Annotated in this window: 47 protein-coding genes, 2 rRNA genes and 1 pseudogene (2 of these 50 cut by a window edge); 40 read left to right on the top strand and 10 right to left on the bottom strand. The window is 39.2% G+C overall.

The window, feature by feature from the left end:
• The 4 genes from DOK79_RS04295 to DOK79_RS04280 form a co-directional block, all read left to right on the top strand.
• Positions 1-292, top strand: partial view of a hypothetical protein gene (locus tag DOK79_RS04295; RefSeq protein WP_206853895.1) — the 3' portion only. 614 nt of this gene lie to the left of the window's left edge; the window shows 292 of its 906 coding nt (coding positions 615-906); the start codon falls outside the window, past its left edge; the stop codon is at positions 290-292.
• A 318-nt stretch (positions 293-610) separates the two neighbouring features.
• Positions 611-2,539 (top strand): hypothetical protein, encoded by a 1,929-nt coding sequence (locus tag DOK79_RS04290; protein WP_206853893.1) that lies wholly within the window; start codon positions 611-613, stop codon positions 2,537-2,539.
• 63 nt (positions 2,540-2,602) lie between these two features.
• Positions 2,603-3,514 carry a hypothetical protein gene (locus DOK79_RS04285; protein WP_206853890.1) on the top strand — a complete coding sequence of 304 codons (912 nt, stop codon included), beginning with the start codon at positions 2,603-2,605 and terminating at the stop codon, positions 3,512-3,514.
• Positions 3,515-3,565: 51 nt separating this feature from the next.
• Complete coding sequence (locus DOK79_RS04280) at positions 3,566-4,468, top strand: hypothetical protein (RefSeq protein ID WP_206853888.1); 903 nt, start codon at positions 3,566-3,568, stop codon at positions 4,466-4,468.
• A gap of 211 nt (positions 4,469-4,679) precedes the next feature.
• Here DOK79_RS04280 and DOK79_RS04275 read toward each other — a convergent pair whose 3' ends face one another.
• The gene (locus DOK79_RS04275) at positions 4,680-6,182 is read right to left on the bottom strand and encodes a UDP-N-acetylmuramoyl-L-alanyl-D-glutamate--L-lysine ligase (RefSeq protein ID WP_206853886.1); all 1,503 of its coding nucleotides are present in this window, start codon (positions 6,180-6,182) and stop codon (positions 4,680-4,682) included.
• Positions 6,183-6,286: 104 nt separating this feature from the next.
• Between DOK79_RS04275 and DOK79_RS04270 the strand changes: the two genes are divergently transcribed.
• The 16 genes from DOK79_RS04270 to DOK79_RS04195 all read left to right on the top strand — a co-directional run bounded on the left by DOK79_RS04270 (position 6,287) and on the right by DOK79_RS04195 (position 21,908).
• Positions 6,287-7,426 carry a hypothetical protein gene (locus DOK79_RS04270; protein WP_206853885.1) on the top strand — a complete coding sequence of 380 codons (1,140 nt, stop codon included), beginning with the start codon at positions 6,287-6,289 and terminating at the stop codon, positions 7,424-7,426.
• A 63-nt stretch (positions 7,427-7,489) separates the two neighbouring features.
• A complete protein-coding gene (locus DOK79_RS04265) occupies positions 7,490-7,990 on the top strand; it encodes a hypothetical protein (protein WP_206853883.1) in 501 nt (166 codons plus the stop codon).
• Between the two features lie 92 nt (positions 7,991-8,082).
• Entirely contained in the window at positions 8,083-8,667 is a 585-nt protein-coding gene (locus tag DOK79_RS04260) for a hypothetical protein (protein ID WP_206853881.1), read from the top strand.
• A 123-nt stretch (positions 8,668-8,790) separates the two neighbouring features.
• Complete coding sequence (locus tag DOK79_RS04255) at positions 8,791-9,465, top strand: hypothetical protein (RefSeq protein ID WP_206853880.1); 675 nt, start codon at positions 8,791-8,793, stop codon at positions 9,463-9,465.
• A gap of 153 nt (positions 9,466-9,618) precedes the next feature.
• Positions 9,619-11,268 (top strand): putative polysaccharide biosynthesis protein, encoded by a 1,650-nt coding sequence (locus DOK79_RS04250; RefSeq protein WP_206853878.1) that lies wholly within the window; start codon positions 9,619-9,621, stop codon positions 11,266-11,268.
• A gap of 31 nt (positions 11,269-11,299) precedes the next feature.
• Positions 11,300-12,019: a pseudouridine synthase gene (locus DOK79_RS04245; protein WP_206853877.1), complete on the top strand. Its 720-nt coding sequence runs from the start codon at positions 11,300-11,302 to the stop codon at positions 12,017-12,019.
• Positions 12,020-12,428: 409 nt separating this feature from the next.
• A complete protein-coding gene (locus tag DOK79_RS04240) occupies positions 12,429-13,121 on the top strand; it encodes a cell division ATP-binding protein FtsE (protein ID WP_206853876.1) in 693 nt (230 codons plus the stop codon).
• A complete protein-coding gene (locus DOK79_RS04235) occupies positions 13,090-13,752 on the top strand; it encodes a hypothetical protein (protein WP_206853874.1) in 663 nt (220 codons plus the stop codon). The genes DOK79_RS04240 and DOK79_RS04235 overlap by 32 nt, the downstream gene beginning before the upstream one ends.
• A 274-nt stretch (positions 13,753-14,026) precedes the next feature.
• Positions 14,027-14,974 (top strand): ABC transporter permease, encoded by a 948-nt coding sequence (locus DOK79_RS04230; protein ID WP_206853872.1) that lies wholly within the window; start codon positions 14,027-14,029, stop codon positions 14,972-14,974.
• An 11-nt stretch (positions 14,975-14,985) separates the two neighbouring features.
• Positions 14,986-15,906, top strand: a complete 921-nt coding sequence (locus DOK79_RS04225) for a carbohydrate ABC transporter permease (protein ID WP_206853869.1) — start codon at positions 14,986-14,988, stop codon at positions 15,904-15,906.
• Positions 15,907-15,931: 25 nt separating this feature from the next.
• Complete coding sequence (locus tag DOK79_RS04220) at positions 15,932-17,392, top strand: ABC transporter substrate-binding protein (RefSeq protein ID WP_206853867.1); 1,461 nt, start codon at positions 15,932-15,934, stop codon at positions 17,390-17,392.
• 81 nt (positions 17,393-17,473) lie between these two features.
• Complete coding sequence (locus DOK79_RS04215; RefSeq protein ID WP_206853865.1) at positions 17,474-18,088, top strand: DUF624 domain-containing protein; 615 nt, start codon at positions 17,474-17,476, stop codon at positions 18,086-18,088.
• Positions 18,081-19,817 carry a sensor histidine kinase gene (locus DOK79_RS04210; protein ID WP_206853862.1) on the top strand — a complete coding sequence of 579 codons (1,737 nt, stop codon included), beginning with the start codon at positions 18,081-18,083 and terminating at the stop codon, positions 19,815-19,817. The genes DOK79_RS04215 and DOK79_RS04210 overlap by 8 nt, the downstream gene beginning before the upstream one ends.
• Entirely contained in the window at positions 19,810-21,273 is a 1,464-nt protein-coding gene (locus DOK79_RS04205) for a response regulator (protein WP_206853861.1), read from the top strand. The genes DOK79_RS04210 and DOK79_RS04205 overlap by 8 nt, the downstream gene beginning before the upstream one ends.
• A 99-nt stretch (positions 21,274-21,372) precedes the next feature.
• Positions 21,373-21,447, top strand: coding sequence for a putative holin-like toxin (locus tag DOK79_RS15475; RefSeq protein ID WP_242543217.1), 75 nt, complete (start codon positions 21,373-21,375; stop codon positions 21,445-21,447).
• Between the two features lie 356 nt (positions 21,448-21,803).
• Positions 21,804-21,908, top strand: coding sequence for a putative holin-like toxin (locus DOK79_RS04195; protein ID WP_339093295.1), 105 nt, complete (start codon positions 21,804-21,806; stop codon positions 21,906-21,908).
• Between the two features lie 253 nt (positions 21,909-22,161).
• Here the strand turns inward: DOK79_RS04195 and DOK79_RS04190 are convergent, their stop codons facing one another.
• The gene (locus DOK79_RS04190) at positions 22,162-24,315 is read right to left on the bottom strand and encodes a GH92 family glycosyl hydrolase (RefSeq protein WP_206853859.1); all 2,154 of its coding nucleotides are present in this window, start codon (positions 24,313-24,315) and stop codon (positions 22,162-22,164) included.
• Positions 24,296-25,360, bottom strand: a complete 1,065-nt coding sequence (locus tag DOK79_RS04185) for a GntR family transcriptional regulator (RefSeq protein ID WP_206853858.1) — start codon at positions 25,358-25,360, stop codon at positions 24,296-24,298. Before DOK79_RS04185 ends, DOK79_RS04190 begins: the two co-directional genes overlap by 20 nt.
• Positions 25,361-25,511: 151 nt before the next feature.
• Here DOK79_RS04185 and DOK79_RS04180 point away from each other — a divergent pair, with 151 nt between their 5' ends.
• The 5 genes and pseudogenes from DOK79_RS04180 to DOK79_RS04160 all read left to right on the top strand — a co-directional run.
• Positions 25,512-26,801 carry a glycoside hydrolase family 125 protein gene (locus tag DOK79_RS04180; protein ID WP_206853857.1) on the top strand — a complete coding sequence of 430 codons (1,290 nt, stop codon included), beginning with the start codon at positions 25,512-25,514 and terminating at the stop codon, positions 26,799-26,801.
• Positions 26,802-26,814: 13 nt separating this feature from the next.
• Positions 26,815-29,493, top strand: a complete 2,679-nt coding sequence (locus DOK79_RS04175) for a glycoside hydrolase family 38 C-terminal domain-containing protein (protein ID WP_206853856.1) — start codon at positions 26,815-26,817, stop codon at positions 29,491-29,493.
• A gap of 3 nt (positions 29,494-29,496) precedes the next feature.
• A complete protein-coding gene (locus tag DOK79_RS04170; protein ID WP_206853854.1) occupies positions 29,497-30,369 on the top strand; it encodes an ROK family protein in 873 nt (290 codons plus the stop codon).
• Positions 30,370-30,552: 183 nt separating this feature from the next.
• Entirely contained in the window at positions 30,553-30,792 is a 240-nt protein-coding gene (gene relB / locus DOK79_RS04165; RefSeq protein ID WP_206853959.1) for a type II toxin-antitoxin system RelB family antitoxin, read from the top strand.
• Positions 30,793-30,816: 24 nt separating this feature from the next.
• Positions 30,817-31,032, top strand: a pseudogene (locus DOK79_RS04160) (type II toxin-antitoxin system RelE family toxin); the annotation flags it as partial.
• A 42-nt stretch (positions 31,033-31,074) separates the two neighbouring features.
• Here the strand turns inward: DOK79_RS04160 and DOK79_RS04155 are convergent.
• Positions 31,075-31,536, bottom strand: a complete 462-nt coding sequence (locus DOK79_RS04155; RefSeq protein WP_206853852.1) for a GyrI-like domain-containing protein — start codon at positions 31,534-31,536, stop codon at positions 31,075-31,077.
• A 162-nt stretch (positions 31,537-31,698) separates the two neighbouring features.
• The gene (locus DOK79_RS04150; RefSeq protein WP_206853850.1) at positions 31,699-32,553 is read right to left on the bottom strand and encodes an RluA family pseudouridine synthase; all 855 of its coding nucleotides are present in this window, start codon (positions 32,551-32,553) and stop codon (positions 31,699-31,701) included.
• 210 nt (positions 32,554-32,763) lie between these two features.
• Between DOK79_RS04150 and DOK79_RS04145 the strand changes: the two genes are divergently transcribed.
• The 3 genes from DOK79_RS04145 (at position 32,764) to DOK79_RS04135 (ending at position 36,052) form a co-directional block, all read left to right on the top strand.
• Positions 32,764-34,938: a PBP1A family penicillin-binding protein gene (locus tag DOK79_RS04145; RefSeq protein ID WP_206853847.1), complete on the top strand. Its 2,175-nt coding sequence runs from the start codon at positions 32,764-32,766 to the stop codon at positions 34,936-34,938.
• 67 nt (positions 34,939-35,005) lie between these two features.
• Complete coding sequence (locus DOK79_RS04140; protein WP_206853845.1) at positions 35,006-35,347, top strand: YlbF family regulator; 342 nt, start codon at positions 35,006-35,008, stop codon at positions 35,345-35,347.
• Positions 35,348-35,521: 174 nt separating this feature from the next.
• A complete protein-coding gene (locus DOK79_RS04135) occupies positions 35,522-36,052 on the top strand; it encodes a hypothetical protein (RefSeq protein ID WP_206853844.1) in 531 nt (176 codons plus the stop codon).
• Between the two features lie 159 nt (positions 36,053-36,211).
• On the opposite strand, the gene DOK79_RS04130 is transcribed toward DOK79_RS04135, so the two are convergent.
• The 4 genes from DOK79_RS04130 to DOK79_RS04115 are packed head-to-tail and all read right to left on the bottom strand — an operon-like array spanning position 36,212 to position 41,273.
• A complete protein-coding gene (locus DOK79_RS04130; protein WP_206853842.1) occupies positions 36,212-36,898 on the bottom strand; it encodes a rhamnogalacturonan acetylesterase in 687 nt (228 codons plus the stop codon).
• Between the two features lie 2 nt (positions 36,899-36,900).
• Positions 36,901-38,304, bottom strand: a complete 1,404-nt coding sequence (gene uxaC, locus DOK79_RS04125) for a glucuronate isomerase (protein ID WP_206853840.1) — start codon at positions 38,302-38,304, stop codon at positions 36,901-36,903.
• A gap of 45 nt (positions 38,305-38,349) precedes the next feature.
• On the bottom strand, positions 38,350-39,855 hold the full coding sequence (locus DOK79_RS04120; protein WP_206853829.1) for a UxaA family hydrolase: 1,506 nt from the start codon (positions 39,853-39,855) through the stop codon (positions 38,350-38,352).
• A 5-nt stretch (positions 39,856-39,860) separates the two neighbouring features.
• A complete protein-coding gene (locus DOK79_RS04115) occupies positions 39,861-41,273 on the bottom strand; it encodes a tagaturonate reductase (protein ID WP_206853827.1) in 1,413 nt (470 codons plus the stop codon).
• A gap of 370 nt (positions 41,274-41,643) precedes the next feature.
• Between DOK79_RS04115 and DOK79_RS04110 the strand changes: the two genes are divergently transcribed.
• Complete coding sequence (locus tag DOK79_RS04110; RefSeq protein ID WP_206853824.1) at positions 41,644-43,833, top strand: helix-turn-helix domain-containing protein; 2,190 nt, start codon at positions 41,644-41,646, stop codon at positions 43,831-43,833.
• Positions 43,834-43,968: 135 nt separating this feature from the next.
• Here the strand turns inward: DOK79_RS04110 and DOK79_RS04105 are convergent, their stop codons facing one another.
• Positions 43,969-44,841 (bottom strand): carbohydrate ABC transporter permease, encoded by an 873-nt coding sequence (locus tag DOK79_RS04105; RefSeq protein WP_206853821.1) that lies wholly within the window; start codon positions 44,839-44,841, stop codon positions 43,969-43,971.
• 284 nt (positions 44,842-45,125) lie between these two features.
• Between DOK79_RS04105 and DOK79_RS04100 the strand changes: the two genes are divergently transcribed.
• The 11 genes from DOK79_RS04100 to DOK79_RS04050 form a co-directional block, all read left to right on the top strand.
• On the top strand, positions 45,126-46,097 hold the full coding sequence (locus DOK79_RS04100) for an ABC transporter permease (RefSeq protein WP_206853819.1): 972 nt from the start codon (positions 45,126-45,128) through the stop codon (positions 46,095-46,097).
• Between the two features lie 15 nt (positions 46,098-46,112).
• A complete protein-coding gene (locus tag DOK79_RS04095; protein WP_206853816.1) occupies positions 46,113-46,754 on the top strand; it encodes a YesL family protein in 642 nt (213 codons plus the stop codon).
• Positions 46,751-48,256 carry an extracellular solute-binding protein gene (locus tag DOK79_RS04090; RefSeq protein ID WP_206853813.1) on the top strand — a complete coding sequence of 502 codons (1,506 nt, stop codon included), beginning with the start codon at positions 46,751-46,753 and terminating at the stop codon, positions 48,254-48,256. The genes DOK79_RS04095 and DOK79_RS04090 overlap by 4 nt, the downstream gene beginning before the upstream one ends.
• Before the next feature lie 126 nt (positions 48,257-48,382).
• Entirely contained in the window at positions 48,383-49,453 is a 1,071-nt protein-coding gene (locus DOK79_RS04085; protein ID WP_242543215.1) for a glycoside hydrolase family 88/105 protein, read from the top strand.
• Complete coding sequence (locus tag DOK79_RS04080; RefSeq protein WP_206853808.1) at positions 49,450-50,772, top strand: glycosyl hydrolase family 28 protein; 1,323 nt, start codon at positions 49,450-49,452, stop codon at positions 50,770-50,772. Before DOK79_RS04085 ends, DOK79_RS04080 begins: the two co-directional genes overlap by 4 nt.
• A 1-nt stretch (position 50,773) precedes the next feature.
• Positions 50,774-51,655: an alpha/beta hydrolase family protein gene (locus tag DOK79_RS04075; protein ID WP_206853806.1), complete on the top strand. Its 882-nt coding sequence runs from the start codon at positions 50,774-50,776 to the stop codon at positions 51,653-51,655.
• A complete protein-coding gene (locus DOK79_RS04070; RefSeq protein ID WP_206853804.1) occupies positions 51,656-52,564 on the top strand; it encodes a pectinesterase family protein in 909 nt (302 codons plus the stop codon). It abuts the gene before it with no gap.
• Positions 52,561-52,986 (top strand): DUF4064 domain-containing protein, encoded by a 426-nt coding sequence (locus DOK79_RS04065; protein WP_206853802.1) that lies wholly within the window; start codon positions 52,561-52,563, stop codon positions 52,984-52,986. The genes DOK79_RS04070 and DOK79_RS04065 overlap by 4 nt, the downstream gene beginning before the upstream one ends.
• On the top strand, positions 52,973-54,541 hold the full coding sequence (locus DOK79_RS04060; RefSeq protein ID WP_206853801.1) for a glycoside hydrolase family 43 protein: 1,569 nt from the start codon (positions 52,973-52,975) through the stop codon (positions 54,539-54,541). Before DOK79_RS04065 ends, DOK79_RS04060 begins: the two co-directional genes overlap by 14 nt.
• A gap of 595 nt (positions 54,542-55,136) precedes the next feature.
• Positions 55,137-56,696: ribosomal RNA gene (locus tag DOK79_RS04055) — 16S ribosomal RNA — on the top strand.
• A 232-nt stretch (positions 56,697-56,928) separates the two neighbouring features.
• Positions 56,929-57,671, top strand: a 23S ribosomal RNA gene (locus tag DOK79_RS04050) (it continues 2,172 nt past the right edge of the window).
• The 16S and 23S rRNA genes sit together here, the layout of an rRNA operon.

Genomic DNA, 57,671 nt, shown 5'->3' with positions numbered 1-57,671 from the left:
AAAAGTAATATTTTTTGAAAATAAAAAAATCGTAAAAGCACCTTGGGTAGATGGGAGCTACGTTCACGCCTGGAAAACGTATCGTGAGAGTAGAAAAGAACAACTATCAAAAAAGCTAAGTAGCATGCGAACTCAGTCAATGGATGATATCCAGCAAACGATTTTCTCTATAGAAAAGAAAAAGCAAGGGGAAACATCTTTAAAAAATATATTATCAAAAACAAAAATAAAGAAAGAGAGGCAAGAACTAAAGAAAGCCTGTATAGGTAGACAGCGTACACTATCGTTGTAGTTTGGCTGAATGATTTACAAAAGAACGATTAACATGAACATGAATCTCAAAGGGAAAGACATAAAGTTTATCCCTGTAAAGAACTATGTCATATCTCTAAGAGCTTTAAAAGAGGGTTTCTAAAAGTAAATGAGAAAAGGAAGAACCCAGTAATAGAAAGAACAACCTGTCTCTGGGTCACAAAGGTTTACTCGTTGATTTTTATTAAGTGCATGTTTTATGTCTTTGCTGTTGGCACAAATTTTATACATAGAACTGAATGTGTTGGAAAAATAAGCTTACATATACCTTACAAGTTATGTAATAGGAGCGATAAGGATGTTAACAGATGAAATAAAAATTTTATTTTTTGGTCAAGAAGATGAATATAAACGGTTATTTGAGTCAAATAAATTTGAACAGTACCAACCAGGTAAGGACTATCAGGTACAAATGTTTGATGCTTGTAGTAATGAAATTGAGCAATTGATTATTCGACAGGTGAAGGAAGGTAACCTGCTCACGTTACAAAATTGGGAGGATTTTTCTGACAACTTGCCTATGTTGCTATTTCCCAAAAATGAAAAAAAGTTAGTTTATTTTTCTGAATATTATGATGCCATGAATCGCTATCCTGAGAATCGCTTATCGACAGTTTTTAGAGGAGCCATTCAAGCAGGCAACCTACATACAGATGGCCAAAAATTATTTTATATCAATGCGGAAGGAAATGAGACCCCAATCGATTTACGCAAAGATCATGGGTATAAAACAGCTTTAGATATGGCAACAGACCATAAAATAAGAATTATATTCTCTCTGACTCACTTAAAGCAAAAAAATATAGAAGAAAAAAATTATTTGTTTCGCGAGGATAATGGGGTTCTTCAAGAGTCACTCCGCTATGTCCAAGAAAAATGGTCACGGGTAGAAAATATCTACAAAAAGATTCTCTTTATAGAAAATGTAAGGATTGTAGATCCTCCTTGGGTCAAAGTTGCTTCTGTAAAGGAGCGGCAACCAGATCTCGATCATGGAATAATAAATAAAAAGGCCGAAGGTGAATTACTAAAATCGGATCAGACGAATAAAATGGAAGGTGAAATATTACTTTTTGGACATAAGCGTGCGTGTGAAGAGATGGCGGAATTGCCTGAAGTTCAAGAAAAACTTATCAATAAAAACTATAACGACTACAAGTTTGATGCTTGCAGTAAAGCAATTGAAAATTTAATCATTGAATATGTCAAAGAAGGAAAACTGATCACATCGGAAGATTTGGATGATTTTTCGAAAAGATTACCTTCTTTGCTGGAAGTACAAGCAGGGAAACTAGTACATTTGCCTGAGTATCTTCGTTCAATGGAGTTAAAAGAAGGAAATCATTTAGCGACCATTTTTTCGAACTTATCAAAAGATGGTAATTTGAAAACAAATGGGAGTATGTTATACCACGAATATGGTAGGGGGAGATATTGCGAAAAAGTCCCTATAAAACATCTTGAAATACAAGCATATGATCTTGCAATCGAAACGGCTATTCGTGGTAATGCATCCATTTATTTTTCACTAGACGGAACTAATATGAAAGGAATACGATACAAGATTCAAGAACACACATTTGATACGCTCAATAAGAAATTCTACACGAATGAATTATTCAACAGTGTACTTCGAAAAATTTACCGAAACTATACGGAAATAGGAGGAAGAGTCACATTTATTGAAAAGGGGAAACAAGTAGCCCCACCGTGGCTTGAGGGACCATTTGTCGGAGCGTGGCAAGAGTACATCGAGCATAGAGAAAAGAAATTAGAACAAAAACTAGCACAGAAAAAGATTCTCCGCCCAGGTGACAAAGCGGATCGAATGGGGACATTAATGAGGTTCATACGTACAGAGTATATCATACGGACTAACAAACAAAATAGAAAAGGTATAAGTCTAGCATTTCAGGAAAAATTAAACACATTCGAACAATGGGCAAATAAACTAAATGAACAAAAAATCCAACAACCTCAAAAAGCAAGAAGCTTCTCTCTACACTCAGAAAAGAGACCAGAAGGAAGTCAGGAATTACCGAAACAGTTAGCTGCATTTCATCAATGGAAAGGCGATTTAAATCAACAGGGGATTGTACAACAAACTCGAATATTCCAAGAAAAAATTAAAATGTTTGATCAATTGGCAAATACTTTGAATGAACAGAAAAAAGTCCAACAAATTCAAGTAAATCAAAGGAAAGCATTTTTACAAAGAGAAATATAACCAGAAAATCAAATCTTACATTTGCTTGTAAAAGCAGTAAATTTAAGAAAACGGAGTAGAGGGATGAACACAGAAAAAGTATATATTTTATTATTTGGGATGCATAAGCAGAGATATCTTTTTTTTCATGACGTCGTAGCAGGAAAGGTTAATCTTAAAGAGTTTCCTAATCTGACAGAAGCGACTTCATCAGAATATGTCATTGATCGCTACAACAGAGGCATACATGAATTAATCGTTAGCAACGTGATGAAAAAAAAATTAGGAACCATAGAAGAATGGAAAGAATTTGAGAAAAAGTGGCCTAGCTTATTAGCAGAAGAACATAAGTATCGCCCGCATTGGAAAAGATACTGGCAGTGCGTGCAATGGAATCCTAAGAATCAGTTGCTGAATATCTTTAAACAAGTAGTGTCTGAAAAAAATTTATTCGTGGAGAATGAGGTACTCTCCTATCGAAATGAGAATAAAAAGAAAAAAGATTTTTTGAGACATATCGAAAGAGGATGCAAAAATGGTATTGATATAGTCATACATTATCCCAATATTAAGATGTATTTTGTATTGGATAAGTTGAATATGGAGAATATCGCTGATAAAAATCGTAAAAAACAATACAAAGGTGACTTCACGTGTAAAGAACTTCGTTATATCTTTCGCCATTGGTATTTACTAAAAGAAAAAGTCGTATTTTTTGAGAATAAAAAAATCGTGAAAGCACCTTGGATCGAAGGGAAATATGTCAAGGATTGGCAAAAGTATCAAGAAATGAGAAAAAGGCGTCTAACAGGAAATCTAGAGAAGCAAAGGTGTCAATCAATGGAAGAGATCCAAGCAAGTATATCCAGTACAAGTGAGAGGATAGGAGAACAAAAAAACTTGCAATCGTTACTGATAGAAACAGTAGGAAAACAAAAAAATAGCCAAGAGCAAAAGAAACCTTTTGTCCGTAGGCAACGAGCTATGACGATTTAGCTTTTTGTAGACAATAATTTTCAGATACATATATAAGAAAAGAGGAATAGCATGGAAACAAAAGAGGAACCAATGATCTTTCTTTTCGGATTATCCGAGCCACGTAAATTTTTTTACGGTGATCTCTTGGACGGAAAAATCCCAACAGAAAAAGATGTATTTAAAGATAGTCGATGTGTACATGATCATCTGATTGATACATATATCGAAGGATTGAGAGAAACAATGAAGCAGCGGGCAAAGATGCTTATGGACCCAGTGAAAAGAAAGCTTTTTTTTAAAGATTGGATCAATTATTTACTGCCAGAAATCAAGGATTTGCCATTATGGCCACGCTATTTCAAATTTAGTCGGGAAAATGAAAAAAATAGATTAGAAAAGCCCTATGAGCAAGTCGAAGTGGTAGCATATAGCCCAAATATGCATAAATTTCATAAAAATGGAGAAAGGATCGAACCATGCGGACATACAAAAAGAGGCTGTAAAATAGGTATCGATATAGTAAAAACAAGACCAAATACAAAAATTTATTTTACGTTAGATGAACTAGATAAACGAGCTGCAATAGACAAAGAGTACGGTAAGGGCGACTATTTCAGTTTAACATCTTCAGAATTACGTTATATTTATCGGGATTGGAAAGTGTTAAAGAATAAAGTGGTCTTCTTTGAAAATAAGAAGAGAACAAGGCCACCATGGAAGGAACCGTTATATAAGTTAAGATGGAAAACCTATGCAGCAGGAAGGCTACATAAGAGAGGAGAAGTGAAGGGAACAAATTCAATGGAAACAAAAATAATAAACACCTCTACCAATAATGAAAGGACATCGGAAGTACAATCACTTGATAGTCTGAAAGCGAATGTTTATAAAAAAATGGTTGAAAGTCAAGAAATAGCTAGAAAAAACCACGCGTTTCGTTCCTCTTCAAAAAGTGTGGAACGAACCATCTAAAAAGTGCTTGGGACTTTAGGCACCTTGTGTCCTTTAAAATCGACTAAACAGTGTCCAGAAGCTGACCTTAAACAGTAAACTAAAAAATTGTAAAATAAGAGAAACTATTTTCAATTTTCTAGCTTACTTCTCAGATCAAGACGCTTCTGGTACAACCTCTTTTAGCGAGAGTAATTTGTCTAAGCTAAAGTGTTCTGTTTTTTACAAGTCATCATTGTTCGATCAAGCGTTTTGCGATGTCATAGTCACCTTCATAAGGTTCATCGACTCCACCGACTTTTTGATACGCATCGACGCCTTTACCAGCGATGACAACAGAGTCTTCTGGTTGGCTTTCTGCTAACGCTTGTTGGATCGCAGTTGGTCGATCCATTTCATAATGAACTGCAAGCTCCGTATTCGTAATTGCTGCATGGATTTCTTCTGCGATTTTTTGTGGATCTTCAAAGGCAGGGTCATCAGCAGTCAAGAAAACGACATCGGCTGTTTCTGACAAGACTTCCCCAAAATCTTTTCTGCGGGAAATCGCTTTGTTTCCTGGGCTTCCTAGAACGACGATCACACGACCGTTGGGATGTTCGCTCTTAGCAAATGCTAATAACGTTTTTAAACTTAAATAGTTATGTGCATAGTCAACATAGACATGCGCACCATTTTTATGAGTCAACTGATCCATTCGACCAGGAACTCTCGCTTCTTTAAGTCCTTGCTGGGCATCGTTGATGGAAGCACCAACTAAGGTCGCCGCAATGATCGCACTGGCTGCATTTTCTTGATTAAAGCCGCCAGCTAATTTGATCTTATATTCCGCTTCAACTGGTAGATTGCATTCGTGTGTGATCAATTGAAAGGCTTGTGTTTGATTTTCTAAACTTTTCACTTGAACGTCTGTAGTATCTGCTCGTCCATAAGTGATGGCAGGAATACCATGGACTTGTCCTGTCTCCACTAACAAATCAAAGTAGTCACTTTCACGGTTCAAAATCACTTTTTTAGAATTTAAGATCAACTGACGTTTGCAATAAAAATAATCATCAAACGTTGGGTGTTCGATCGGACTGATATGGTCTGGAGAGATATTCAAGAAAATACCAACATCCAAGGTTAGACCGTAAACACGTTGCGTTTTATACGCTTGAGAAGAAACTTCCATGACAAGATGAGTCATTCCATTTTCCGCTGCTTCCGCCATCATTCGATAGAGATCCAATGATTCAGGTGTCGTCAAATTAGACTTGAAAAAAGTCTTACCGTCTAATGTCGTATTCATCGTTGAAAACAAAGCAGTCTTGTAGTTAGTCGTATGATCTAAGATTGCTTTTGTAAAGTATGCAGCTGTTGTCTTACCTTTAGTACCAGTAAAACCAATCACTAGCATTTTCTTTTGCGGATAGTCATAAAAAGCCATCGAAAGAATTGCCATTGCTTTACGGATATCGGTAACGATAATCCCACAAGCTTCAGTTTCATAAGGCTCTTCGGCAACGTAATAATTAAGCCCTTGAGCGATTGCAGCGGTTAAATAGTCTTCTTTAAAGTTTAACCCTTTACAAAAAAATAATGTCTCAGCATCGACTTGACGTGAGTCATAACTTAATTTCTTGAATACTCGATTTTCGGGGGCATAAAGATGCCACCCTTGTGGTGATACAAATTCTTTTAACAGATTTTCTTTTAACAATAAGTTGCGGATATCTTCTAAGGAGAAGCTCATTGAATCATCCCTCACTTTGTATTTATTTGGTCTATTATAGCATATTTTTTCAGCTCGTATTTTCGTGAACGGGCGATTTAAGTAAAAATGAAAGAAGGCAAGGTATGGAAAATGAACAGAAACAAGTGATTTTATTTTTTGGATTAACAACCACAAGAAATGACTATTTGAACCGAATAGTTAACGGAGAATTTCATTTAAAAAATGTGACAGTCGATAAAGAGACAACTTGGGTAGATTACTCATTTGATCTCTATCTTAGCCATCTACGTGATGTGTTAAGGACAAAAGGAGCAGAGCTGACAACGCCAGAAAAATGGGAAAAGTTTTCCTATGAATGGCCGGATTATATCAAGTCCGAGTACAGAGATTTACCACTATGGAAAGATTATTACTATCACACACAAGTCACCCTCAAAAATCGGTTCGCTCATCTTTATAAAGGAACTGTTGCCCAGCCTTATTTTTTTGTAAAAGCCTATTCTAAAAATTATATACCAGATGAATTTAGTGTATTGAAACTCCCTGACAGCAAAGAATTAGGGAGGTATATCTACAGTGAATTAGCGAAAGATCCTAACGCAAACTTGGGCGAACATCGATATGGCTTTGCCAAAAAAGGCAAATTATATTCGCCATCATTACATATGATAAGAGGGTCCAAAATCGGTGTAGATATTGCCAAAACAAATCCAAATGTGACGATTTATTTTCTATTAGACGGACTGGATATGAAGCGAGTCTTGACTAAACCGCGCGTAAAAAAGCCGACTAGCAATGTCACCAACCATGAACTTCGTTATGTCTATCGGAATTGGTCGCAACTGGAAGGGAAAATCGTTTTCTTTAAAAATGGAAAAGAAGTCAGTCCACCATGGGAGTCATTCGAGTATAAGAAGATGTGGCAAGCTTACAAGCCAAAAAGGTTTCAAAAACACAACTGGATCCGCAGGAAGTGGATGGATTTTCGCAATAAAAAGGGAGTCATTCAACAGGGAAATGCGAATGCGAAATACAATATGAAAAAGGAAGAGCAAATGTGCGCATTTGCTACCCTCCAACAGCAGATAAAGCAAGATAAGCCAATAGTCGGCGAAGACAGTCGGGAAAAAAATCGACCTTGTAAACGAACCTTCTTCGAAAAAACAGTACATAGAGTTGAAAAAATAGCGTATCGGAGAAATGAGGCAGTTGCGAGTAAGGGAACACGTCAAAGGGAAAGACGAGAACCGCTGCGTAGCTGATGATTCAGTCGCAGAATTTTTTAAGAATAAATTAACCAATAAAAAGAAAGAAGGAATAGAACAGTGAACCCGGAAGAAACAAGCGAATTTAAAGGACAGTTATCGAAGGGGAATACCGAATATTTACAGTCAAAACAGCATCTAGAATATCATTCAATGCACAGTATAGAATCTGACTCAATCTATTATAGTCTAGAAGATAGCCGACTTTCTCAACGATCAGAAGAGCAATCAAAAAATACAATAGCAAGCGTTCCAGATTTAGAGAAAACATCTTCACAACTGAAATCAAAACGACGAGGATTTTTTTCATATATACTAAAAAAAATTAGAACACTCAGTCGTAAAATAAAAAAATCTAAAACAGCTGTCATTGAGTCAGTAAATCATCCACACATGGTCCAAAATGTGAATCCTTCTACTGTGACTGCGAAAGACAGGCCTCGATACTTCACCCGTAAACTAGATTTGGCAAAAAAAGTTGCAAAAACGGCAAATCATTCAATGTCAAAACAAGAAAGAGCTGTGGCATCAAAAGCACGAGATCGTAGCATGAAAGTGTAAGTAAAATGAAAGAGTAAAAGAGTAGGAGTGACATAGAACTATGTTTATCTGAAATGCGCTATTTAAAATAAAAAGAAAGAAGGAATAGATCAATGAATGATGAAAAAATACTAGGGGTGCAGTTATCAAATAGCGAGGGCGTAACTAAAGAGGGAGAACCTCCAATTAGTGAGTATCTGATCGCAAGACAATTTCAGCCAACTCGAGTGAGGGAGGGGCTTGAATCCGAGAAGAATTTTAAAGAGACGATAAAACAATATCGCCGTGAAAATAGATTTATGACTCTAAAGAAAAGCGGTAGATTGTTTAAGTTACTGTTGAAAACAACAAGCAGAATCATATTAGGTCGTCGACTTTACGATAAAATCACTTTGAATAAGACGCAGAAAGATCAAGTCGTCACTACAAATAATAAGGAGCAACGATCTAAACAAGGGAACAGTCAAGGTAAGTCAGCGCAACATTTACAGATGAAAGAAACGAGAATATCCGAGGTAGGCGATTCTTTACATAGCCCAAAAACCACCCAAATAAATGAAAAGCCATTTAGCACGACTGTGAAAGGGAGTCCCCTATTCTTAACGCGTAAACTTAGTTCGGCGTACGAGGCTGCAAAGATAGTAAATACCCCATTATCTAAAGGTGGAAATAATACGGTTTCAAAAGAACGAAGTTAAATGTTTAGTCGTAGTTTGAACGTGTAAGAAAAACAAAACGTTAAAAGGATGGAAAGAAGATCAATCAATCTTATTTCTATCTAAAGTATATTAATTAAATAAAAAGAAAGAAGGAATAGATCAATGAATCCAGAAATTACTGAGTATGATAGATTCGTACGTCTCAATAAGTATAGGCGAGGTTATGCAAAATATGATAGATATGAATCAATTCAATTAATACAAGAAGTAGAAACTAACCCTAAGCTACAAGAATTGTTAGCTAAAGATGGAGCGCCGACTAAAGGGCAAGCAGCGTTGGACTATGTGTTTAAAACGAAAGAGCGTAAAGAAGAAAAACCAGTTCACAGCATGCCACGTATTGCTAGGTATCTGCAACATGAAGAACTAACTCCTAGCATTCCACGTATCACTAGGTATCAACAACAAACAGAAGGTCTGAGTAAAGGAGTAGCAGAGATAGACCAGTTTAATAAGAAAGTTCGTGAATTAGTAAAACCAACACCTAGCATTTTAAATATCCCTAAGTATCAGCAATGGTTGGAAAAGGAGGAAACTCTGGCAAAAGAGAAAGCGGCAGTCAAAAGTACGTTAAAGGGTATAGCTGATAAATCAACGAATGATGGAAAGACAAGAGACGATACAGTTTTCTCTAATCAAGATAGTAGTGAATTAGGGCTTAAATTCAAAAAAGAAAGTTTTGATAGAAAATATGAATATGCAAAAAAATATGCAGCTGTTGTAAATGGCAACTCACAAAAAAATAAAAAATCCACGATTTCGAAAGAACAAAGATAAAACACAAGAACTTCCTACGAATGAAAGAAAACGGTTATTATGTAAAGGCTGCGACCGATGATAAATCAAAAAAAGCTAACAAAAAAGATTGCTACTTTGAAGATTTACACTTAAAATATGAGTAATGTTTTGAAGAAAGTTGGAATCTGATCAATGACTAATCAACGAAAACCAGCAGTAGAAAATTTGACAGTCCAAGAGAAAATGGCTAGAGGTTCTGCTTGGATGACTGCAAGCAATATGATTTCACGATTGCTTGGGGCAGTCTATATTATTCCTTGGTATGCTTGGATGGGCGAAAATGCAAAGGCTGCCAATGGGTTATTCAATATGGGGTACAATATTTATGCGCTATTCTTAATGATTTCAACTGCTGGGATTCCAGCTGCAATTGCGAAACAAACCGCACGATACAATTCATTGAATGAATATGGTACCTCTCGTCGGCTGTTTTTACGAGCAATGCAAATGATGGCTGTGTTAGGTGTGTTTTTTGCAGGATTTATGTACTTTGCTTCTCCTTGGTTAGCTCGTGCCTCTGGTGGTGGCGAAGAGTTGATTCCGATCATGCGCTCATTAAGTGCAGCGCTACTCGTTTTTCCTTGTATGAGTGTCATTAGAGGATACTTCCAAGGGAATCAGGAAATGATGCCTTATGCCCTCTCTCAAATCGTCGAGCAGATTGCACGTGTTTTCTATTTATTACTCTCCACATTCATCATTATGAATGTCCTGTCAGGTAATTACGTGACCGCAGTCACTCAATCGACTTTTGCAGCATTTATTGGCATGGTCATCAGTTTGGCTGTCTTGTTATATTTTTTGAAAAAACATCAAGCGTATACATCAGCTCGTGTGCAATATAGCGAAAATCAAGTGACGATTGCGACGAAAGAATTACTGGTGGATACGATCAAAGAAGCGATTCCTTTTATCATTGTCGGCTCAGGGATCACGATTTTTAAATTGGTCGATCAATTTACATTTATTCAGATCATGTCGAATGCCACCGAGTATTCAAATGCACAATTATTGGATCTTTTTTCGATTTTCAGTGCGAATCCTGATAAGTTGACAATGGTTGTCATTGCTTTAGCAACATCGATTGCTGCGACAGGTCTACCGTTGATCACAGAAGCGGTAACGATCAAAGACCGACGTGGATTAGCAAAATTGACAAGCAGTAACTTACAGTTGTTTTCTTTTATCATGTTTCCTGCAACGTGTGGCGTGATGCTCTTAGCTTATCCGTTGAATACGCTATTTTATACACCGGATCAACTAGGAAGCCAAGTGTTGGTCCAAGCAAGCTTTGTTGGTCTTTTTCTAGGACTCTACATGCTTGTATCGAATATGCTCCAAGGGATGTTTGAGAATAAAGCAGCTATTTACTATTTACTCATTGGGTTTATCGTAAAATTAGTGTTGCAGTATCCAGCCATCCGTATTTTTGAGGTATATGGCCCATTGCTGGCAACGATGATCGGCTTTATCGTTTCTTGTACGCTGATACTAAAGAAAATCCATCAAGTGGCACGCTTCAATCGGAAATTCGTGTGGCGGCGCACCTTATTGATTTTTATTCTAACGATGTTGATGCTTCTTGCAGCGGGGCTAACGAAAATGATTTTGGGGATGTTCTTGAATCAAGATAGTAAGTTCCAATCGCTCGTATTGATCGTCTTAGTAGCAGGAGTCGGCGGTTTCGTCTATACGTATCTAGCATTGAAGCTCCGTCTCGCAGATAAGCTATTAGGACGTCAAGGGATGATTCGTTTACGACGACGTTTGCGCATCAAATAAGACAGACATTGCTAAAAAAGGAGACAATCGTATGCGTTTAGATAAATTTTTAGCCGATATCGGTCTTGGCAGCCGCAAAGAAGTTAAAGGGCTGATCAAAAAAGGCTTGATCACAGTCAATGGAGTATGTATCAAAAGTGATAAACATCAAGTAAAAGAAATGGAAGATACGGTGATGTATCTGGATGAACATTTACATTATCAAAAAGATTTTTATTATATCTTGAATAAACCGGCTGGCGTAGTTTCAGCAACTCAAGATAATTATGATCAAACCGTTATCGATTTACTTTCTGATGAAGATTTTCGAGAAGACCTATTTCCAGTTGGTCGATTAGATAAAGACACAGAAGGATTGTTGATCCTGACCAATGATGGACAGTTTTCACATCAGTTGCTCTCGCCAAAAAAACATGTGGAAAAAGAATACTTGGCAGAGATTGCAGGCGTGATGACAAAGGAAGATGTGTCAGCTTTTGCAGAAGGCTTACTTATTGATGGGGATGAACAAACATTGCCTGCGACGCTCATTATAGATTCGATCGATGAAGAAACTAACACCTCTCATATTCGCTTGATTCTACATGAAGGGAAATTCCACCAAGTCAAACGTATGGTGAAAGCCGTTGGGAAAGAAGTCACTTATTTGAAACGGATTCGTATGGGGAATTTCCATCTCCCAGATGATTTGTCCTTAGGAGACTATCGCCAAATGACGGCAGAGGAATTGGCACAAGTTAGAAGTAAATAGATAGTAACAATGGCTTATAGGGTTGGGATGTAGTTCTCGATTCTGTAAGTTTTTTTGTTTGAGATTGTGAAAGAAGTATCTGCAACAATTGAGAAACCTAAACGTAAACACGAATAGAGAAGGTACTAAAAAATAAATTCCATATACGATTATGATGCTAAATCAAATATTTATGAAAGATGTAATAAAATGATAAGTATATGATGTATGATACTTAGTGTATAAGTCATCTGAATTTTTTATTGTCCAAAAAATCAAGTCATTAAAACTACTCAAATAAAATTTATAGGGAATTTTTAAGTACTAGTATATCCCAAAATGGAAGTACATAATGAACGAAAAAGTTGTTTTTTTACATGTTATTTAGTTTATAGAAATGTTTAATAATCTACTTATGTGAAGGGGAAATATGAAAAAGGATAATTTCATCTTAATGGATAAACTTGGCGTGGAACACAAAAATAATAAGGTGTTAAAAAGCATAAATTTAAAGATTGAACAAGGAGAGTTTGTTTTTCTGATAGGAGCAAGCGGCTCGGGAAAAACAACTTTAATTGAATTAATTCAAGGGAGACGAATGTATAATACCGGTAGCTTGAAAATTTATGATAAAGAATTAAGTCAATATAACTATATGGAATTACAAGATTTAAGGAAAATGATGGGAGTAGTTTTTCAAGATACAAGGTTATTTGAAGAATGGACAGTGTTTGAAAATATAGCATATAAATTGAAATATTTAGGCTATCCACTCTCATTTATACAATCGAAAGTTGAGGAAGTAACAATAGATTTAAAAATAGATAGATATATAAAAAGTTCACCTAAAAATCTATCTGGTGGTGAAAGACAACGTGTGAATATTGCAAGAGCAATCGTTGCGAATCCCAAAATCATTATTGCTGATGAACCGACATCTAATTTAGATAAGGCAAATGCAAAAATTGTCTTTGAGTTATTGAAAAAAATGAATCGACTAGGTTCTACAGTGATTATGTCTACTCATGATCCTAATTTTATAGAAGAATCCAAATTTAGAATAGTTAAGCTAACTAAAGGAGAAAAAGTCTATGATCAATGTGGGGCCAACTATTTTATCTAACTTATACCTTGTTAAGAGAAGCTTTGAGAGCGCACGCAAAACAGGGTTTAGATACATTGTTTCGATTATTATTATTGGAATCCTATTTCTTGAGTGTGTTTTTTTGCAGCTATATTTACAAAGATTGATTCAAGTCATGGAACAAGAAATAATGAGTGCTGATTTAAAGTCTGCACAACTAAGTTTAAATGGAAACCAGTTTTTAATTATTCAAATTTCTTTTGGGAGGGATATTCTATCCTTCTTAATAGTAATAATTTCTATTTATATACTATTTGATTTTAGAAATAAAATGTCGCTAATAAAAGCAATTGATAGAATAGATGTTGAAACAAAAATATACTTGGGAATCCATCCTAAATATGTGTTGAGAGAATTCCTGCTTAAAAATTTTTTTATATACATGTTAGGTTTAAGTCTTAGTTATGTACTTTCCATTCTTCTGAACATGAAACTGGTCTCTTTGTTCAATTCTATTTTACCTTATGATATTCAGGTCAATCATAGAAACTCCATTTTCCTTTCAATAGGTCTTTTTATACTAATGATTTCTATAGTATTAGCATTTTATATTATTGTATTAGAATTTATCAGTATCCAGAGATTCAAGAGAACTTTTTCACTCTATTAATACTAGGTTAATTATTTGGAGATGTTTATATTATGTAGTTTTTAGACTACAAGTAGCAAATAAATAGAGTAATTGAGACAGAAACTACTTACAGAATCAAGGAATATATTTCTCGACTCTGTAAGTAGTTTTTTTCTGTCTGATTACTCATTATTGAACACTCCTTCCATCCCCTTCTCTATAATTTGTTTCATTTTACCTATAATTTGTTTATTTATTCTCTTTTTTGAAAGCGCTATAATTACAGTGCGAATGAGGGGAAAGGAGTTTTTATATGCGAAAAAGGAAGGGGTTAAAAGGGTTTATTGGCAATTTATGGCGATACAAAGCGCTTGTTTTAATGGCTGTCCCTGGGATGATCTGGATGATTTTTTTCTTTTACATCCCGGTTCTAGCGAATGTGGTTGCGTTTAAAAATTTCCATATTTCTGCTGATGGCTTTCTTGCAAGTTTAAGGGAGAGTCCTTGGGTGGGACTGGAGAATTTTAAATTTTTATTTTCTTCCGATCAAGCATTTTTGATCACGAAAAATACGATTTTATATAATGTGACATTTATTTTATTGAATCTCTTGATATCTGTCGTCTTTGCAATCATTATGAGTGAGTTGCGAAACAAACGCTTGGTAAAAGTGTATCAAACGATGTCACTGCTGCCGTATTTCCTTTCTTGGGTCATCATCAGTTACTTCGTCTATGCGTTTTTAAGTCCAGATAAAGGGATTTTCAATCAATGGCTGGCAGCAAATGGCAGCGAAACGATCAATTGGTATAATGATCCGAAATATTGGCCATTTATTTTAGTCTTTATTGGAACGTGGAAGGGAATCGGCTATAACAGTATCATTTACTTTGCTTCGGTCATGGGAATCGATCCAACCTATTACGAGGCTGCGATGGTCGATGGCGCAAGCAAATGGCAACAAATCAAGCATGTCACTATCCCGCAGTTGGTTCCATTGATGACGATCTTGACGATATTGGCTGTTGGAAATATTTTCCGAGCCGACTTTGGTTTATTCTATAATATTCCAAGAAATTCCGGCGCACTTTATGAGGTGACTCAAGTCTTAGATACGTATATCTACAATGGTCTGACATCCACGGGTGACTTTGGCATGACAGCTGCAGCTGGGCTTTATCAATCTGTCGTTGGTTTTGTCTTATTAATGATCACCAATACGATTGCTCGTCGTTTTGACAGCGAATCGGCATTGTTCTAAGGAGGAGAGAAATGAATAAAAAGAAAGTCCAACGAGTGGAGATCCGCTCGTTCAATAAAACCACCAACTTTTTCTCCAACATCTTGATTGCACTTTTTGCTATTTCCTGTGTGTTACCATTTATTTTTGTGATTGCGATTTCTTTTACAGAAGAATCTGCCTTATCGACGCACGGGTACAGTTTCTGGCCTAAAGCATTTAGTACCTTTGGCTATACTTTCTTGTTTGATCAGATGCAAGACAAGATTTTTCAAGCGCTTTTCGTGACCGTTCTCGTGACGGTTTTAGGAACGTTGATCAATAGTACGGCAACGTCTCTGTATGCTTATGCGATTTCTCGTTCTAACTTTCCGTTTCGTCGTTTCTTTACAGTTTTTTGTTTGATTACAATGTTGTTCTCACCAGGTATGGTTGCGAACTACTTAGTGATGACAAACTTACTACAGCTGAAAGATACGATTTGGGCGTTGATTTTACCGATGGCGGTCAGTCCATTCAATATTATCGTGATGCGAACCTTCTTTAAGCGTTCGGTATCTGATTCGATCATCGAATCGGCTAGGATCGATGGGGCAAGTGAACTGCGGATTTTTGTTCAAATCGTCTTACCTTTAGCGATTCCAGGGATTGCGACAATCAGTTTATTTGCAGCTTTAGGTTATTGGAACGACTGGTTCAATGCCTTGCTATATATCCAAAATGATAAACTAGTACCATTGCAATATTTATTGATGAAGATCCAAAGTAATATCCAATATCTTACTCAAAATGCTGGAGCTGGCAGTCAGTTAGCCGGCGGTCTTGCTTCAGTTCCTGGAGAGTCTGCTCGTATGGCGATCGTTGTTATCTCGACGTTACCGATTGCGATCAGCTATCCATTTTTCCAAAAACATTTTGTTAAAGGGTTAACGATTGGCGGCGTCAAAGAATAAAGCACTAAAAATAGGAGGAGAAAAAATGAAGTTATGGAAGAAATTAGCTTTTACAGGATTCTCAGCACTAACAGCAATCAGTTTAGCAGCTTGTGGCGGTGGTTCAGGTGATCAAGATAACGCAGAAGCCAGTGATACTCCAACATTACAAATGTATCAGATCGGGGATAAACCAGATAACCTTGATCAGTTGATGGAAGTGGCAAATAAACGAATCGAAGAAGAAATCGGTGTGAAAGTCAATATCAATTATATCGGTTGGGGCGACTATGAGAAGAAGATGAACGTCATCATCTCTTCAGGTGAAAATTACGATATCGCTTTTGCCAATAACTATGTATCAAATGCTCAAAAAGGCGCATTTGCAGATTTGACAGAATTAGCTCCTAAATATGGAAAAGAAGCGTATGATTCGTTGGATGAAGCCTATATTAAAGGCAATCTAGTCAATGGAAAACTTTATGCGTTCCCAGTAAATGGCAACGTCTTTGCGAAACAAGTTTTGACCTTTAATAAACCATTGTTAGATAAATATGATTTATCGATTGATGGAATCGAAACGTATGAAGATGCTGAAAAGGTATTACAGGAATTCCATAAACAAGAACCGAATACAGCAGCTTTTGCAATCGGCCAAGGATTCAAAGTACAAGGTGACTTTGACTATCCATTAGGAAACACGTTGCCATTTGCGGTTGACTTGAATGGGGATAAAACAAAAATCATCAACCAATATGACAACGAAAGATACATCGAGTTGTTACGTACGATGCACAGTTGGTACGATCAAGGCTTGATCCCTAGTGATGCAGCGACAAGCAACAAAGATTATCCTTTAGAAGGTAACACATGGTTGATGCGTGGAGAAACGCAAGGACCTTACGATTACGGCGATACGATCTTAACAAATGCAGCCAACCAAGAATTAGTGTCTAAACCGATCACTGTGCCATTGAAATCGACTGCACAAGCACAAATGGCAAACTTTGTTGTTTCTAATACGTCAAAAAATAAAGAAAAAGCAGTAGAATTCTTAGCGTTACTCAACAGTGATCCTGAATTGCTTAATGGCTTAGTTTGGGGAATCGAAGGAGAAGCTTGGGAAAAAGTAGGCGATGACAAAGTAAAATTATTAGATGGATACCAACCAAAAACCCACATGTCTGCTTGGAATACTGGCAACAACAAAATCCTTTATACACAAGATACGATCACCGATGAAATGATTGCTGAAAGAGATCAATCCATCGCTGAAGCAGAGACTTCTCCGATTCTAGGGTTCAGTTTCAATACTGATACGGTCAAAACAGAATTAAGCAATATTTCTAATGTGATGAATCAATATTTGGACGGCTTGAATACAGGAACGGTCGATCCAGATGAAACATTACCAAAATTAATGGACGCCTTAGACAAAGCTGGCTACGATAAAGTATTGACAGAAATGCAAAAACAATACGATACATTCCGACAAGATAATAAATAATCAAAAGATAACGGCGGACATTTTTTATTGTTCGCTGTTATTTGTATAATAGGATAAGATGAAGAATAAGGGGGGAGACGTGTGTTAGGTAAAGCATTAGAAACATTGTTCATACGTGTATGGGTCATAATGAAATTGACGTTGTATTTCTGGGGATTGACCTTTTGTGGGGGAGTCATTTTAGGGATCGGGCCAGCATGGAAAGCAGTGAATGAACAATTTTATCGCCATGGGTTCGAATATAAGGAAATCACATTCAGCGGTAGTTGGCGGATGTTCAAACAAAACTTTGTTCGAGCAAATCAATTATTTGGTCTTTTTTCTGCGTGTCTCTTTTTACTTAGTTATAATTTGTATTTATCGGTACAGATCCAAGGCATTCTTTTTTTAGTCATTGATTTTATTTTACTGTTTAGCATGCTGTACGCCTATGCCACTTATCAATATAGCATGATCTTGGATAGTAGTTATCAAATGAGTTTAGGAAATCTATTGAAATTAAGCTTGATCTCCAGCTTTGCTAGCTTTTCAACTTTTCTAAAAATCATCCTTGGCAGTGGAATGATTCTTTGGGTAACGTGGAACTACAAAGGATTGATATTATTTGGACTGATTGGTTTGCTCACCGTCTGGAATGGGCTGATCACTAAGCAATGGCGGGAAAAGCTGGACATACAGCTGGAAGCGTATGAATAGGCTGGCTTTTATCTTTTCGAAGGGTACATTGTTGAATCGATTATTACGTAAATATGCAATCGTCATGATTTCTTTGACGATGATTGCTACTTTCATCATCAGTGCGCACACCTTCATCCAAAGACAAATACAAGCCCAACAAGTGACGAATGAGGCGGTCCAAAGTACTTTACGAACCCTTAGTGATAAAACAACTTTAAGCAAAGTCATCAAAGATCAGTTCGTAGGAAATGCAGATAAAATCGAGAACATCACGACGTACTTGACGAAACCGATCGATCAATACCTGATGTATGCTTATGACAAACAGCGAGAAACATCAGATTTTCTTTCTTTTCCTAACTTAGTTCGCGATATGTACGTCGCATACGAAGAAGTGAGTACCGTCTATCTTACATTTAATCAGTTGCCAGAATATTTTGAGTCCACACGAGAAAATAAAGGTGGTACGGTCAAACGTGGCACACCACAATTAAAAAGCGCGTTTTACATCAAGATGACGATCACCCAAGGAGGCGCAGAAGTTGGCAGTATGTTTGTGGGCTTCGATAAAAATGAGTTGGATGCAGCGTTGTCTAATTTAAATACTTTCAGTGGTTTATCGCTTTATATGATATCAGGAACTAGTAACCGATTATATACTTTTCATGATCAAGCATTGGCGAAACGACAAGTGGCTAAGCAAGAAAAACTGATCGATCATGGACTACAAGCAGATTCGACGTTACCACTGGAAGCATTAGCGAGATCAAACTTCATCCAAGCACAAGGGTTATCCGATGATTATCGTATCTTAGCTACATTAGACAAACGTGCGGTTCGTCGAGTCACTGCAAGAAGTTTAGCACCTTTGATCGTTGGCGTGATCATATTAGTCGGGTTGCTGCTTTTGCTATTATACAAGACATTCAAGCGTTACTCTCAACAAATCGAACGAGTCATGGAAGCCATGGATGAAGTAGCGAAAGGCAACTTAGATACACGTGTGGATACAAGCATCACTGAATACGAATTAAAAGATCTCTCTGTAGGCATCAATGACATGTTGAAAAGTATCAATCAATACGTGGAAGATATCTACAAGTTAGAGATCAAGCAGCAAGATGCCCACATGCGCGCACTCCAAGCACAAATCAATCCGCACTTTTTATACAATACCTTAGAATATATTCGCATGTACGCCATCAGTGAAGGTAGTGAAGAGTTAGCAGATGTCGTTTATGCGTTCTCCGCCTTGTTACGGAATAATACTAATCAGGAAAAGAGTATTCGCTTAAAAGAAGAATTGGACTTTTGTGAGAAGTATGTGTATTTGTATCAAATGCGCTACCCTAATCGTGTGGCTTATCATTTTACGATTGCGCCTTCATTAGAAAATATCGAAGTGCCTAAATTCATCGTGCAACCTTTAGTAGAGAACTACTTTAAGCACGGGATCGATTTTACTCGCTTTGATAATGCGCTAAGTGTAAAAGTATTCGAAGAAAATGGCGTTGTCCATCTGTTGATTCGCGATAACGGCAAAGGGATCACTGAGGAACGTTTAGCAGAAATCAAAGCGAGACTCGCTCATCCAAAAGTAGAATTATTTGAATCGATTGGGTTACAGAATGTCAATGAGCGGATGCGTGGTAGTTTTGGCGAAAGTTATCAGATGATGTTGGAGCGAAACAATGAAGGGGGACTAACCATTCATATTACCTTTACGAGGAGGGACGACCGTGTATAACGTCTTACTGATAGATGATGAATATATGATTTTAGCGGGATTGAAAAAAATCATTGATTGGAATTCTTTAGGTTTTGAAGTAGTCGCTACAGCAGAAAATGCGATGGAAGGACTATCGATTCTGGAAAAACAGCCGATTGATTTTGTGTTGACCGACGTGACGATGCCTGAAATGAATGGATTAGAGTTTATTGAAGTTGCTCAAAAGCAATATCCTCATTTTGAATTTATGATTTTATCTGGTTATCAAGAATTTGATTATTTGAAGAGTGGCATCCAACTAGGAGCTGTGAATTACTTGATGAAGCCAGTGAATAAAACAGAACTGATTACTAGCCTGGAAACAGTTAAGAAACGTTTGGACCATCAATACGAACAAAAAAATCAACAAGAAATCTTTCAAGAAATCCTGTTTAGTCAATGGCTGAATGAAGAATTAGATGAGCCAAGTGAAGAAGAATTATTGGAGAAATTGGGGTCGAAACAGCGGCGCATCCTTTTGGTTCAATTGCCTAGAGAAGCAGAAAAAACCGTCAAGGAGTGGCTGGTCAAAACAAAAGAACCCTACTACTATCAAAGAAACTATGGGAAGCTGCTCTTATACGTTCTGTTATTAGAAGAACAGACAGTCGCTGGTTTTTGCCGCTTAGTCGAAACTTGTTTTTCAGAACAAGAGTGGTTGATCAGTATTGGCGAAGAGACAAAGGAAGTTGAGAAAATACCGGAAAGCTTTCACCAAGCGAAGGATAATTTACAACTTCATCAATTCTATGGCGAACAAAAGCAACAGATCATATATGCCGATCAACATGTAGCCAACGAGCAAGTGATTGATTTTTCGAATTTTAATCGCGTACTTCAAAGTGGACAATTGGAAGCCGCTCAGAAAATGGTCACTGACTTTTTTGAGCAATTCCAACGTGCCGTGATGACACCGGAAGATATTCGGCACTTGAGTTTTTTGCTATTTATGGATATCCAAAGAGAGTTCGTCCGCTTAGAAGATGATGAATACTTACATGGCATTCAACAAATCAATCAGGCAAAATCAGTCCAAGACTTGCACCACTTGTTATTGGCATTACTTAAAGAACAGCAAAATCAAAAAAAATACAGCCTGAATGTAGAAAAAGTACTGGGAATATTACATGAACACTATCATGAGCCACTGACACTAAAAGAAGTTTCAGAGGATCTGCACCTAAATGTCATGTATTTAGGCCAGCTTTTTAAAAAAGAAACAAAGAAAAGTTTTTCTTCCTACCTAAACCATTTGCGAATGGAACAAGCAAAATGGTTGTTGCTCCATAGCAATCAAAATATCAATGAGATATCCAATGAGATCGGCTATAACAACACGACCTATTTTTCAAAATTATTCAAAAAAATCGTCGGGCAATCTCCGACAGAATATCGAGAAAATCAAGGGAAAAGTGAAGGCGTGTTGTCTAAATAAAAAAAACAGAGGTTGTGAGAATATTTATCTCATGACCTCTATTTTATATGGCTTTTTGAAGGAGTAGCCATTTTGTCTGTTGCGGAAGCACTAGCACGGATGATCCAGTTTGGATCGTTGCTGCTTGCACTTGTTGGCATGATGCTGACAATAAGCAGAAACGATAAAAAATAAACCCGTCATAAACTTTTAGCGTAAGTTGACGGGTTTAAATTCGTTATAACATGCTACCACAAAACGGCTACATTGGAGCGATGTTGACGCATCGCTTCTTTTTTAGTATAGCATCTTAATAAGTCATCTGTAAACATATTTTCACAAATAAAAAAACAGAGGATGTGCAAGCCGGTTTCTCCTGTATCTTTTATTTTATATGATTGTTTGTGGTGAAACAATCATATAAAAAAACATAAAATCAGAAAAATACGATAGTTTCTATGTTAAAATAGACAATGTAGATTGTTTATGATGGTAGCTACTCAGGGGGTGATGCGTATGAGCATTTTCCTACTTCAACGGAAGGAGTAGCCATTTTGTCTGTTGCTGAAGCATTAGCATTGATGATCCAGTTTGGATCGTTGCTGCTTGCGCTTGTTGGCATTATGCTGACAATAAGCAAAAACGATAAAAAATAAACCCGTCATAAACTTTTAGCAGAAGTTGACGGATTTACTACGTAAAATTTTGCTACCACAAAACGGCTACATTGGAGCGATGTTCGAGCATCGCTTCTTTTCTTTAGTATAGCATCTTAACGAGGCATTTGTAAACAACGAGCCATGGATGAAATCAATCATTCAATAAAGTCCGACTGAAGTTGCTCATCCTCTATACTTATTGCTGAAGAAGGTTTCTTGCTTCTACTATTTTCTCATTGAATATCTATTATTACGTTTTGCGACTTAGAGAATAGGGCAAACTTTCCTCTGAATAAGCTTTAGTAGTAGGTACGATTCCTAAATGATAGTTGATCGTTCCTCCTTTTAATAAATCATGATGAGTAAAGTATAGCTTTTCATAAGTTTCTCCGTTTCGACTCACCTGATGAACAAACTGTTGTTGTGGTTGATTAGGTGTAGCTTGAATGGTCAACTGTTTTCCATTTGAAAGTGATACGATCACTTGATCAAATAAGGGTATACCAATCACATATTCACCTGTTCCGGGTGTGACGGGATACATGCCTAAACTGTTAAAGATATACCAAGCAGCCATGCTGCCATTATCTTCATCGCCAGGATAACCAGTGGGTGAGGCATCGAAAAGTTGTGTCAATAATTGTTTGATCAATGGCTGTGCCATTTCAGGTTTCCCAATGTAATGGAAAAGATAAGGGTAATGAAAACTTGGTTGGTTGGAGATGGCTAGTTGACCAAATTCAGTTGCTGCCATTTCACTCATTTCATGGATTTCAAATCCGTACCCACCGACTTCAAACGTAGGCGCTTGATTGCATAATTCAACTAATTTGTTCTCGAACGCTTGTTTTCCGCCATGTACTTCGATCAATCCCGCAAAATCATGAAACACAGCAAAACTACTCTGCCAAGCGCTTCCTTCTGCATAGTCTGTTCCCCAAGAAGTAGGAGAAAAATCAGGTCGGAATTGTCCAGATAAATCTTTTGAACGCATAAAGCCAGTTTGTGGATCAAAAACGTTGCGGTAGTTTTTTGATTGTTGCTGATAATGATGAGCCGTTTCGTCATCAGCTAGTGTTTGAGCGACGCGACTGATACAAAAATCACTATAAGCATAGTCAAGGGTGTGGTTGATCGATTCATGATAATGGTTCGGTACATAGCCATATTTCAAATAATCATTGGTACCTTGGCGACCATAATTTTGCTTTTCACTTTGAATCGTCGCTCCTTTTTTCATCGCTTCTAAAAATTCAGGCATGTTCGGTGTGCCGATACCTTTGACAGCAGCGTCAGCGATCACTGCATCGATCAACGTTCCAGGCATTAGCCCTCGTTCATCTGGCGAAAGCCATTTAGGTAAGAAGCCAGTTTCTCGATAACTATTTAAAAAGCCTTCCAATATCTCTTCATATTTATCCACTGCAATCAATGAAAAAAGTGGATAAACCGTTTTGTACGTATCCCAGAAACCATTATTTGTATAAAGAACTCCCTCTTTTATCGAACGACTACTAGTATCATAATGAACTTTCTTTCCTTCTTGATCGATTTCATAAAATGTTTGAGGAAATAGAAATGTTCGATACAAATTGTGATAGAACGTTTCCGTTTGCTTTTGATCATGATGGTTGATTTTGATTCGATCAAAGTAGCTCTGCCATTGCTTACGACTCTCTAAAAGGTAGTCTTTTTCTTGTTTATTTTGTTCTTGTCTCAAATTATGATGTGCCTGTTCGTTGCTGATGAACGACGTGCCTAGTCGAATCGTTTGTTGCTTGATAGGACCAAAATAAATCAGAATAGCAGCGGCTTGTTCGCTGGCATAATCGAGTGTGCTAGTTGTCAAAGGTTGATCGAAGCGCAACACAAAATAAAAAGTGAAATTCGGGTCTTCTGCTCCGGCAAAATGGGTGACTTGTCCTTCTAGCGTATACGCATCTTTGGCAGTCAGACGGAAACGTCCAGGAAATGACAATAATAAACCGCTATCATTTTTAGTGTAAGTTAGCGAGAGAATACCGCCATACATACTAGGAATCAATGTTGACTGGATACCATAGCGCAATTGTTTGATCGATAAATGTGTCGGACAAAATAGACTTTCCTCTGGTCGATAAGAGCTTTGGGCATGAAAAATCGTCGGTTCGCTTAATGCTCCGCTGATCGGAGTCATCAAGAAATGACTGAAATCTCCCATCCAAGGGCTAGGTTGATGGGTCAAACGATAGCCTTGAAACGTGCGATCCTCAGGGTGGAACCACCAACTGCCTTTTTGATCGTTTGTCTGTGGTGCAAAATAATTCATGCCGAAAGGAACGCCTGTATAAGGCAGGCAGTTCCCATTTGAAAAAGTTCCTTGATTTGCTGTACCGTGACGTGTGTCAATCTGTTGGATCTTCATTTTTGATCTCCTTTGTTGATTGTCGCTGGATCAATGTGACAGGATATTTGATATCTTTCGGTAATTCTTTTGTTGCGAGCCATTCAATCAAAGCATTTCCGGCAAGTTCGCCTAACTGTTTGAAATCTTGGGCAACCGTCGTGAGTGGTGGATCAACTAAAGCAGCGGCTTGTATATCATCAAAACCAATAACGGAAAAATCATTAGGGATTTGATAGCCTTTTTTCTTTAACTGATTCATTGTTTGGATGGCAACTAAGTCATTCTCACAGACAAAAGCTGTTACTTGTTGTTGGATGTACGTATCTAACATATCCTCAGTGAGTTCCTGCGCGTTTAATGTTGTATGAAAAGATAATTTTCCTAGATTCAATGCTTCAAGATAGCCAAGGTAACGTTGTCTGACAGACTGTGGATGTGTGGTATCACCAAAAAGATAGGCGATTCTCTTGTGTCCTTCCTTTATCAGCTGTTGTGTTGCTAATGATCCTCCTTGGAAGTTGTCTGACAGAACGGTTGGGAAAGGCAGCTCATAGATTTTCTTATCTAAAATAATAACTGGAAACTCTTGTAAAGATAATTCAAAGAGTAGATCAAGATGCTGATCGGTTTGAAAGGCATAGTAAATCAGCCCATCGAACTCTTGCATGATATCATCTGCTCGTTTCTTTTCAAGAAAATCTAAGGTAGTCATCATGACCTCAAATTGCTTGTCTTGCATGACTGGGTTTAATCCTTGTGTAAAATCGCCTACTGAAAGATCTGACAAGTAAGGCAATAAAAATAAAATTCGTTTTTGGGAAGACGAAATACGTTCGCCGGTTTTCGTCGAAGGGGCTTTAACAAAACTTCCCTTGCCACGAACGCGATAAATCATTCCTAATTGTTCTAATTCGGTCAGTGCGCGCTTTGATGTGATACGGCTGACATTGTATTGCTCAGATAATTCTTTTTCGGTAGGGACTTGACTGTCGACAGGTAAAGTCCCCTCATTGATTGCTTTTTCTAACGCTAGAAAAATTGTTTTATATAATGGCTGCTCCATAATTACACCTCTTAATGATATATCATGATTAAATCATAGCATAAAACAAAGAAAAGTAAATAGATAAAACTTTTTATGAAAGCGTAGACAATCGTTGTTCAAAAGGTTATAATTCTTATGATATATCATTTTGATAGGGGAGAGAATAAATATGGCTTATAAAAGTATACCAAAATCAGTAGAACAATTTATGGACACGATCATTGAAAAATGTGGTGAGGCGCATGCTGATTGGGCAGAGAATTTCTCAGCTGCATTTGCAAATACATTGCTGACTACTGTGAAAAGACAAGAAGACGGAACGACATTTCTTTTGACTGGTGATATCCCTGCCATGTGGTTGAGAGATTCAACCGCCCAAGTTCGTCCGTACTTAGTCCTTGCAAAAGAAGATACTGACTTAGCAGATATGATCAGCGGACTAGTGAAAAAACAATTTTATTATATCAATATCGATCCTTATGCGAATGCTTTCAATGAAGAAGCAAATGGCGCAGGGCACCAAACGGATCATACAGAAATGAACGACTGGATCTGGGAAAGGAAATATGAAATCGATTCTTTATGTTACCCTGTCCAACTTGCTTATTTACTTTATAAGAATACTGGTCGAGTGGATCAGTTTGATTCCTCTTTTGTGGAAGGCGTCAAAAAAATCTTGCATGTTTTCAAGGTGGAACAAAATCATGAGCAATCACCATATACCTTTATGCGCGACACGACAAGAAAAGAAGATACGTTAGTCAATGAAGGGCGAGGAAGTGTGATCGCACCAACCGGTATGACGTGGTCAGGATTTCGTCCAAGTGATGATGCTTGTCAGTTTGGCTATCTTGTCCCATCGAATATGTTTGCGGTAGTCGTACTAGGTTATATTGAAGAAATCTTTTCTTCAATTTTAGCGGAGGCAGAAATTGTTTCCGCGGCTAATCACTTAAAGCAAGAAATCAAACAAGGCATTGATACGCATGGCTTGACCAAGAATAGTCGTGGAGAAGCAATTTATGCGTATGAGGTCGATGGCTTAGGAAACGCGTCGTTGATGGACGACAGCAATGTACCGAATTTGATCGCAGCACCGTATCTCGGCTACTGTCTACCAACAGAGGAAAGATATTTGCACACGCGTGAAACTTTGCTAAGTAAAGAAAATCCATATTACTATGAAGGGCAATATGCAAAAGGAATCGGCTCTTCTCATACACCAGAAAATTATGTTTGGCCAATCGCTTTAGCGATGGAAGGGATGACGACAGAAGATAAACGAGAAAAAGAGCGGATTCTTGATCTGTTAGTCGCCACAGATGCTGGCACACATTTGATGCACGAAGGATTTGATGTCAATAATCCTGAAAGTTATACAAGAGAGTGGTTCTCATGGGCGAATATGATGTTTTGCGAATTAGTCATGGATTACTTTGATATCCGAGTGGAAAAATAAGGAGGAGAGCAGTGTGAAGAAAAAAGTTTATATCATTTCTCATAGCCATTGGGACCGTGAATGGTACATGGCATATGAACAGCACCATATGCGACTAGTGGAATTAATGGATGATTTACTAGAGCTATTTGAAACAGATCCAGACTTCAACAGCTTCCATTTAGATGGGCAAACCATCATTCTAGATGACTATCTACAAGTCCGCCCAGAAAAACAAGCAGCCATCCAAAAAGCCATTGATGCTGGAAAATTGCGTATCGGCCCTTTCTATATCTTGCAAGATGACTTTTTGATCAGTTCAGAATCAAATGTTCGAAATATGCTGATCGGTATGGAAGAAAGTCGTAAATGGGGGACGCCTGTCATGTTAGGTTATTTCCCAGATACGTTCGGTAACATGGGACAGACACCGCAAATGATGAAACAAGTAGGCTTAGAAGCGGCTGCGTTTGGTCGTGGTGTCAAACCGATCGGCTTTGACAACCAAGTATTAGAAGCCGAAAATTATTCCTCGCAATATTCTGAAATGTGGTGGAAAGGACCAGATCAATCGGAGATTTTTGGGTTATTGTTTGCTAACTGGTATAGCAATGGCAACGAGATTCCTGCCGAAAAAGAAGCGGCCATTCGTTTTTGGGATCAGAAGTTAGCAGATGCAGAACAATATGCATCTACGGATCATTTATTGATGATGAATGGTGTGGACCACCAACCTGTACAAAAAGATATATCAAAAGCAATCCGATTGGCAAATGACTTATACCCCGATTATGAATTTATCCATTCGAACTTTACGGACTATCTCAAAGCTGTACAAGAAGATGTCCCGCAGGAACTTGGTGCGGTCGAAGGTGAATTAACCAGTCAAGAAACTGATGGCTGGTACACGTTAGCGAATACAGCTTCTGCAAGAGTTTATCTAAAACAATGGAACACAAAAGTGCAACGTCAACTTGAAAATGTCACAGAACCTTTAGCGGCGATGGCGTATGAAGTCACAGGAAACTATCCACACGATCAATTAGATTATGCCTGGAAAACACTGATGCAAAATCACCCTCATGATAGTATTTGCGGATGTTCAGTTGATTCCGTCCATCGTGAAATGATCCCTCGTTTTGAAAAAGCGAATGAAGTAGGGAAATATTTAGCGCAAGAAGCGTTGGAACAATTAGCGACAGCTATCGATACCAGTACTTTTTCAAAGGAAAGTTATCCTTTTGTCGTGTTCAATACCGGTGGAATGCCTAAAACAGGGTCTGCAGAGATCACTTTAGAGTTGGAGCGAAAACGATTTGCTGAAGGGATTCCAGAAGAGCTATATCAAGAACTAGCGGAACAACCTAAAAAGCACTATCATGTGGAAACGGCAGATAAAAAACAAATACCAGCTTTGATTTCTGAAGAAGTTGTTTCCTTTGGCTATGACTTACCAAAGGACCGTTTTAGAGTACCGTATATGAAAAAAAACGTCACGATCGAACTGCCCATTCATGACATGCCTGCTTTTTCTTGGGAAACATTTACTTTAGTTGAAGGAGCTAGTGAAGAAAAACAGGAATCGATGATTGATCAAGCAGGACGGAGTTTAGAAAATCAACAAGTGCATCTAACCATTGAAGAAAATGGCACATTGACCTTGTTGGATAAAACGACCGGACAAACGTTTGAAGAGCTGTTGCTATTTGAAGATGTAGGAGATATCGGGAATGAATATATCTTCAAGCAACCTGAAGGAGAAAAAGCAATTCTTTCAAAAAATCAACAAAGCACTGTTGAAATCATCAAAGATACATCTGAAATTGCTCAAGTCAAAGTAACTGTAACGATCGACATCCCTGTTTCGGCAGATGACAGATTAGAAAAAGAGCAACAAATGGTACGAGAGTTCCGCTTTAGACAAGCTCAACGTTCAAAAGAAACAAAGCCATTAGAAATCACTACGCTGATTACGCTACATGCGCAGAGTAAAAAAATCGATTTTACGACCGTCATTGACAACCAGATGAAAGATCATCGCTTACGTGTCCTGTTTCCAACGAAGTTACAGGTGGAACAACACGAAGCAGATAGTATTTTTGAAGTTGTAACTCGACCAAACCAAGTATCTGCGAATTGGGAAAATCCAACCAATCCGCAACATCAACATGCCTTTGTTCAATTAGGGGATGAACAGCAAGGGTTGACGATCGGTAACTTTGGTTTGAATGAATATGAAATCGTGGATGGAAAAACGATTGCAGTGACCTTACTGCGTTGTGTCGGCGAGATGGGTGACTGGGGGTATTTCCCAACACCGGAAGCACAGTGCTTAGGTGTTCATCAATTTGATTACAGTTTAGAAGTCCATGCAGGAGAAGATAAATTTGCCACATACAAACATGCTTATGCCACGCAAATTCCGTTTTCGACAAAACAATTGCCGAATCAAGTCGGTAAACTATCATCAAAAAAAAAATATTTATCAATAAAAGGGGAAACGTTTGCAATTACTACTTTGAAACGAAGTAAACTTAATGATAAACTAGTAACGAGAGGGTTCAATATGTCTAGTCATTTAGAATCGTTACAGTTAACAAAAAATGACAGTAAAGGCAAACTGTTGAATCTCCTTGAAGAAGAATGTCAGGAGACGATTGACTCGATGTTGCGACCTTACGAGATTCGAACAATCGGCTTTGAGGAGGAATAATTGATGTATGGCGGAATAGAAGCAGGCGGAACAAAATTTATCTGTGCGGTATCAGATCAAGGAGAGATCATTGAAAAAATCAGTGTGCCAACGACGATGCCGGAAGAAACCTTGGCACGTGTGTTTGAATTTTTTGATCAGTTTGAGTTAGAAGCAATTGGAATCGGTTCCTTTGGCCCAATCGGTATTGATCCAACCAACGAACGCTATGGGTACGTCTTAGCTACACCTAAACAAGGATGGCGAGATTTTGATTTCTTGGGAAGTATCAAACAACGATACGACGTTCCTTTGGCATGGACGACCGACGTCAATGCTGCGGCATATGGCGAACTGTTGAAAGGGGCAGCGCAAGGGAAAAATAGCTGTATCTACTTGACTGTCGGCACAGGCATTGGCGGCGGTGTCGTGTTGAATAGCGACATTCTTTCTGGCAGTGCGCATCCAGAAATGGGGCATATCATGGTCAAACGTCACCCAGAAGATGATTATGAAGGAACTTGTCCTTTCCATAAAGACTGTTTAGAAGGATTAGCTGCTGGACCATCGATCGAAGCACGTACAGGAATCAAAGGACAAGATCTACCGGAAGATCATCCAGTTTGGGATATCCAAGCTTATTATCTTGCACAAGCATTAGTCAATTATTCCTTGACGATCGCTCCAGAAAAAATTATTTTAGGCGGCGGTGTCATGAATCAAGCACACCTACTGCAAAAAGTGAGAGAACAATTTACGACATTGATGGCAGGTTATATGGAAACGCCACCAGTAGATGAGTATATCGTTCAATGGGGAATGCCAAATGAAAGTGGGATCGTCGGCAGCTTACTGTTGGCGGAAAAGGCGCATCGAGAAGGAAACGAATTTGCATAAATCTAAGAAGTAAATAGCGACTTTTAATTTTAGATGGAAACTTGAATAAAAATAGGTATAGAGAACGACTGTCATCATTGGTAGCCGTTCTTTTTTATTCTATATGTTATGTACCAACGTTGTATTGACAAAAACCGCATCTTTCGTATGATATAGGTACAACTTAGAGCGGAGGGATAGATGATGGCGCAATCAATAATTACATTTAGAATTCCTGATGACGAAAAAGAATTAGTAGTAGAATACGCTAAAGCACACAACTTATCATTGACGAAACTTTACAGAACGGCAGTCCTTGAAAAAATAGAAGAGCAAATTGAGTTGGAATTACTAAATGATGCAATAATACTTTCTAAAGAAAAAGAAGAGGAAGGTATATCTCAAATTGACATGGAGCAGTTGTTAGAGGGGGTATATATTTAACTACATACATAAAGCACAGAAAAAAATCGAAATCAGGCAAGAATAATCGTTGCTTGGATTAGAAAAAATTTGGAAGAAACCAGCACCCCTCGACAACACGGTAAAGGATTGACGGGAAATCGAGGTGGTGAGTGGCGGTACCGCATTGGGAATTATCGCATACTAGCAAATATAATTGACTCTGAAATTATAATTGAAATATTTGCTATTGGTCATAGAAGCATTATTTACAAGAAATAATCGTTGCAAATGAGACTAGTTTGGAGCAACATGAATCCGAACTTAATTGATTGGAAAAACAACTTGTGTCAATAATTGGTCTTCCGGTGTGTCAAGCGGATTACTTAGATAGTAATCATAATAAACGCCAGTACTCTCCAATTGATTTTCTTGCAGATAAACCATCAAAGCCTCGTAAGTTGACTCAAGTGTAGCGTAAGAACCTTGATGTGTGGAGATAACTGCTTTTCCATCGTACGTTTGGCTCATATAAACTTCATCATTTGCAGAAATTGCAGTGTTGACAGGAATCCCTAATTCGATATCAAAAACGGTAAAGTCTTCATTGCTATTCAGGTAAGCACAGTAGGGCGCACCAATCAATTGGGCACCTTGTTCGCTAACGGCTTGCATCAATTTTTCATAGCCTGTATCTATTGCAGCGGTCATGTTCTCCATGGTAACACCAGTCGCTTTGGTTGCCACGGCAATTTGAGGTGAAAGAGTACTTACTTCAATATTCATATGAATCATCTCCTTGATGTTTTTTATAATGTATATAAAGTAAGTTTAGCATGTATGCGCTTACTGTCAATTCATGTTTTTGACAAGGATAGTGAAAAAACTGACATTCGGTAATGGATCAAGTTACCAAATGTCAGTTTTTTATGGCTAGTTTTTAAATATTTACCATAACCCTGGCAATGCTTTTGCAATGATTTTCTCCTGGGTAAACGGATGGGTCATATGGAGTTCCAACGCGTGAAGCATCAAACGTTTTGTTGGCTTCGTTTGATAGAGTGGATCACCAACGATGGGATGTCCTTGATACGCTAAATGCACACGGATTTGATGGGTTCGCCCTGTATCCAAGACACAATAGACCTTTGTTTTATCTGCCGAAACTTCGGCGACTTGGACATGTGTGATGGCTGGTTGTCCATTTCTTGGATCAACCACTCGTTTGCGACGATCATGACGATCTCTGCCGATTTTGTCTGTGATCGTAACATCTTTAGAAAGTTTCCCCCAGACAATGGCTTGGTAACGTCGATAGATTTTTTTCTGTTCTAACATTCGACCTAAAATAGGCAAAATAAAAGGATTTTTAGCGAATAGAACAGCACCACTTGTTTCTTTGTCCAAGCGATGGACGACATACGGTCGTTGTTCTTTTTGAGCCAAGTAAGCTGCTAGATGGTTCAATAAAGTCGCTGTTTCTGTCGGTTCATTTGGGTGTGTTTTCATGCTGACAGGTTTATCCACGATGATGAGATGTTCATCTTCATATAAGACATTGATGATTTGTGGATTTCCCAATTGTACGGGTTGATAACTGTAATCTGTTTCTTCAAAAAGCAAGGTGATTTGATCACCGGCGGCCGCTTCATAATGGAACAAGGCAGGTTCACCATTGAGCCAGACATTTTTACGTGTACGCAAAAAATGTCGGACTTTTCGAGGAACGAGCCATTCGTTTTCTAATAACTCTCGAATCGTCATCGGTTGATGCGATTCAGGCAAAGTGATCGTGATTTCCACAAGCTCACTCCTTTCGTTAAGATTCAGGTTCATTGTATCATTTTTAACACATATTTAAGAAAAAAATGGAAAATTTCCGACATTTCATATGCTAAACTATCCTCACTATGAATAAATTAACGCGTACACCTACATCTCAAGCAGGACGTAACGCATGCTTAGTTATGTTAAAATAAGAAGAATGAGATCAAGAGACAGGAGAAGAAGTGAATGGATTTTCAGAGCATTCTAGGAAGAATCAAAACTGCGCTTGTCAGTTTTTGGCGATGGATCAAGCCTTATCTTGGACAATTCCATCGTTGGCGAAAGCGAGTATGGAAGAAATATCATATCAATAAACTGATTTTACTGATTGGTTTGATCGTTGTATTGATCACGAGTATTTATCTATTTGTATTAGCAAAACAAGCGAATGTTGAAACACTGAAATCTGGTTTGAGTCAGTCAACCGTGATCTATGATAAAAACAACGAAGAAGCGGGAACCTTGTATGCGCAAAAAGGATCTTATGTGGAGTTAGATGCGATTTCTCCGCTGATTCAAGATGCGGTCCTCTCGACTGAAGACCGGAATTTTTATCAGCATCCGGGTTTTGATATCAAAGGGATTGCCAGAGCAGCGGTAAGAATGATCACATCGGGCGGTACAGGCGGAGGTGGTGGTAGTACCATTACCCAGCAGTTAGCCAAAAATGCGTATCTTACGTTGGATCAAACGTTTGACCGAAAAGCGAAAGAACTGTTTCTAGCGATTGAAATCGAGAAGAAGTACAGCAAAGAAGAAATCTTAACGATGTATCTGAATAATGCCTATTTTGGTAATGGGGTTTGGGGCGTGCAAGATGCATCCAGACGATATTTCGGAGTGGATGCCAACAATGTCACGCTGTCTGAAGCTGCGACATTAGCTGGCATGTTGAAAGGTCCCGGCATCTATAATCCGATCGATCATCCAGAAAATGCCAATAATCGGAAAAATACGGTGCTAAGCGTAATGGCAGAAAATGGTAAAATCAGTGAGGAACAAGCAACTGCTGAGTCCCAAACGGATATCACGCACTATTTGAATGATACGTATACGGATTCGGAATCTGGTTATCGTTATCCTTACTATTTCGATGCGGTAATCGATGAAGCCGTCAGTGTATATGGTTTAGATGAAGCGGATGTCATGAACAAAGGGTATAAGATCTATACCTCATTGAATCAGAACTATCAGCAACAATTAGAAGCAACTTATCAAAACGATGCGTTATTCCCACCAAATGCAGCGGATGGTGCCATGGTCCAATCAGGTTCAGTTGCACTTGATCCGAAAACAGGCGGAGTCGCAGCACTTGTTGGCCGACGTGGAGAGCACGTCTTTAGAGGATTTAACTTTGCGACGCAGATGAAACGTTCACCAGGTTCATCGATCAAACCGCTCAGCGTGTTTGCGCCTGCGTTAGAAGCTGGCTATACACCGTCAAGTATTCTTGAAGACAAACCACAATCTTATTATGATGCACACAACTTTGATGGGACCTACCAAGGGGAAGTGCCGATGTATCAAGCTGTAGCCCAAAGTTTGAATTTACCAGCTGTGTGGTTGCTTCATGAGATCGGACTTCAAAAAGGGTTTGATAAAACAAAAGAATTTGGCTTGCCTTTAGCTGATTCAGATAAGTATTACGGCTTGGCGTTAGGTGGATTAGAAAATGGGGTTTCGCCAATGACAATGGCGGGCGCATACGGTTCATTCGCCAATAACGGAAAGATGTATACCCCACATTTGATTACTAAAATCGTTGATTCAACTGGAGCAGTCATCGTTGATAATACGAATAGTAAACCGAAACAAGTGATTTCCCAAGAAACGGCTGACCAAATGACCAGCATGTTACTAGGTACGTTCTCTCATGGAACTGGTGTGGCAGCGAATCCTTATGGTTATACAGTTGCTGGGAAAACAGGAACGACGGAAACCAATTTCGATGCAACAAAAGCCAATGACCAATGGATCGTTGGGTACACTCCAGATGTCGTTATCTCTACGTGGTTAGGCTTTGAAGAAGCGAGTGAACTTCATTACTTAGAAGGGACAAGTGGTAATGTGGTAGGGAAAGTCTTCAAATCGGCAGCAGAAGGTATCTTGCCTTATACCGATCAAACACGCTTCAATGTGGCAGATGCTTATGCGACAGGTGGCCAAGTCGTTCCAGCAGATCAAGTGCCAGATGACTCACAATCGAACGAAGAGAACAATAGCAACTGGCAAGACAATTTAGATCGCTACGGGGAACAGGCAAAAGAAGGACTAAGAAACTTTGGCGATATGTTAAGAGACGGCGTACAAGGAATTGGCGATGCCACGAGAGATCTATGGCGTCGATTCCAAGGAGAGTAGGCACTTTGAAAACAAATCGCCCCATGTTACAATAGAGATTAATAAATAGAAGAAAAGAGGCCGTCGTATGTCAAACATTTATGATAGTGCAAATCAAATCGAACGTGAGATTCGTGAATTAAAAGAATTCAAAGAGCTAGAAGAAGCTTATGCAAAAGTAAAAGCGAATGAGGAAGCACATCAACTATTCAAAGATTTCCAAGCAATGCAAATCGAATTACAAGAAAAACAAATGAGCGGACAAGAATTCAGCGATGAAGATGCTGCCAAAGCACAAGAAATGGCAATGAAAATCCAATCAGAAGAAGTCATCAACGACTTGATGCAAAAAGAACAAGGATTCAGCACGATCATCAATGATTTGAACCGTATCATCATGACACCAGTACGTGACTTGTACAGCGAATAAGAATCAGTAAAATAAATCTCTGGCATGGAATCTCCTAATGATTTCATGCCAGTTTTTTTTGTGAAAAGCCATTTTTTTCTTTGATAGGAAAAAGTGATGGGAAGGCAAGGGACATCCTTTGTTATCATTAAGTTGCAGAAATACACCAATAAGCAATTGAAAGGATGTGAATCTATGCGAAAAAAAATGACGATCGAAATCACCGCACCTATCAAAGAATTGAATATTACGAAACCTTTTGATTTAGCCATTTTCAATCAATTTATTCTACATAAACGGACAAAAGAATTATTACATATACTCAAAAAAATGAAAAACCAACTAGTTGAGGATTCATGGGCCTACGACAAACACTTCCGGTGGGTATCTACAGAAGCGCATTTCGAGCATTATCAAAATTGTTTGATCTGGGCAGAGAAACTGGATCGGGTCATTTATCAGCGATTAACTGAAAGACAAAAGAATCACAGCCCTCTTGCTATTCTTTCATTGATGATCACACATCGCTATATCCACGAATATGCACGTTATACGGTGAAAGACCAACGAATGATCTTTCAAGAAATCCATAAAAGCCCACAAGCAGAAAATCAAGATGTTTTTATGTTTGAAAAATTAAAAGAGGGCGTTAGTTCGGCGATCACGGGAAGAAAACCAGCGATAGTGAAAGAACGAAAGAATAACGATCGCACGCAAGCACTTTGATCGTGTTGAGGATTTATTTTTATGAATGAGTTTTACATTTTGGATAAAACAAACCGCCGTATCTAAATCGAAAGATACGGCGGTTTGTTTCTGTGGTATTCTCTTGTCATCTTAAAACCAAATAAACCATAGGAAATAAAGAACTTCTGACTATCTATTTCATTTATGGGGGACATCTAGATACTGCACTAATGGAAGATCAGTTTCTTTTAGTAGTTCAACAACAAGTTGAGCCACTAAAGCAGCACCTTCTGGACTGAAATGCGTGTTGTCGCAAAGACCAGAGGGATAATTTTCATGCTTACCGGGTGATAAATGCAAGTAAAATGATTTTGCTTCTTCTTGCGTATACTGCTGAAGCGTAGTTTGTGAACGAGTAAAAACATCCAGGATCGGATAATTATTTTTTTGTGCGAATTGTTTCATTGCTTGTGGGTATTCGCCTAAGCAGTTCGGATCTAATTGTCCGTTTTTTAAGTAAAGGCGTCTTGTGACAGGGGTCAAGAAGATCGGCTGTACATGTGAAGCTAAGGCTGTCTGGGCATAAGTAGAAAGGGCATCTAGGTAACTACCAAATGGTTCTGTTCCTTTTGCTTCAGTGATTTTTTGGTCGTTGTGGCCAAACTGGATCAGCAAAAAATCCCCCGCTTGGAATTCTTTTTTTAAACGAGTTAATCGTCCTTCTTCAATGAATGATTTTGAACTACGCCCATTTTTTGCATGATTGTTTATCTGAATCGCTGGTTGGAAGAAGTTACCAAAGGCTTCTCCCCAACCGGTTTCCGGTCGAGCACTCATGTCTTTGATCGAAGCAGTGGAATCTCCTGCAATATGGATCGTTCGCATCGTCACGCTTCCTTCTCAAAAAAACCGAAATAGTGTTGTGCATTTGTATAACAAATATCTTCTACCAAGGTTCCTAAAAGATTGACGTCTTCGGGTGCTTCGCCTCGTTCAACGATTTCACCGATCAATTCACAGAGGACCCTGCGGAAATATTCATGACGTGTATAAGAAAGAAAGCTCCGAGAATCCGTCAACATACCGACGAAATTGCCTAAAACACCGCCATCAGCAAGTTGTGTCATCTGCTCACGCATGCCTGCTCGGGTGTCGTTATACCACCAACCAGAACCGAGTTGAAGTTTGCCAGCCGTTTCCTTTTGAAAGCTACCCATCAACGCAAGAAGTAAGGGATAGTCATTTGGATTGAGCGAGTAAAGAATCGTTTTAGGTAATTGATCGGTTTTATCGGCGTGATCGAGTAGTCGCTGCAAGTGACTGGATAGTGGTTGGTCGTTGATCCCATCATAACCAGTATCTGGACCTAAACGTGTGAAGGCTTGGGTATTACAGTTACGATACGCATGCAGATGCAACTGCATGGTCCAACCACGTGCATGATACAGAGCAATCAGCCGATTGAGTGTTTCGCTTCGGTAAGCATCAATTTCCGTTTGTGTCAGTGTTTCATTTAATAATGCTTTCTGGAAAATCTGTTCAAGTTCTTTTTCAGAAGCGGGGTGATAGGACAGGTGATCTAAGCCATGATCTGATAGTCGACAGCCATGCTGATGAAAATAGTCGATCCGTTGACTTAATGCGCGGATCAAAGAACTGTAATCAGCGATTGGTTGTCCAACTACGCGAGCTAAGTTTGCGACCCACTCAGAAAATGTATCGCGAGTGAGATTCAGGGCAGCATCGGGGCGAAACGCTGGTAATACTTTGAGATCAGGCTCTTCTTTTGCCAGTAATTGATGATAGACCAATTCATCGATCGGATCATCTGTTGTACAAATGACGGTCACGTTCGCATTCTTTGCAATCTCTCTTCGACGAAATGCTGGTTCAGTTAAGCGTTTATTTGCCTGTTCCCAGATTTTAAGGGCATTTTCTTCGTTGATCAGTAGATCGATTTGGAAGAAACGTTTCAGTTCAAGGTGTGTCCAAGTATATAAAGGATTGCCGATGATTTTTGGCACTGTTTGGCACCAGGCATAGAATTTTTCGTAATCGGAGGCGTGACCAGTGATTTTTTCTTCAGGAACGCCGCACGCTCGCATCAAGCGCCATTTGTAATGATCGCCACTCAACCAGGCTTCGGTCAAATTGGTAAAAGCTTTGTTTTCGTAAATTTCTTTTGGCGACAGATGACAGTGGTAGTCGATGATCGGCATTTTTTTTGCATATGAATGGTATAGTTTTTTTGCCCATTGATTGGTTAATAAAAAATCATCAGATAAAAACATTCGATTCACTTCTTTCAAATTCAGAATAGTTAAGGATTGGAAAAATCAGAGTGTGACACCATTTTTAAAAATCGCTAGCTCACGCACATCATTGGCTTCATTTTTTGTTTCTTCGCCGCTGGCAACACGGATGATTTTATCAATAAACAAAGGCAAGATCTCTGACATTGGTTGGGTCAATAAATCGCCAGCATCGAAGTCCATCCAATGTTGTTTTCGCTCGAACAAAGGCGTATTGGTAGAGACTTTCAGTGTGGGAACGTAAGAACCGAACGGGGTACCTCTGCCTGTAGTAAATAAGACAAGTTGACAATCAGCAGAAGCTAATGCAGAAGCGGCGACAAGATCGTTGCCTGGTGCCTCCAGTAAACTTAGTCCAGTTTTGCGTACTTTTTCACCGTAGGCTAACACATCGACTACCGTTGAATTTCCTGCCTTTTGGGTACAGCCGAGCGACTTATCTTCTAAGGTCGAGATGCCGCCTGCTTTATTTCCAGGAGAAGGATTTTCATAGACTGGTTCATTATAAGAGAGAAAATATTGCTTGAAATCATTGATCAAACGAACGATCGATCCAAAAACTTCTTGATTTTCAGCGCGTGCCATCAGTACTTGTTCGGCACCAAACATTTCAGGAACTTCCGTCAAAATCGTGCTGCCACCTTGTGAAATCAAATAGTCAGAAAAAGCACCTAACAACGGATTGGCAGTAATCCCTGATAACCCATCCGAACCTCCGCATTTCAAACCGATCGTGAGTTTATCCAAAGGAACAGGAACACGGTAATCTCTACGTGCGATTTCTGCTAATTCTTCAAGTAAAGATACGCCGTGTGCGATTTCATCCGTGACATCTTGGGCGGTTAGGAATTTTACTCGCTGTTCGTTATATTTGTTTAAACTAGCCTTTAATTCTTGTATCGTATTATTCTCACAACCCAATCCAAATACAAGCACACCTCCAGCATTCGGATGATTTATCGCATCAGCTAAAATCTTTTTCGTATTCTCATGGTCCTTACCGAGTTGGGAACAACCATAAGGATGTTTTAAAATCGTGAGATGATCGAAAGGATTGTCCTCGGCATGACGTTTTTTAAATTCTTGGATGATCAATTCAGCGATTCCATTCACACAGCCAACGGTTGGAACGATAAATAGATCATTGCGAATCCCGGCTTTTCCATTCTCACGAAGATAGCCTTGAAAGGTTCGATTTTCTTGTGGATAGACGATTGGGCGAGATTTAGGTTGGTAGTGGTAACTTTCCTCACCAGAAAGATTCGTTTTGATATTGTGCGTATGTATCCATTGACCTGCTTTGACATCCGTCACGAGGTGGCCGATTGGATAGCCATACTTGATAACATCAGACCCAGCCTTCAAATCGGTCAAAGCGATCTTGTGGCCTAAGGGAATTTCTTCAAAGGTAGTTAGGTGAACATCATTGAAATAAAGTGTTGTATTCGTTGGAATCGTGGTAGTAGCCACGACCACGCTATCCTGTGGATGCAATTGGATGATTCTAGTGGAGAAATCTACATCAGTCATTTTTTTCATCCTTTCAATTCTTGTAAAACATTACGAATGCCTTTTTGATCAATCTGAGTTACATAAGATGAAACTGCCTCTGTTAAATTAGGGAGCACGGATAGATCTTCACCCCAAAGACTTGGATTTTTTAATAGATGAAGAACAGCAGTCTGTGGGTCAGCCCAAGCTTCAGTAAAACGAGAGAGTACTTCTGGCTCATCGTTTACTTGGATGTTTGTATGATCGGAACGATAAAGTAACATCAAAGCAGCCAATGAGACAGTTAAATAAGGAGGGAGATCTTCTTTTTTCTCGATGTATTTTTTTAGAATAGGCAGTAAGCGTGTTTGGAATTTGGCAACGCTATTCAAAGCAATCGACTGTAATTGATGATTGGCAAACGGATTTAAGAAACGCTCATTGATTTGTCTAGCGTATGCCAATAATTCTTCTTCAGGTAATTGCAGCATTGGGATCAATTCGTGAGTCACTAATGTGTCGATAGAAGAAGATAAAAGAGGATCTTTCATCACTTCTTCAACCGTTGTGACACCCGCCAGTAGTCCGAGTGGAACCATTGCAGTATGAGGACCGTTGAGAAGATGGACTTTCCGCTCACGATAAGGCGTCAAATCATCAGTCAAGACAACATTCAATCCTGCTTTTTTCAATGGTAAGCGCTCATTCAATTCTTCTGGTGCTTCAATCACCCATAGCATAAACGGTTCAGCTTTGACTAACAGCTGATCGTCATAACCCAATCGTTGGTGCAGTTCATTGATGTCATCTTTTGGAAATCCAGGAACGATCCGATCCACTAAGCTGCAATAAAAATGATTTTCTTGATGTAACCAATCGACAAATCCCGTTTCAAGTTCCCAACTTTGCGCATACTGTAAGACAAATTTTTTTAAAAGCTCCGCATTGCGATCGATCAATTCGCAGGGGATGATCGTTAATCCCTTTTTATTCATTTTGAATCGATGATACAAGAAGGCGGTCAATTTTGCGGGAAAGCTTGTTGGAGGCGTATCGATGTGTGCATCGGCATCGTGATAAGTAATGCCAGCTTCTGTCGTATTAGAAAAAACAAAGGCTAATTCATCGATTTCTGCTAATGCGAGGAATTCTTGCCACTGTTCATAGGGATTGATCGTCCGCTCAATAACCGTGATCGGTTCGGTTGTGTCAATGACTTGCCCATCCACTAATCCTTGGAGTAAAACTGTATAAAGCTGGTCTTGCTCGGCTAGTTTTTCGCTTAATCCGTGAGCCAGTGGTTGGACGATTGCAACATTTCCCTGATAGAGTCCTTGATTATTTAGCTGTTGAAGCTGCCAATCCACGAATCCTCTCATGAAATTTCCTTCACCAAATTGTAGACAAGTGATTGCAGCTTGATTTTTAGGGAACTGTTTTTTCGTTAATCTTTCCATCGAGTGATTTCCTTTCTGTGAGACAAAATTTTATAATGAAAATCTCAAAATTAAATAAGATTTTTCATATTTTTGTTATTTTATATCAGTTATAATCCTCTTTTGCGCTGCTTAGATGTTTTTTATTTATAACTCATGCTATTTCTGTTTTTTACTATCTAGACAAATACTTGTCAGCGCATTCATCGTAATATGAATATAAATCCAAGTCAATATGGCTTGATTTTATTAGGTTTCATCCTATTTAAAAAACTTATGTTTTTAAATAGTAGTATGTTAATCTGAAAGAGTAAAGATACTCATTGCTTTAGAAGATAATCAATTTTACACAAAATGTAAGCCTTTTAATTTAGAGAGGAGAGAAAGTTTCGTGAAGAATAAAATGTTGTTTTATCAAATGTTTTTACCGATTTTTATTATCGGTGTGGTACTAGTCATTGGCTTTAGCTTGTTTATCTATACCAACACGTATGAATCGATTGAAGAGAACTATTTACTAGATAAACAAAATCTATTAAAACAAATCAAAACCAATGTAGAATGGAAGTTTCGAACGATCGAGTACTCTTTTGCCACGTATGGCTCCACGAAAAACTTCTCCGAAATATTTCAATCTCCCTTGAATCATACCGACTACGCCATTTATTCCGAAGTACGAAAAGAACTTAATTTTATTGAAACGATCGCTATGGAGGAGAATGCGTTTAAGTTAGTCAGCCTAAAAGGCGGATGGGGTGTCGTGAATGGCTCATTGAACCAACTTGAACCTCAAAAAGTAACTGAATTAAAAGAACAGTATGTGGATCATGAGAAACAAGTTTTTTGGACAAAGCAAACTGAAGGGATCGAAATGGTCGTTGCATTGCCTAAAGCTGTCACTGAGAAGTATGCGTTAGGATTTGCTTCAATCGATCATCAGGCGCTACAGCGGATCATTGAACGAAACAATGACGATCGTTTAACGATTTATTACGGCGAAGAAATTCTTTTTACTGATACTGAATCATCAGGAGAAGGGCGGATAACGACTAAAAATATGGAAGCGAATATACCTGTAGTGATCCAAAGAAACGGCCGAAATTTTATCTTGCTCCAATCTGATTACAATCAATGGCAGTATCAATTAGAGATCGATCCTGCAACTATCAGAACGACTGTCCAAAATCTGCAAATCGGATTAGCGACTGTATCCTTTACTTTGATTATTTTAGTCGGGGGCTTATCCTATATCTTTTCTGAAAGGTATGTCCGCCCGATCAGTCAGATTCAAGACCGGCTGAATCTCCATTCGGAAGGGTTATCAGGGAAAAAACTAGAGAATGTCGTTCAGTCCGTGAGTCAAGTGATCGGTGAAAATGAACTATTAAGCGCGAACTTGATTACTCAGAAACCTCAATTAGAAACATTATTTGTCTTGAGTCTTTTTAGAAACCGCGTAGAAAAGCGGGAATTGGATCAACGGTTACAGCAGTTCAACTACGACTCGCAAAACGAATGTTACTATACAGCACTCGTTCAAATTGATTTTTTAGAAGATAGCCATGGGGGAGAACGAGATCTATTGCTGTTGGCAATCAACCAAATGATTGCTGAGATCGTTCCTAAAGAAGAACGAATGATTCCTATTGTACTGAATGAAGAAATGCAAGCAACGATTTATCGGAGTCCCAAGGATGAAGCATTTGCAAACAAAAAAGTAATGGCTCATTGTCGTCAGATTCAAAAAATGATCCAAGAGTATCTTAAATTGACTGTCAGTATTGGGATCAGTGATTGTTTTACTACGTTGAATGAAAGCAAACAGTCCGTTGATCAAGCAAAAGAAGCCTTGTATCATCGAGTAAATACTGGACCAAATTCAATCGTGTTCTACCATGAAATCATCTCAGAACAGCAAGAAAAAACATTGATCAAATACCCGATGGAAAAACAAAATCGTTTATTTGAAGCAATCCGTTCAGGAGACGAACAAGTCAGTCAGCTTCTTCATGAATTGATCAGTGAGATTTTCACTCAAAACAAGAATAAGCTGAATCGAGAAGTTGTCGCCATTCGGTTAGTCAATGAATTTGTTCAGTTAGGGCAACTACTGGGGGTGAATATTACCCAGTTTGAAGAGTTGAAACAAATCTATATCAAGGTGTTACACACCTATCATCCTCAAGAACTTGAGCAAGTGCTGCTGTCTCAATTTGTTCAACCAATCACACAACGGTCGCAAGAAATCACGGAACAGGAGTTTAAATCATTATCAGAAAAAATGATCCACATCATCTATAACGAATATGATCGTGATCTGTCACTGGACATGGTAGCAGATCGCTTGCACTATAATCCCAACTATCTGAGTAATGTATTCAAAAAAGAAACCGGCGAGAACTTTGGCGATTTTATTCAAAACTATCGCTTAGAAATCGCGAAGAAATGGCTGACGGAAACAACTCTATCCGTGAAAGAAATTGCAGAAAGACTCAAATACCGCAACTCACAAAACTTTATTCGTTTTTTCAAAAAGAAAGAAGCCATCACACCTGGTGAATACCGCAAGAAAAACCGTTAAGGCTAAACTATTTTGAATCGGAATATCGCTCTTAAACAATTGTGAAAAACAGCACGATCTATGAGAAAATATTTTCTTAGATCGTGCTGGGTAAATGAATAATTATTTTTATGCGTATCTTTAGTTATGAAAGGATCAACCTTTGACAGAGCCGACCAATGCTCCTTTCACAAAGTATTTTTGAACAAATGGATAAGCGATCAACATCGGTACCGTAGCAATGACGATGACAGCCATTTTGATCGTTTGTGCAGGTGGGATGATATCGACCGCACTACTTTCAGCTTGCATCCCGCTCGATACGATCACGATTTGACGTAATAAGATTTGGATCGGCCATTTAGAGGAATCATTGATATATAAAATAGCTGTCATGTAGGTATTCCAATAGGTAACCGCATAAAAAAGTGAAATCGTCGCAATCGAAGGTAAAGCAAGAGGCAACATGATTTTAAAAAAGACCCCAAAATCCGTACAGCCATCCATTTTGGCAGATTCTTCTAAACTATTAGGTAAAGCTTGAAAAAAGTTCCGCATGATGATCATATTCATGGCGTTGACAGTCACAGGTAAAATCATCGACCAATAAGAATTGATCAACCCTAAGGAACGGACGACTAAGAATGTTGGAATCATTCCCCCGCTGAAGAGCATAGAAAAGACAACCATAAAATTGAAAAAACCTCGTCCAAAAAGATATTTACGTGATAACCCATAGGCCATCAGTGAGGTGACGCACATGCTGACGATCGTTCCAAGACCAGTAACACCAATGGAAACAGCCAAGGCACGAAAAATCGTTGGTGTAGATAAGATGTAGCGATAGGCATCTAAAGAAAACGTCGTAGGGAAAAGAATGAATTTTTTTGCGACGACTTCTTGAGTAGAGGCAAATGAGGTGGCGATGATATTCAAAAACGGTACGATACAGATCAAAGCTAATAATAGTAGGAAAATAGAATTAAAAATCGTAAAGCTTTTTTCTCCAAGCGAAACTTTTTTTTTCATTTAGAGAGAACCCTCCTTCAAAACATAAGTATTTTGTACCTCCAATCTATCATCTGCCTGAAATTACGTACATAATCATTTTTTAGGGAGTATCGATCGGGCGGTTTACAAAAGATGTAAAAGCCATTTCATTAAAAATCGGACAAATGATGCCAGTAAGCGTTGAAATAAGTGATGCTAAGCAATTGCCTATGTCAGTGAAAATGATTATATACGGAATCGCTTTCATTCATTTATGCTGTGGATAGCGATTAAAGTCACACAACGTTTATCAAGGAGGGCTTATGGAAAGTGTAAAAAAAGAGTTAGGTTCATTTACTCTATCAAAAAAGGAAGAACGAACAAAAAGAAGAAAAAAGACGCTTGCTGGAATCAAAACGAATAAATTTTTGTACTTGATGATTCTCCCGGGAATCCTTTATTTCATTGTTTTCAGATATCTACCTATGGGAGGTTTAGTGATTGCCTTTCAAGATTATCAACCTTATCTGGGGATTCTTGGCAGTCCGTGGGTTGGCTTCAAACACTTCATTCGTTTATTTACTGAGCCAACATTTTTTATGCTATTGAGAAATACATTGATTTTGTTTGGTCTGAATATTTTTGTCTTCTTCCCGATGCCGATCATTCTTTCGCTTTTACTGAATGAAGTAACGAACAAGCGATTCAAGAATAGTATCCAAACGATCATTTATATTCCACATTTTATGTCTTGGGTCATCATCGTATCGATCACCTATGTCTTTTTAAATGTGGATGGCGGAGTCATCAATGAATTTTTAGCAAGTATCGGGCTAGACAAAATCAGTTTTTTGACTTCTCCTGATTGGACACGAACAGTCTATATCGGACAGGTGATTTGGAAAGAACTAGGTTGGTCGACGATCATTTATCTTTCTGCGATCACCGCAGTAGATACGCAACTATATGAAGCAGCTGAAATGGATGGGGCAGGACGTTTACGTAAAACATGGCATGTGACATTGCCGGCGATCCGTCCAGTGATCATCACTTTACTGATTTTGAAGATTGGACAAACACTTGATTTAGGATTTGAACATATGTATTTACTCCTCAATTCATTGAACCGTAGTGTAGCAGAAATTTTTGATACGTATATCTATACTGCTGGATTGAAAAACGGACAATTGAGTTTCAGTACCTCAATGGGCTTATTCAAAGGAGTAGTAGGCTTGTTTATGGTCGTGCTTGCGAACAAGCTTGCAAAAAAACTAGGTGAAGATGGTGTGTACTAGAAAAGGAGTAAGAGCATGTTGCAAAAGTTAGAAAGCACAAATAAAAAATTGATCAGACTACTGCAACTCGTTTATTTGAATTTTCTGTGGGGATTATTAGTCGTTTTGGGACTCGGACTATTCACTTTTGGTCCTGCTTCTTATGCAATGGTCGCAGTCATCCGCAAGTGGTTACGCTCATCAGAAGATTTTCCGCTGACACGTACTTACTTTGATTATTTTAAAGAGAATTATAAAGAAACGTTGTTGATCAGTTGGTTATATCTTGCAGTTGCCTTCGTTTTGTACGTGGATCTTGCGTACATCCAAAACTGGTATTTACGGGTAGTGATTTTGGTCATCAGCTTTTTTTACTTACTGTCTGCGCTCTATATTTTTCCAATTATGGCCCATTATCAGTGGCAAGGTATGTTTTATAAAATCAAAATGGCTTTCTTATTCGGTTTTTCTCAGTTACATTATTCACTCGTTTTACTATTGATCATTATTGGCAGCTACGCGGCAATCATTCGCCTAGTACCTGGCATGTTGACGTTCATGGGGAGTAGCTTCTTCTTTTTTGCCATCACTTGGACAGCGGTGCAACTATTTGATCGCCTAAAAAAGAAGGAAGTAACAATAGATAAAAATACATTCAGTGAAGGAGAACAATTATGAAGAAAAAAACGTTAGTAACAGCAGGGATCGGTTTGCTCAGCATACTTGCCTTGTCAGCTTGTGGCAATGACTCTAGTGATACATCCGCAGATACAGAGGATGGGAGAACGCGGATCACGTGGTTGAATATTTTACATACAGCTTCGCCACCGAATGATACGATCGTTAATAAAATCGAAGAGAAGACCAATACAGAATTGACGTTCAACTGGATCCCTGATGCGTCAAAAGAAGAACGGTTGACCACTGCATTAGCTTCAAATGAACTAGGTGATATCGTGACCTTACAAATTGCCATGCTAAAGAATTCCTCTGTGCGAAATGCCTTGAAATCTGGAGTATTCTGGGATGTTTCTGAGTATTTAGCTGACTATAAAAATTTAAGTCAAATATCAGAAGATCGAATCGAAGCGGCGAGTATCGATGGGGCGTTGTACGGTGTACCTATGCAAAAAGACTATGCTCGTGCAGGTTTAGTTATCCGTAAAGATTGGCTAGATAATCTAGGTTTGGAAGTGCCAGATACATTGGATGAGCTTTATGAAGTAGCGAAGCAATTCACAGAAAATGATCCAGACGGTAATGGTGTCGATGATACGGTTGGTTTTGGTGATCGTGCCCCAAGTGATATCCGTTATACGAGTTTCAAATTATTTACTTCGTATTACGGTGCCCCAAATGGCTGGAAAGTAGAGAGTAATGGGCAATTCACTCCAGAATTTGATACGGATGAATATATGAAAGCGATGAATTTCTCTAGAGATTTATTTGAGAACGGTTACTTAGCGCAAGACTTTGCTGTGACCCAAAAGACAGACCAACAGGAACAATTTGCTCAAGGGAAAACGGGGATCTATACCGGGATGATCGATATCAAAAACTTAAAAAATATGGGGAAAGATATTCAACCAGATATGGAACTTGTCCCAGTAAATAAAATCTCAGATGGCGAAGATGGCGATTATCATGTCTGGTCAGAAGGAAATGGCGTAGGTGGATTGTTGGCGTTCCCTAAATCCTCAGTCAAAGACGAAGCGCAATTGAAGAAGTTGCTTCAGTTTGTGGATGAATTATTAGAAGAAGATATGTATAAGTTGATGACAGGTGGTATCGAAGGAACGCATTACCAATTACAAGATGATGGCGCAATCGAATATATCGACATGGACCTTTGGCAACAAGAAGTACAACCATTGTCTAGTTCAAGACCAAGTGAAGTCACATTTTCGTTTAAAGATGCGGATCCAGAAAAAGAATTATCGAATCAATTAGTCAAAGAAAATGAACAGTTTGTCGTGTTAGATCCAACAGTTCCATTAGATTCAGAGAAAAATAATGAAGTTGGTTCCGAAATTGAAAAAATCATGATCGATGCGACGGTTCAATATATTATGGGACAAATAGATGAAGATGGCTTTGAACAAGCAATCAGCAACTGGCGTGCCCAAGGTGGCGATCAAATCGCTAAAGAATATGAAGAGGCATATAAAGCTGCACAGTAATAGTAGATGTATCAAAAAATGAAAGAAAAAGGGCTATCATCGTTCGAATCATAGTCCTTTCTTTCTTAAAAAGCATTGATCGGAGGAAGAAGATTGAATTGGTCAGAGAAATTAGCAGAGAGTATCATGGCGCGTACACCCTATTTGTATCAGGATAAAGGATATGATCGGAAATGGTCTTATGATTATGGCGTAGTTTTGAAAGGATTTCAGTTATTATGGCTGAAAACAAAGAAGAAGAAGTATTTAGACTTCATTCAAACAAACATCGACTACTTTGTACAAGACGATGGCACGATCAAAGGCTACGACTGGGAAGAGTTTAATATTGATCATATCAATACTGGAAAACTGTTCTTTATACTTTATAAAGAAACGGGAGATGTGAAATATCGGAAAGCAGCAGAAACTTGCGCCAAACAATTAGTGAGCCATCCAAGAACCTCTGAAGGGGTGTTTTGGCATAAGGCAATCTATCCTTGGCAAATATGGTTAGATGGATTGTACATGGGGGCGCCTTTTTATGCAGAATTTATCCAAACGTTTCCATCGAAAAAAGACTATCAAGATGTGTTACGTCAATTTGAGGTCAGTTATCAGCATTTGTTCGATACAAAGACTAATTTATTGTTCCATGCGTGGGATGAAAAGATGGAGCAGCCTTGGGCGGATGCAGAAACGGGGTTATCCCATCATTTTTGGAGTCGTTCGATTGGTTGGTACTTGATGGCGGCTGTCGATACTTACGAGTTGCTGCATGAAGAAGTAGATTCTCGCTTATTGGTGCAAATTTTGACAACTACATTAGAAGCATTACTCCCTTATCAATCAGAAACGGGGACATGGTATCAAGTAACAACCGAAACGACTCGTAAAGGGAATTATTTAGAAGCTTCAGGTAGTAGTATGTTCGTTTATGCGATGGCAAAAGGGATTCGCTTAGGAATATTGGAAAAAGAAGCGTGGCTTCCTCAGTTGCAGAAATCTCATCAAGGATTATTCGATGAATTTGTTTTAGAAACAAAAGAAGGTTGGTTGAATTTAAATAAAAATTGCCAAGTGGCAGGACTAGGTGGTGCGGATCAACGAGATGGTTCCTATGCCTACTATATCAGCGAGCCAATCGTCTGTAATGATCAGAAAGGTGTCGGCGCCTTTTTACAAGCTTTAGTTGAAGTGGAAGGTGTATCGGAGTGATCAATATTTTAAGCTTAGGTGCATCCGTCGATATCCTCAATACGACAGTGATCCAACAAGCGATCGATCAAGTCGCTGAAATAGGGGGCGGGAGAGTAACCGTTCCAAGTGGGCAGTTCTTAACGGGGCCATTGTGTCTGAAAAGTAATGTAGAGCTATATCTTTCTCCTGGTGCAGTGCTAAAATTTTCGGACGACCCGACACATTATCCAGAGATTTTGTCTAGCTGGGAAGGTGTCCCAAAAAAGGTATACGCTTCATGTATCTATGCGCAACAAGCAGAAAATATTGCCATCACTGGATTTGGGAAATTAGATGGTAACGGACAGAAATGGTGGCACATTTTTCGAGACGGCCATGAATCACTTGAGTATCCTCGACCAAAATTGATTGGTTTTGATCATTGCCGGCGAGTAACGATCCGTGACGTCCAGTTGATCGATTCTCCGAGTTGGACCATCCATCCGAATCATTGCCAAGATGTCACTGTCGATCATGTAGCCATCTGTAACCCTGCTGATTCGCCGAACACAGACGGGATCGATCCGGAATCTTGTAATAATGTGCATATCAGTAATTGTCATATCGATGTTGGTGATGACTGCATTGCCATCAAAGCGGGTACAGAAGATGCTGTTGATCAGGTGCCATGTCAAAATATCACGATCACCAATTGTACGATGGTCCACGGTCATGGTGGCGTAGTTTTAGGAAGTGAAATGAGCGGAGGGATTCGGAATGTAACGATTTCGAACTGTGTATTCCAAGAAACGGATCGTGGAATTCGATTAAAGACACGTCGAGGTCGAGGTGGGATCATCGAAGATATTCGAGTAACAAATGTGATCATGGATCAAGTGCTTTGTCCTTTTGTTATCAATCTTTATTATTTTTGTGGACCTCGTGGAAAAGATCCATACGTCTGGGACAAAGAAGTATATCCAATCGATGAGCGGACACCACAAGTTCGGCGCGTTCATTTTTCAGCGGTCACTGCTCGAAATGTCCATGCTTCGGCTGGTTTTATTTATGGGTTAGCAGAACAAGCAGTTCAAGATATTTCTTTCGACCATATCGACATCTCAATGGCAAAAGATGCAAAAGCAGGAGTGCCTGCCATGATGACAGGCTTAGAACCGATGCGCCAACAAGGATTTTATGTGCGGTTTGGTAAACATATTTCTTTCCATCAGATAACGATCGAGCATCATAAGGGGCCGGCATTTATGATTGAAGACTCTGAAGACATTCCAATCAAACGTATGCGGGCGACAGAGTTGGATAAGAAAAATGTATCTATTATAGAAGGAACGCAATGAAATGCCGTTGATCGATTATTTAGGAAGAGACGCTCGTTCCTCCGAGCCAAGTGGTAATTGTTTATCGCAAAGAGTTACCAATGATCAGGTGATTGAGTACTATCAACTAACATTAAATGATCTTGAACCTGTGCCAGCTATTTATGTGTATCCGACAAAAAAGGAAGAACCTTTACCTGTTGTGATCTATCTGCATTCACATGGCGGTGATTTTTCGCTTGGAAAAAGTGAATTACTAAAAGGTGCGTCCTATTTTGTGGAACCTTCGTTTGCGCAGGCTTTGACAAGTATGGGGTATGGTGTGTGGACGATCGATGCTTGGGGATTTGAAGAACGCGGAGGCGTTGCTGAAAGTGAACTTTTTAAGCGGTTCTTATTAACAGGACGAACGCTTTGGGGGATGCGGCTCTTTGATGTGCTTAGTTTGATCGATTACTTGGAAACACGGGAAGATATTGACGCACAACGTATTGCAACGATCGGTTTATCAATGGGCGGATTATTGAGTTGGTGGGCAAGTGCATTAGATGAGCGTGTGAAAGTATGTATTGACTTAGCCGGTCAAGTGGAAGTCGAATCTTTATTGAAACACCAGATGTTAGACTGCCACGGGTACTATTATTATGTTCCTGATTTATTGACGGAATATACGACTTTAGCGATCCAGCAGAAAATAGCACCTCGTAAACGATTAACTATAGTAGGAAAAAACGATCGCATGTGTTTAGCAGAAGGTGTCACTCGCTTGAATAAACACTTGGCGCTGTATTATCAAAAACTTGGAGTACCGACGAATTTTCAAGGATACGCTTTGAATGGTGGTCATTTTGAAACACATGAGATGCGAAGTAAATGGCAAGCATTTTTAAAGGAGCAGCTATAAATGAAAACGGAAATCGTGATCGATCCAGTCCCAGGAAAAGCAGATTACCAGAGCATCCAAGCGGGGATCGATTATTTGGGCTCATTGCCGAACAGCACAAAAAAGACCCTGATCATTCGAGAAGGTCTCTATCGTGAATATATCGAATGCCGATTGTCTAATTTTCAAATGCTTGGGCAAGGAGAAGTACAAATCATTGGTTATCGGTCTGCAAAACAAAAACTTTCATCTGGTGAAGAAAGAGAAACATTTCGGACAGCAACAGTATTTCTTGAAGGAGAAAATGTTCATATCGAAAATCTACAGATCATCAATCAAGCCGGCGCAGGAGATCAGGTGGGGCAAGCAGTCGCACTGTTCAATTACGCGCATCACGTGCGGTTGGTGAATTGTCGCTTATCTGGGCAACAAGACACGCTATGTACGGGGCCGTTGCCTCCGACACAAAAAGATGGTCGCCTCTTTCTTACACCAGTAACGAAGGAACGCAAGTATTGCCGACAATATTATGAAAGATGTTGGATCGAAGGAACGATTGATTTTATTTTTGGTGGAGCAGATGCGGTATTTGACCATTGTATTATCAATAGTTTGCCTTGTTCTTCTAATGGCTATATCACAGCCGCTTCAACGACAAAGGAACAAGAACAAGGGTTTTATTTTTATGCCTGTGCCATTGTCGCAGATGTTGACGTATCTGCTGTCTATTTAGGACGTCCATGGCGTTCTTATGCACAGGTTACATTTGAAAAGTGTGAGATAGGCGCACACGTCCATCAACATGGCTGGCATGATTGGGATGAAGAGAAAAATAGACATACCGCTCGTTTTTATGAAAGAAATAATAGGTATCAAGGGTGGGTCTGCCGAGACGCATGGCTGACTATCGAAAAGGGAGAGAATAGATGACAAAAAAATGGGAAATTAGTTTTGGCTTGATCGGTGGTTCTACCGCTTTGTTGTTTTTTGGTGGAATCGCTGTGACGATCAATCAAATGTCACTTTCGAATTTTCGGGAAACATATCATGCTCTTGCTCTAGAAACCTTTGGTAGTGCAGAGGAAACGTTTGAGCTATTACGTAAGATGACAGGTTTGTTTAGTGTAAGTCTCTTCCTCTCGTTGGTTGGATTATGTCTGGCTCTTTATATTTCGTTAAAGGGAAAAGCAAGTCTCGTGGCGGCAAGTATTTATTTAGTGTCAGGAATCCTTCTATTGATTGGTACGCAATTAATTGCTTTCCCATTTGTCTTTTTCTATCTATTAGCAGCAGGTTCAAGTATGTATCGTCAAAAAAAAGAGCAGAGGTGGGAAGCTGATGTTTCAAAGTAAAGTAGTCAATCCAATCATTCGAGGATTCAATCCTGATCCGAATATTTTGAAAGTAGGTGAACATTATTATGTGATCGTTTCTTCTTTTGAATGGTTACCAGGTATTCGTGTCTATGAGTCGACGGATCTAATCAATTGGGAACATAAAACAGATATTTTAACGGATCAAGTATCATTAAAAGGGAATCCAATCAACGGAAGTATTTGGGCGCCGCAAATCAGTTACTCAGATGGACGATTTTATCTTGTTTATACAGATGTTAAAAGCGTAGCACGTCCCTTTAAAGATGCGCACAATTATATGATGAGCGCAACGAACATCGAGGGGCCTTGGGAAAATCCAATTTATTTAAATAGTAGCGGCTTTGATCCATCGCTTTTTCATGATCCACGCACAGGTAAAAAATGGCTATTGAATGAAAGATGGGACTTTCGACTAGCTACACCAAATAAATCGGCAGGGATCATCATCCAAGAATATGATCCAAAGCAAAAACAAATGATTGGACCAGTTCATATGATTTTTCCAGGTACGGAACTCGCAAAAACGGAAGCTCCGCATCTTTACTATATCAACGACTACTATTACTTATTGACAGCTGAGGGAGGAACTGGAGGTGGTCATGCTGTAACTGTTTGTCGCAGTCGTGATTTATTAGGCCCATATGAGGTCGATCCCCAAAATCCTATGTTGACAGCTAGTGGCTATCCAACATCAACCTTACAATGTGCGGGACATGCAAGTTTAGTCCAGACAGAGTTCAGCAGCTGGTATATGGTCCATCTTTGCACTCGACCAATCGAAGGATCTGCTATTTTAGGTAGAGAAACAGCGATCCAAGAAGTGTATTGGACTGAAGACGGATGGTTACGGATAAAAGAGGGTGGCAATCAACCAAAAGAAATAGTAGTTATTCCAACAAAAGAAAAAGTGATCCAAAAAATCATTCCGCGATTTTTCGACGATTTTAAAGGGGCGATGAATAAAAGATGGAATGCTCGACGTTGCATGCCAGATAGAACTTGGTGCGATTTGACTAGCCGAGATGGCTATCTAAGGATGATTGCAGGTGAATCACCACAGTCGACATTTGATCAACATTTATTAGCGATCCGACAAACCGCTTTTTCATTTGTTGCCCAAACACAGTTAGAATATCAGCCTAGTCACTTCAACCAGATGGCAGGATTACTTCTTTTTCTAAATGAAGAAAATTATTATTACTGTTGTGTGACGTGGGATGAAGAGGTAGGTAAATGTCTTCGTGTACTCAGTGCAGTGGAAGGTCATGTCACGATTAGCGCTGACACTTATCCGCTAACAGAAAAAGAAACAATACTTAAAGTAGTTGTTGAAGGAACGAGTGGACAATTTTATGTGAAAGGTTCGCAATCATGGGAAAAGGTTGGTGCAAGGATCGATGTGCAGACCCTATCAGGTGGCTTTACGGGAAACTTTGTTGGCATAGGTGTTCATGATCTGGCACTAAAGGGCGGAAGCTATGCTGATTTTTCTTATTTCGATTATCAGGAAAACGAAATAAAAGAAAGGTGAGTAATAAAAAAAGATTAGGTGGTGTGAAAGTGAAATTTTACCTTGACCAATCTTTTTTTTAATGATAGTATAGTCAACGTTGCTAAAACATGAAAACAATCATGAAATTTGTTTAAAAGTTTTATTGACAATCATATTTTAGTATGATAATATAACGAAGTTGGTTAATTGGTGACTATTTATAGATGTTGATTTCGTAAAGAAAAAAACAAAAAAAGTTGTTGACAAATAACAAACAACGAGTTATGATAAGTGAGTTGCTAAAACGACCTCGTGAAAAACGAGTTCGAAAAACTTTTAAAAATTAGTTGACAATCATTCGGGAATTTGCTAAGATATAAAAGTTGCTACGGCAATCGCAAATGATGAATTGAAGCAGTTGTGTTTCATTTATCAGGTAGACCTTTGAAAACTGAACAAAGTAAGACAAACCAAATGTGTAGGGCGTCTTGATTCAATTCAAGACAACAAACATTTTTAACAAGCAAGCAATATGCTAGCAAACAAATTGAGCTTAACAAATGAACTATTATGATGTTCGAAAGTAAATTTCGAACTACAGTTCCACATCAGCTATCGCTGTGAGGAACTAGCATATTATGAGAGTTTGATCCTGGCTCAGGACGAACGCTGGCGGCGTGCCTAATACATGCAAGTCGAACGCTTCTTTTTCCACCGGAGCTTGCTCCACCGGAAAAAGAGGAGTGGCGAACGGGTGAGTAACACGTGGGTAACCTGCCCATCAGAAGGGGATAACACTTGGAAACAGGTGCTAATACCGTATAACAATCGAAACCGCATGGTTTCGGTTTGAAAGGCGCTTTACGGTGCCGCTGATGGATGGACCCGCGGTGCATTAGCTAGTTGGTGAGGTAACGGCTCACCAAGGCCACGATGCATAGCCGACCTGAGAGGGTGATCGGCCACATTGGGACTGAGACACGGCCCAAACTCCTACGGGAGGCAGCAGTAGGGAATCTTCGGCAATGGACGAAAGTCTGACCGAGCAACGCCGCGTGAGTGAAGAAGGTTTTCGGATCGTAAAACTCTGTTGTTAGAGAAGAACAAGGGTGAGAGTAACTGTTCACCCCTTGACGGTATCTAACCAGAAAGCCACGGCTAACTACGTGCCAGCAGCCGCGGTAATACGTAGGTGGCAAGCGTTGTCCGGATTTATTGGGCGTAAAGCGAGCGCAGGCGGTTTCTTAAGTCTGATGTGAAAGCCCCCGGCTCAACCGGGGAGGGTCATTGGAAACTGGGAGACTTGAGTGCAGAAGAGGAGAGTGGAATTCCATGTGTAGCGGTGAAATGCGTAGATATATGGAGGAACACCAGTGGCGAAGGCGGCTCTCTGGTCTGTAACTGACGCTGAGGCTCGAAAGCGTGGGGAGCAAACAGGATTAGATACCCTGGTAGTCCACGCCGTAAACGATGAGTGCTAAGTGTTGGAGGGTTTCCGCCCTTCAGTGCTGCAGCTAACGCATTAAGCACTCCGCCTGGGGAGTACGACCGCAAGGTTGAAACTCAAAGGAATTGACGGGGGCCCGCACAAGCGGTGGAGCATGTGGTTTAATTCGAAGCAACGCGAAGAACCTTACCAGGTCTTGACATCCTTTGACCACTCTAGAGATAGAGCTTCCCCTTCGGGGGCAAAGTGACAGGTGGTGCATGGTTGTCGTCAGCTCGTGTCGTGAGATGTTGGGTTAAGTCCCGCAACGAGCGCAACCCTTATTGTTAGTTGCCATCATTTAGTTGGGCACTCTAGCAAGACTGCCGGTGACAAACCGGAGGAAGGTGGGGATGACGTCAAATCATCATGCCCCTTATGACCTGGGCTACACACGTGCTACAATGGGAAGTACAACGAGTCGCGAAGTCGCGAGGCTAAGCTAATCTCTTAAAGCTTCTCTCAGTTCGGATTGTAGGCTGCAACTCGCCTACATGAAGCCGGAATCGCTAGTAATCGCGGATCAGCACGCCGCGGTGAATACGTTCCCGGGCCTTGTACACACCGCCCGTCACACCACGAGAGTTTGTAACACCCGAAGTCGGTGAGGTAACCTTTTGGAGCCAGCCGCCTAAGGTGGGATAGATGATTGGGGTGAAGTCGTAACAAGGTAGCCGTATCGGAAGGTGCGGCTGGATCACCTCCTTTCTAAGGAATATTACGGAGACTACACACGTTTGTCGATACTTTGTTCAGTTTTGAGAGGTCTACTCTCAAAATTTTTGTTCATTGAAAACTGGATATTGAAGTAAAAAATGTAAGTAATACAAACCGAGAACACCGCGTTGAATGAGTTTTTTAATAAGTTCAATTGCTTATTTTTCTTGATCGGACTTCTATCGCTAGAAGAAAGATCAAAACTCAACCGTAAGGTTGATAAGGTTAAGTGAATAAGGGCGCACGGTGGATGCCTTGGCACTAGGAGCCGATGAAGGACGGGACTAACACCGATATGCTTTGGGGAGCTGTACGTAAGCTATGATCCAGAGATTTCCGAATGGGGGAACCCAGCATCTTTTATAGGATGTTACGTATACGTGAATACATAGCGTATACGAGGTAGACGCAGAGAACTGAAACATCTAAGTACCTGCAGGAAGAGAAAGAAAATTCGATTCCCTGAGTAGCGGCGAGCGAAACGGGAAAAGCCCAAACCAATGAGCTTGCTCATTGGGGTTGTAGGACTCCGATCTGGTAGTTCTTTCAGATAGTCGAATGACTTGGAAAAGTCAGTCAAAGAGGGTGAAAGCCCCGTAGACGAAATTTGAAAGGCACCTAGGAGGATCCTGAGTACGGCGGAACACGAGGAATTCCGTCGGAATCCGGGAGGACCATCTCCCAAGGCTAAATACTCCCTAGTGACCGATAGTGAACCAGTACCGTGAGGGAAAGGTGAAAAGCACCCCGGAAGGGGAGTGAAATAGAACCTGAAACCGTGTGCCTACAACAAGTCAAAGCCCGTTAATGGGTGATGGCGTGCCTTTTGTAGAATGAACCGGCGAGTTACGATTGCATGCGAGGTTAAGTTGAAGAGACGGAGCCGCAGCGAAAGCGAGTCTGAATAGGGCGTTTGAGTATGTAGTCGTAGACCCGAAACCATGTGATCTACCCATGTCCAGGTTG

It is taken from the genome of Enterococcus sp. DIV1094, from assembly GCF_017316305.2.
Lineage (GTDB): Bacteria > Bacillota > Bacilli > Lactobacillales > Enterococcaceae > Enterococcus_B > Enterococcus_B mangumiae.
This window is presented reverse-complemented; position numbering and strand designations above follow the sequence as displayed.

Excerpts from the sequence above, each read along its gene's own strand:
- DOK79_RS04285 (WP_206853890.1), top strand. The coding sequence starts at position 2,603 with ATGAACACAGAAAAAGTATATATTTTATTATTTGGGATGCATAAGCAG.
- DOK79_RS04275 (WP_206853886.1), bottom strand. The coding sequence starts at position 6,182 with ATGAGCTTCTCCTTAGAAGATATCCGCAACTTATTGTTAAAAGAAAAT.
- DOK79_RS04070 (WP_206853804.1), top strand. The coding sequence starts at position 51,656 with ATGAAAACGGAAATCGTGATCGATCCAGTCCCAGGAAAAGCAGATTAC.
- DOK79_RS04220 (WP_206853867.1), top strand. The coding sequence starts at position 15,932 with ATGAAGTTATGGAAGAAATTAGCTTTTACAGGATTCTCAGCACTAACA.
- DOK79_RS04140 (WP_206853845.1), top strand. The coding sequence starts at position 35,006 with ATGTCAAACATTTATGATAGTGCAAATCAAATCGAACGTGAGATTCGT.
- DOK79_RS04270 (WP_206853885.1), top strand. The coding sequence starts at position 6,287 with ATGGAAAATGAACAGAAACAAGTGATTTTATTTTTTGGATTAACAACC.
- DOK79_RS04145 (WP_206853847.1), top strand. The coding sequence starts at position 32,764 with ATGGATTTTCAGAGCATTCTAGGAAGAATCAAAACTGCGCTTGTCAGT.
- DOK79_RS04245 (WP_206853877.1), top strand. The coding sequence starts at position 11,300 with ATGCGTTTAGATAAATTTTTAGCCGATATCGGTCTTGGCAGCCGCAAA.
- DOK79_RS04170 (WP_206853854.1), top strand. The coding sequence starts at position 29,497 with ATGTATGGCGGAATAGAAGCAGGCGGAACAAAATTTATCTGTGCGGTA.
- uxaC (WP_206853840.1), bottom strand. The coding sequence starts at position 38,304 with ATGTTTTTATCTGATGATTTTTTATTAACCAATCAATGGGCAAAAAAA.
- DOK79_RS04060 (WP_206853801.1), top strand. The coding sequence starts at position 52,973 with ATGTTTCAAAGTAAAGTAGTCAATCCAATCATTCGAGGATTCAATCCT.
- DOK79_RS04115 (WP_206853827.1), bottom strand. The coding sequence starts at position 41,273 with ATGGAAAGATTAACGAAAAAACAGTTCCCTAAAAATCAAGCTGCAATC.
- DOK79_RS04065 (WP_206853802.1), top strand. The coding sequence starts at position 52,561 with ATGACAAAAAAATGGGAAATTAGTTTTGGCTTGATCGGTGGTTCTACC.
- DOK79_RS04155 (WP_206853852.1), bottom strand. The coding sequence starts at position 31,536 with ATGAATATTGAAGTAAGTACTCTTTCACCTCAAATTGCCGTGGCAACC.
- DOK79_RS04280 (WP_206853888.1), top strand. The coding sequence starts at position 3,566 with ATGGAAACAAAAGAGGAACCAATGATCTTTCTTTTCGGATTATCCGAG.
- DOK79_RS04090 (WP_206853813.1), top strand. The coding sequence starts at position 46,751 with ATGAAGAAAAAAACGTTAGTAACAGCAGGGATCGGTTTGCTCAGCATA.
- DOK79_RS04135 (WP_206853844.1), top strand. The coding sequence starts at position 35,522 with ATGCGAAAAAAAATGACGATCGAAATCACCGCACCTATCAAAGAATTG.
- DOK79_RS04130 (WP_206853842.1), bottom strand. The coding sequence starts at position 36,898 with ATGCGAACGATCCATATTGCAGGAGATTCCACTGCTTCGATCAAAGAC.
- DOK79_RS04250 (WP_206853878.1), top strand. The coding sequence starts at position 9,619 with ATGACTAATCAACGAAAACCAGCAGTAGAAAATTTGACAGTCCAAGAG.
- DOK79_RS04075 (WP_206853806.1), top strand. The coding sequence starts at position 50,774 with ATGCCGTTGATCGATTATTTAGGAAGAGACGCTCGTTCCTCCGAGCCA.
- DOK79_RS04100 (WP_206853819.1), top strand. The coding sequence starts at position 45,126 with ATGGAAAGTGTAAAAAAAGAGTTAGGTTCATTTACTCTATCAAAAAAG.
- DOK79_RS04095 (WP_206853816.1), top strand. The coding sequence starts at position 46,113 with ATGTTGCAAAAGTTAGAAAGCACAAATAAAAAATTGATCAGACTACTG.
- DOK79_RS04230 (WP_206853872.1), top strand. The coding sequence starts at position 14,027 with ATGCGAAAAAGGAAGGGGTTAAAAGGGTTTATTGGCAATTTATGGCGA.
- DOK79_RS04225 (WP_206853869.1), top strand. The coding sequence starts at position 14,986 with ATGAATAAAAAGAAAGTCCAACGAGTGGAGATCCGCTCGTTCAATAAA.
- relB (WP_206853959.1), top strand. The coding sequence starts at position 30,553 with ATGGCGCAATCAATAATTACATTTAGAATTCCTGATGACGAAAAAGAA.
- DOK79_RS04120 (WP_206853829.1), bottom strand. The coding sequence starts at position 39,855 with ATGACTGATGTAGATTTCTCCACTAGAATCATCCAATTGCATCCACAG.
- DOK79_RS04235 (WP_206853874.1), top strand. The coding sequence starts at position 13,090 with ATGATCAATGTGGGGCCAACTATTTTATCTAACTTATACCTTGTTAAG.
- DOK79_RS04190 (WP_206853859.1), bottom strand. The coding sequence starts at position 24,315 with ATGAAGATCCAACAGATTGACACACGTCACGGTACAGCAAATCAAGGA.
- DOK79_RS04260 (WP_206853881.1), top strand. The coding sequence starts at position 8,083 with ATGAATGATGAAAAAATACTAGGGGTGCAGTTATCAAATAGCGAGGGC.
- DOK79_RS04255 (WP_206853880.1), top strand. The coding sequence starts at position 8,791 with ATGAATCCAGAAATTACTGAGTATGATAGATTCGTACGTCTCAATAAG.
- DOK79_RS04210 (WP_206853862.1), top strand. The coding sequence starts at position 18,081 with ATGAATAGGCTGGCTTTTATCTTTTCGAAGGGTACATTGTTGAATCGA.
- DOK79_RS04180 (WP_206853857.1), top strand. The coding sequence starts at position 25,512 with ATGGCTTATAAAAGTATACCAAAATCAGTAGAACAATTTATGGACACG.
- DOK79_RS04085 (WP_242543215.1), top strand. The coding sequence starts at position 48,383 with ATGGCGCGTACACCCTATTTGTATCAGGATAAAGGATATGATCGGAAA.
- DOK79_RS04240 (WP_206853876.1), top strand. The coding sequence starts at position 12,429 with ATGAAAAAGGATAATTTCATCTTAATGGATAAACTTGGCGTGGAACAC.
- DOK79_RS04185 (WP_206853858.1), bottom strand. The coding sequence starts at position 25,360 with ATGGAGCAGCCATTATATAAAACAATTTTTCTAGCGTTAGAAAAAGCA.
- DOK79_RS04290 (WP_206853893.1), top strand. The coding sequence starts at position 611 with ATGTTAACAGATGAAATAAAAATTTTATTTTTTGGTCAAGAAGATGAA.
- DOK79_RS04105 (WP_206853821.1), bottom strand. The coding sequence starts at position 44,841 with ATGAAAAAAAAAGTTTCGCTTGGAGAAAAAAGCTTTACGATTTTTAAT.